Here is a 55,090-nt window from a genome sequence, read left to right as displayed (position 1 = left end):
GGACGCGGGCCGCCCGTGGTGGCTGGACCTGGGCATCGTCAAGACCGGCCCCGGCTTCGAGGCGTTGATGGCCTACAACACCGTGACCACCGCGGCCATGGCGCCGCTGCGCGACGGCCCGCTGCCACGCGTGACCGGCCCGGTCTACGCCAAGATGGGCGAGGCCGGCCGCGAACTGGTGAAGACCGTGGGCGTGAGCGGCGTGAACGTGGTCAAGGACGGCAAGGAGCTGCGCTCGCACAACCCGCACAACACGCTGGTCTACAGCATGGCGCCCTTCACGCCCGCGGTGCAGGCGGCGATGAACCAGGAAGCGGCCAAGTTCAACGCCGCCCTGCCCGACGGCATCGCCACCACGTTCCGCGACGTATCGATCGTCGAGCTGGCCTTTGCCGGCAACGTGACGCGCGAGATCTACCGCATCAGCCTGGTCGACGGCACGGTGACCGACGTGGCCACGGGCAAGACCATCGCCAAGTAGGCGAGTTCAGGGGCCGTGCACCGTCTGCATCGACGGGCCGGCCTCCGTGCCGCGCAGGTCGAGGTCGGCGAAATACGCCAGGCCGTGGCCGCCGGTGCTGTCGGCATCGGCCGAGACCGCCACGCCCACCACGTCGGGCTGCAGCCCGCCGGCTTCCGCGCCGAAGGCCCGCTGGTAGTCGGCCAGCAGATTGCGCCGCTCGCTGCGCCAGGTGCCGGGCGCGGCCGGGCCGGACGCCAGCACCAGCATCCGGATGCGCTGGGTGAAGGCGTTGACCAGCGCGGTGTTGCGCGCCTCCTTCTCGTCCCACACGTAGCACAGCGTCTCGCTCGGCACGTCTTCGCCGGTCGCGGTGCGGGCCAGGGCCAGGCGGGCGCGTTCGGTGAAAGGCAGCCGATCGGTCGGCAGCGCGAAGAACACGCAGAGCTTGGCGGCGCCATCGTCGCCCGCGCGGGTGCGCAGGTCGGCGCCCTCGACGAAGCGATCGACCCGCCAGCGCCAGGCCAGCGTGGCGCCGGCGTCGAGCGTGACGTGCACCGGGTGCACCAGGTTGCCGTAGGCATCGTCGGTCTCGACGCGCAGCACCGTCCGGCCCTCCTGGCGCACCACCTCGAAGCGCGTGGCCTTCTTGTGGGGCAGCGTGCTGAAGCGCCAGGGCGCCGGCGCCAGCCCGGTCGAAGTGACGGCGAAAGGCGTGAGGATCGGCGTCGGTGCGCCCTGCGCCTGCACGGTGGGCAGAAGCGACAGACACGACAGCAGCGCCAGGGCCGCCATGCGGGAACGACGTAACGCAGTCATCGGGAGCGCCTTCCGCCAGAGGGTTGCCGAACAGCTGGCCAGTGTGCCGTGTTCGGGGCTCGGAGGTGTGACGCGGCAACGCATCGTTGCGTTCGCGCGCCGTGGACAGGCCGTCGGCGCGTTAGCGCGGCTCGCCGTCCACGTAGTACCAGCGCTGGCGTTCGGCCTGCTCGCCCACGGCGGGCTCGACCTCGCGCACGAAGCGGCTGCGCTCGTGCAGCCGCGTGGCGACGCCGCTGGCATCGCGCTGGCGAGCGACGAACTCGACCTCGGCATGGTCGGCGTCGAGCACCGAGCGCGAGCGCACGTCCAGGCCCAGCCACTTCACACCGGCGTCGAACTCGACCGTGGCCGGCCGCTTCGTCGGGTGCCAGGTCGCCAGCAGGTACTCGGCACGCTGCAGCACGAAGGCCGCATAGCGCGAGCGCATCAGCGACTCGGCGTCGGGCGCGGGCGTCTGGTCGAAGTCGTCGAGATAACGGCCGCAGCACAGCGCAAAGGCGAAGGGCTTGTCGCGGCGGTCGGTGCGACCACAGGGACAAGGGCCGGCGGGGGGGATGATCGGGCTGCTGCTCATGACGGGCTCCATTGGAACACCATCCGTCCCGCCGCCGTGCCCGACCTCTCCGGCGCGCTCCGGCTTCACGCCAGCGCGCGCTGGATCAGCAGCTTCTGGATGTCCGAGGTGCCTTCGTAGATCTGGCAGACCCGCACGTCCCGGTAGATGCGCTCGAGCGGAAAGTCGTTGACGTAGCCATAGCCGCCCAGCGTCTGGATCGCGGCGCTGCAGACCTTCTCCGCCATCTCGCTCGCGAACAGCTTGGCCATGGCCGCTTCCTTCAGGCAGGGCCGGCCCGCATCGCGCAGCGCGGCCGCATGCCAGATCAGCTGACGCGCGGCCTCGAGCTGGGTCGCGCACTCGGCCAGGCGGAAGCCCACGGCCTGCTGCTCGAAGATGCTGCCGCCGAAGGCCTGGCGTTCCTTGGCATAGGCCAGCGCCACGTCGAAGGCGCTGCGCGCCATGCCCACGCTCTGCGCGGCGATGCCGATGCGGCCGCCCTCGAGCGCGCCCAGCGCGATCTTGTAGCCCTCGCCCTCGGCGCCGATCAGGTTTTCGCGCGGGATGCGGCAGCCGTCGAAGTTGATCAGCGCGGTGTCGCTGCTGTGCTGCCCCAGCTTCTCTTCCAGCCGCGCCACGCTGTAGCCGGGCGCATCGGTGGGCACGATGAACGCGCTCATGCCGCGCTTGCCCGCGGCCTTGTCGGTGACCGCGATCACGATCGCGACCTGGCCGTTCTTGCCGCTGGTGATGAACTGCTTGACGCCGTCGATCACGTAGGCGTCGCCGTCCCTGCGCGCCGTGGTGCGCAGGCTCGAGGCATCGCTGCCGGCCTGCGGCTCGGTCAGGCAGAAGGCGCCGAGCATCTGGCCCTGCGCCAGCGGCCAGAGCCACTGCTTCTTCTGTTCGGCATTGCCGTAGCGCATGAGGATCGCGTTGACCGGGCAGTTGGTCACGCTGATCGCGGTGCTGGTGCCGCCGTCGCCGGCCGCGATCTCTTCCAGCACCAGCGCCAGCGTGAGGTAGTCGAGCCCGGCGCCGCCGTCTTCCTCGGGCACGCAGATGCCGTAGGCGCCCAGCGCGGCCAGGCCCTGGTGCACTTCCTTGGGGAAGTGGTGTTCGCGGTCCCAGCGCGGGGCGTGCGGCCAGATCTCGGTCTGGCAGAAGTCCCGAACCGCGTCGCGGATCGCTTCCTGGTCGGTGGTGAGCAGCATGCAGGTCTCCTTCGTTTCTCTTGGTTTCTTCGCTGGCTCGACCGGCTTACTTGGCCTGGCCCAGTTCCATGATCAGCCGCGCCGTCATGTAGAGCCGGCGCGGGATCGCGTCGAGCAGCACGTACTCGGCCTTGTCGCTGTGGTAGCCGAAGCCCGGCAGGCCCAGGCCCTCGATCACCGGCTTGCCCGACAGGCCCGCATAGGCCGCGTCGGTGCCGCCGCCGCTGCGCTCGTCGACCTCTAGCTGGCCGCCGGCCTCGCGGTAGAAAGTGCTGGCCTTGTCGATCAGCTTGCGGCCCTCGGGGCCGGCATTGAAGGCCGGCCGGCCGCGCGTGACGGTGATCTTGACTTCGGCGCCCGGCAGCTTGCGCGCCTGGGCGCGTTCTTCCAGCACCTTGAGCGCGGCCTCGAGGTCCTCGTTGCGTGCGTAGCGCACGTCGGCATTGAGCGTGGCGCTGTCGGGGATGATGTTCGACACCGTGCCGGCCTTGGCCACGGTCCAGTTGAAGCGCAGGCCGCGCGCCTTGTCGTCGATGTCCTGCGTGCGCAGCACCAGGTCCGAGGCCTCGACCAGCGCGTTGATGCCCAGCTCGGGCGCCGCGCCCGCATGCGAAGCCTTGCCCTTGATGTCGGCCTGCACGTAGGCGATGCCCGAGGTGCCCAGGTAGAAGCTCTCGCGCTCGGCGTTGGTGGGCTCGAAGGACAGCACGTAGTCGGCCGCGCGGGCCTCGCTCTGGATCAGGTCGCGCGAGCCGAAGGAGCCTCTTTCCTCGTCGACGTTGAACAGCACGGTGAGGCTGCCGAAGTCGCGGAAGCCGTAGGTGGTGAGCACCTTGAGCGCATGCAGGATCACCGCGCTGCCGCCCTTGTCGTCGGCGATGCCCGGCCCGTAGGCCTTGTTGCCTTCGATGCGGAAGGGTGCGCGTGCCAGCATGCCGCGCGGGTAGACCGTGTCCATGTGCGAGAGCAGCAGCAGGTGCCTGCCGGCCTTGCCGTCGAGCCGGCCGCGCAGCTTGCCGACGATGTTGTCGCCGACCGCGGGCGCCACCGCCTTGTGCCGCGTGACGCTGAAGCCGAGCGCCTTGAGCTCGTCCTCGAGCAGCTTGCCCGCCGCCGCGATGCCTTCGGCGTCGCCGGTGCCGCTCTCGACATTGACCAGCCGCTCGAGCGTCCTCACGACTGCCGGCTGCTCGGCGGTCGCGGCGTCGAACAGCACGTTGTCGCGCTTCTGGGCCCAGGCCGCCGGCACCAGGGCCGCCATGCAGAGCGCGAGTGCGCTGAGGCGCAGGGCGGTGCGGGGAGCGTGGAACGTCATCGCGCTCACAGCAGTTCCAGGGCCACGGCCGTGCCTTCGCCGCCGCCGATGCACAGCGTGGCCACGCCGCGCTTCAGGCCGCGCGACTGCAGCGCATGGATCAGCGTGACCATGATGCGGGCGCCGCTCGCGCCGATCGGGTGGCCCAGCGCGCAGGCGCCGCCGTGCACGTTGACGATGTCGTGCGACACGCCCAGTTCCTTCATCAGCGCCATCGGCACCACCGCGAAGGCTTCATTGACTTCCCACAGGTCGACGTCCTTGACGCTCCAGCCGATCTTCTTGAACAGCTTGGCGACGGCGCCCACCGGCGCGGTCGAGAACCACTCGGGCTGCTGCGCGTGCGTGGCGTGGCCGACGATGCGGGCGATGGGCTTCGCGCCCAGCTTCTGCGCCTGCGAGGCGGTGGTCATGACCAGTGCGGCCGCGCCGTCGTTGATCGACGAGCTCGAGGCCGCGGTGATGGTGCCGCCGTCCTTCTTGAACGCGGGCTTGAGCGTGGCGATCTTGTCGAGCTTGACCTTGCCCGGGCCTTCGTCGATCGAAATCACCGTCTCGCCGCTGCGGCTCTTGACCGTCACGGGCGTGATCTCGGTCTTGAACAGGCCGTCGGCCGTGGCCTGCTTGGCGCGCTCGACGCTGGCGGTCGCGAAGGCGTCCTGCTGCTCGCGGGTGAAGCTGTACTTGGCCGCACAGTCCTCGCCGAAGGTGCCCATCGAGCGGCCCGGCTGGTAGGCGTCTTCCAGGCCGTCGAGCATCATGTGGTCGAAGATCCGGTCGTGGCCCATGCGGTAGCCGCCGCGGCCCTTGAGCATCAGGTAGGGCGCGTTGGTCATGCTCTCCATGCCGCCCGCGACCATGACATCGTGCGTGCCGGCCAGCAGCATGTCGTGCGACAGCATCGCGGCCTTCATGGCCGAGCCGCACATCTTGCTGAGCGTGACCGCGCCCGCGGCGTCGGGCAGGCCGCCCTTGTACGCGGCCTGGCGCGCCGGCGCCTGGCCCTGGCCCGCCATCAGGCAGTTGCCGAACAGCACCTCGCCGACCACGGCCGGGTCGATGCCCGCGCGCTCGACGGCGGCCTTGATCGCGGCGCCGCCCAGGTCATGGGCCGACAGGGATGAGAAGTCGCCCTGGAACGCGCCCATGGGGGTGCGTGCGGCGCCGACGATGACGATGGATTCGGACATGTGGGTCTCCTTGGAAAGTTGAAAGTGCGGATCAGAAATGGGTGGCATGCACGTCGTGCGCGAAGCGCTGCGCCGCGTCGTAGGGAAACACGTCGAGCATCTGGCCGGCGCGGATGCGCTGCTGGTGCTGCTGCCAGAACGCGGCGTCGAGCAGGTCGGCATGGTGCGCCATGAAGGCCTCTCGCACCGCGTCGTTGCCCAGCAGGAAGGGGGCGAAGGTCTCGGGGAACACGTCCTTGGGTCCGACCGCGTACCAGACCTCGCCGCTCATCTCGTCCTCCTCGTTGCGCGCCTCGGGCACGCGGCGGAAGTTGCAGTCGGTCAGGTACTCGATCTCGTCGTAGTCGTAGAACACGACCTTGCCGTTGCGCGTGACGCCGAAGTTCTTCCACAGCATGTCGCCCGGAAAGATGTTCGCCGCCACCATGTCCTTGATCGCGTTGCCGTACTCGACCACCGCGTGCACCAGCTGGTCCTTCGCGCGCCTGGCCTGGGCTTCGCTCTCGGGATGCGCGAGCAGGTCGAAGGTCTCCTGCAGGTAGAGGTTGAGCGGGATCATGCGGCGCTCGATGTAGACGTGACGGAGCACGATCTCCTTCTCGCCGTTGCCGTCGCGGTCGCCGATCTCGAGCTGGCTCGGCGCGAACCGGCGGATCTCCTCGATCAGCGCAGGCTCGAAACGGTCGAGCGGAAAGCCCACGTCGCTGTACTCCAGCGTGTCGGCCATGCGGCCCACGCGGTCGTGCTGCTTGACCAGCTGGTACTTGGCCTTGACCTGTTCGCGCGTGGTTTCCTTGGGCGGCGGGAAGAAGTCCTTGATGAGCTTGAACACGTAGGGAAAGGACGGCAGGTCGAACACCAGCATCACCATGCCCTTGATGCCGGGTGCGATGCGGAAGCGGTCGCTGCTGAAGTTCAGGTGCGAGAGGAAGTCGCGGTAGAACAGCGTCTTGCCCTGTTTGGCCAGGCCCAGCGCGTTGTAGATCTCGGCGCGCGGCTTGCGCGGCATCAGCGAGCGCAGGAACTGCACCCAGGCCGAGGGCACCTCCATGTCGACCATGAAGTAGGCGCGTGCGAAGCTGAAGAGCATCTGCAGCTCGTCCTCGCCGAACAGCACCGCATCGACGTGCAGGCGGCCCTCGGCGTCGTGCAGGATCGGCAGCGCGAAGGGCAGCTCGACATAGCCGTTGATGATCTTGCCCACCACGTAGGCGCCCTTGTTCCGGTAGAACAGGCCGGACAGCACCTGCAGCTGGAAGTTGGCGCGCAGCTTGACCTGGTGGAAGCGCCCGCGCACCGCGGCCGCGACGCGCTCGGCATCGCGCGTGCGGTCGACGAAGCGGCCCTGCAGCGCGAAGTCCTCGAGCATGCGCTCGACGGTCTGGGCCAGCGTGTCGTGGGCCGGGTAGTAAGGGCGATAGGTCGGCGCGCCGCGCGGCTCGATGTACTCGGTGCTGATCGCCGGGCGCACGAAGATGAAGTCGTTCTGGAAGTACGCGCGGTGCAGGATCTTGGTGGTCACCGAGTTGAAGAAGCTCTCGGCCAACTCGGGCTGGTGGTGGTCGACCAGGAGCCCGATGTAGTGCAGCTTGACCTGGTGCCACACTGTCATCGGCTGCTCGCCGGCCTTGAACTCCTTCTCGAGCCGGGCCACGGCCTCGCCCACGCGCAGGTCGTAGAACTCGATGCGCTCGCGCTGGGCCCGCTGCTGGCCGTGCCAGTCGGCGGTTTCGAAACGATGCTTGGCACGCGCCGACTCCCCACGGAACAGGCGGTAGTGCCGATTGAAGCCGTCGATCAGCGCCTTCGCGATGTCGTAGGCCAGCGGCGAATCAAGCCGTTGGGGGAACATGGTCGGGCGCGCCGTCCAGGTCCATGCTCGGTGTTGCCGGGGCGCGCGTCGGCTCCTCGGCCTTCGGGCGCGGCGAGATCGTCAGCGCTTCGCCGGGCTTGCTCCACTTGTAGCGGATGCGCTGCACCGCGGCCTTGTAGATCGCGTCGAGCGGCTTGGTGCCGTTGACGCTGAGCTCCAGGTCCTGCAGCAGGCCGTCGTGCACGCCGAAGCTCCAGCCGTGGATGCGCACCTTCTGGCCGCGGCTCCAGGCGTCGACCATCACGGTGCTCACCGCCACGTTGACCACCTGCTCGGCCACGTTGAGTTCGCACAGCGCATCGGCGCGCACTTCCTCGGGCAGGCTATCGAGCATCACGATGTGGCGGTCGCGCACGTCCTGGATGTGGCGGATCCAGTTGTCGGCCAGGCCGATGCGCTTGCCGCTCAAGGCGGCCTTGACGCCGGCGCAGCCGTAGTGGCCCACCACCATGATGTGCTCGACCTTCAGGTGCTCGACGGCGAACTGGATCGCCGACAGCGCGTTGAGGTCGGAGTGCACCACGATGTTGGCCACGTTGCGGTGCACGAACACTTCGCCGGGTTCGAGGCCGGTGATCTGGTTGGCGGGCACGCGGCTGTCGGAGCAGCCGATCCACATGTAGCGCGGCGTCTGCTGCTTCACCAGGCCGGTGAAGAAGCCGGGGCGGTCGCGCTCCATCTGGGCGGACCAGGCGCGGTTGTGGGCAAACAGATCGTCGAGGGAGTCGTCGCGGTTGTTTTCAGGCATGGTCGTATTGTCGGTGACGGGTATCTTGGGATGGCTTCGGGACGTTTTTCGCGGGGCGGGCCAGGGTCATCGCAAGCGCGACTTCGCGGCCCTGGCCGGCCTGACCGGCTTTTGCGCCCGAGCCAGCGTGTCGCGCGCCTGCTGCTCCTGGTCGCGCACCTCGGCCAGGTTGGCCTGCAGTTCGGCCAGCTGCGCCTCGAGCTGGCCGCGGTGCACGCCCAGCACGTCCAGGAACTTCTGCAATTGCACCACCGTGTCGCGCGGGCTGTCGTAGATGTCGAGGATGTCCCTGGCCTCGTCCAGGCTCAGGCCCAGCCGCTTGGCGCGCAGCGTGAGCGCGAGCCGCGTGCGGTCGCGCGCGCTGTAGACCCGCTGCAGGCCACCCGCGCCCGAACGCTCGGGCGCCAGCAGACCCTTGTCCTCGTAGAAACGGATCGCACGCGTGGTGAGATCGAATTCCTGGGCCAGCTCGCTGATGGAATAGGTCGATGAGGGCATGGACGCCTGCGGCGGTGAGAACGAAAACGGGGTCATCACGGTGGCGACAGCGCATCGGCGCACCTCTGCCTACAATGAAGGCCCACTACGTGACGTTTACGTCAACGTCAATCTTACATGAACCTTCTCGAACGCGAACTCCACTACCCCCTCGGCGACCGGCTGCCGGCGCCTGGCGACACCGTCGAGGTCGCGCCCGGCGTGCGCTGGATCCGCATGAGCCTGCCCTTCGCGCTGGACCACATCAACCTCTGGCTGATGCGCGACACGCTTGACGGGGTCGAGGGCTGGACGGTGGTGGACTGCTGCATCGCGCGCGACGAGGCCAAGGCGCAGTGGGAGCAGGTGTTCGCCACGCAGCTCGAAGGCCTGCCGATCCTGCGCGTGATCGTGACCCACATGCACCCCGACCACGTCGGGCTCGCGCAGTGGCTGTGCGAGCGCTGGAACGCGCCGCTGTGGATGAGCGCCACCGACTACTACGTGGCGCGCAACCTCACCAGCCCTCACGGCATGGACAACGCGGCCGGCGGCGACGTGGCCGCCCGCTTCTTCGCCTCGCACGGCCTGGTCGATGCCGAGGCGGTGGAGAAGATCCGCTCGCGCGCCGACTACTACCGCAACATGGTGCCCGGCCTGCCGCCGAGCTACGTGCGGCTGATCGACGGCGGCACGGTCACCATCGGCGGCCAGGCCTGGCGCTGCATCAGCGGCTACGGCCACGCCCCCGAACACATCGCGCTGTACTGCGAGGCGCTCAACCTGCTGATCGGCGGCGACATGATGCTGCCGCGCATCTCGACCAATGTGAGCGTGCAGGCCGACGAGCCCGAAGGGAACTCGCTGCGCATGTTCCTCGACAGCATCGCGCGCTTCCGCACGCTGCCGGTCGACGTGCTCGCGCTGCCTTCGCACGGCAAGCCCTTCACCGGCGTGCACCGGCGCGTCGAACAGCTCGAGGAGCACCACCGCGACCGCCTGGCCGAACTGCTCGCTGGCTGCAGCCAGCGCGCACTGAGCGCTGCCGACGGCGTGCCGATCATGTTCAAGCGCGAACTCGACCTGCACCAGCTGACCTTCGCGATGGGCGAGACCATCGCCCACCTGCACCTGCTGTGGCATGCAGGCCAGCTGCGCCGCACGCTGGACAGCGACGGCATCTACCGCTTCAGCCTGGCCGCGACCGCCTGATTCGCATCGGCGCCGTGGCATGCTCGGCGCTGCATGAACGACACCCTCTCCCGCCTGCGCGGCGGCCAGCTCGACGGCGCCAGACGCCTCGCATTGCGCGAAGGCCTCACGGCCTTTCCGCGCGAGATCTTCGCGCTGGCTGACACGCTGGAAATCCTCGACCTCTCGGGCAACGCGCTGGACGCGCTGCCCGAGGACCTGCACCGCCTGCACAAGCTGCGCGTGCTGTTCTGTTCGGACAACCGCTTCACCACGCTGCCCGCGAGCCTGGGCCGTTGCGCACAGCTCGAGATGGTCGGCTTCAAGGCCAACCGCATCGCCGAGGTGCCGGCCGCCGCGCTGCCGCCGCGGCTGCGCTGGCTGATCCTGACCGACAACACGATCGAACGCTTGCCCGAGGCGCTGGGCCAGTGCCATCGGCTGCAGAAGCTCATGCTCGCCGGCAACCGGCTGCAGGCCCTGCCGCCCTCGCTGGCCGGCTGCGAGCGGCTCGAACTGCTGCGCATCGCCGCCAACCGTTTCGACGCGCTGCCCGCCTGGCTGCCGCGGATGCCGCGCCTGAGCTGGCTGGCCTTCGGCGGCAACCCGCTGAACGCGGCGCGCGAAGCCGCGGTACTGGCCGATCCGCCGCTGCCGGCCATCGACTGGCGGGCGCTGGCCGTGCAGGAGCGCGTCGGGGAAGGCGCCTCGGGCGTGATCCATCGCGCCACCTGGGCCGATGCACCGGGCGGGCCACGCGATGTCGCGCTCAAGCTGTTCAAGGGCACGCTCACCAGCGACGGCGCGCCGCAGAGCGAACTGGCCGCGAGCCTGGCGGCCGGCGCGCACCGCCACCGCATCGGCGCCGAAGGCCGGCTGAGCAGCCATCCCGACGGCACCGAAGGCCTGGTGATGCCCTGGGCCGACGCGACCTTCGCCACGCTGGCCGGCCCGCCCAGCCTCGACAGCTGCACCCGCGACGTCTATGCCGAGGGCACGCGTTTCGCGCCCGAGGTCGCGCTGCGGCTCGCGCGCGGCATCGCCGAGGCCGTGGCCGACCTGCACGCGCGCGGCCTGCTGCACGGCGACATGTACGGCCACAACATCCTCTGGCGCAGCGACGGCGAGGCGCGGCTGGGCGACCTGGGCGCGGCCTCGTTTCTCGCCGCGGACTCCGACGCCCTGCAACGCCTCGAAGCGCGCGCCTTCGGCTGCCTCGCCGAAGAACTGCTGCAGCACAGCGACCCCACGGCCTCGTTGCGGGCCCCATTGGCTTTGATCGCCGCGCGCTGCCTGCAGTCCGACCCGGCGGCGCGCCCGTCGTTCGACGAGATCGCGCACACCCTGGCCGAATGAACGGGGCCGAGGCTGGCACCTTGGCGACGGCGCCCGCTGCGGGCTGACACTAAGCTGCACCGCCGCCGCTCGACGGCGTGATCGACGTTCTCAGGAGACACCGCATGGACACCAGCCAACTCTTTTCCCTGCAAGGCCGCAGCGCGCTCATCACCGGCGGCTCGCGCGGCATCGGCCGCATGATCGCCGAGGGCTTCCTCGCCCAGGGCGCCCGCGTCTACATCTCGGCCCGCAAGGCCGCGGCCTGCGACCAGACCGCCAAGGAGCTGTCGGCCTTCGGCACCTGCATCTCGCTGCCGGGCGACGTGTCGACCGTGGAAGGCGCGCATGCGCTGGTCGCGGCCTATGCCAAGCACGAGGACTCGCTCGACATCCTGGTCAACAACGCCGGCGCGGCCTGGGGCGCACCCTATGCGGAGTTCCCGGAAAGCGGCTGGGACAAGGTGGTCGACCTCAACCTCAAGGCGCCCTTCTTCCTGACCCAGGCGCTCACGCCGATGCTCAAGAAGGCCGCCACCGACCACCTGGCCAAGGTGATCCACATCGCCTCGATCGACGGCCTGTCGGTGAACCCTCAGGAAACCTACTCGTACGCGGCCAGCAAGGCCGGCCTGGTGCACCTCACGCGCCGCATGGCGCTGCACCTCGCGCCCGAGCGCATCGCCGTGAGTGCGATCGCCCCCGGTGCTTTTGCATCGGACATGAACAAGGACGCGCGCGACCACGGCGACGAGGTCAAGGCCCGCATCCCTGCCGGCCGCATCGGCACGCCCGAGGACATGGCCGGCGCGGCCATCTTCCTGGCTTCGCGCGCGGGCGACTACGTGATGGGCGCGACGCTGGTGGTCGACGGCGGAGTGATGTACACGCGCTGAGCGCGCCCGGCCTCAGTTGCAGACCACGGTGGTGCCTACGGGCCGGCAGGTCCGGCCGTCGGGCCGCGTGTAGCGGTCGAGCTTGCCGCTGTGGTCGTAGTGGTTGCCCTGCGTGTCGTTGCAGCCCGAGGGGCCGCAGTTCCGGATGCGCGGGCGCATGTCCTGGGGCCGCGCGGGCCGGGGATAGCCGTAGCGGCCCTCGCCGTTGGCACGATCGACCCGGTCGGCCCATTCGTCCTGCCGGGCCCGCTCGGCCTCGGCGCGGCGCCGGTCGCTCTCGCGTTGCGCATCGATGCGTTCGTTGGGTCGCGCGTCGAGCACGATCGGGCCGCTCGGCGCGGGCGCTGCGGGGGGCGTGGCAGCCTCGACCGTCTCGCGCTGCAGCCGGCTCGCACGCTCCACGCTGTCGAGCTGCTCCTGACGGCGTGCGCCCTCCGGCTCGCTGCGGCGCTCGGTGGCCTCGACGCCCTGCACCGCCTCGGCGCGGCGCGTCTCGGCGGGGCAGGCGGCGTCGGTGTAGCTCACGCGGCCGGTCGCGTCGACGCAGCGCATGACCTGCGCGGCGGACGTGCCGGCAAGGCCGATCGACAGAAGGCAGAGCGCGAGAAGACGTTTCATGGCGACCCCATGGAGAAGCAGGATGCGGCACAGCCGCACCCCGCATTCTGACCAAGGATCAACCGCAGCGCGAGAACGCGTGAAGGAACCGTCGCGAGCGTCCCGAGCCTGCACCGAGGACCGGCGCCGCACTCCCGTGCGGTGAGGACCGCAGGTGCGGGACCGGGGTGCGCAGCAGGTTCATTCGCGCGTTCTCAGTGGTTGTCGCGCGGGATGCCGTACGTGGCGTGGATCTTCTGGTACTTCACCGCCGGCTTGAGCACCATGCCCTCCGACAGCTCGCCGATCACGCCGCGCTGGATCTCCTGCCACGGCGTCTGGCTCGGCGGGTACGGATAGCCGCCCGCGGCTTCCAGCTTGGCGCGGCGCCGGGCCAGCTCCTCGTCGGACACGAGCATGTTCGCGGTGCGCTTCTTCAGGTCGATGCGCACGCGGTCGCCGGTCTTGAGCAGCGCCAGCGCGCCGCCCGTGGCCGCTTCGGGCGAGGCATTGAGGATCGATGGCGAGCCCGACGTGCCCGACTGGCGGCCGTCGCCGATGCAGGGCAGCGCGGTGATGCCCTTCTTCAGCAGATAGCTGGGCGCGCGCATGTTCACCACCTCGGCCGCGCCGGGGTAGCCCACCGGGCCCACGCCGCGCATGAACAGCACGCTGTGTTCGTCGATCTTCATCTTCGGATCGTCGATGCGCGCGTGGTAGTCCTCGGGGCCGTCGAACACAACGGCCGTGCCTTCGAAAGCCATCGGGTCGGCCGGGTTCTCGAGGTAGCGCTGGTGGAACTCGGGGCCGATCACGCTGGTCTTCATGATCGCGGAGTCGAACAGGTTGCCCTTGAAGTTGAGGAAGCCGGCGTTCTTCTTCATCGGCTTGGCGTAGGGGAAGATCACCTTCCGGTCCTCGGTGAAGCGGCCTTCGCAGTTCTCGATCAGCGTCTTGCCGTTGACCGTGAGCGCGGGCTGGATCAGGTTCTTGCCGATCAGCTCGGCCACCACGGCCGGCACGCCACCCGCGCGGTAGTAGTCCTCGCCCAGGTACTCGCCGGCCGGCTGCAGGTTGACCAGCAGCGGGATCTTGTAGCCGTGCTTCTCCCAGTCGGCCGTGTGCAGCTCGACGCCGATGTGGCGCGCGATGGCGTTCAGGTGGATCGGCGCATTGGTCGAGCCGCCGATGGCCGAGTTCACGACGATCGCGTTCTCGAAGGCCGCGCGGGTCATGATGTCCGAGGGCTTGAGGTTCTCGCGCACCATCTCGACGATGCGGCGGCCCGTCATGTAGGCCATCTCCTGGCGGTCGCGGTAGGGCGCGGGAATGGCCGCGCTGCCCGGCAGCGTCATGCCCAGCGCCTCGGCCAGCGAGTTCATGGTCGAGGCCGTGCCCATGGTGTTGCAGTGGCCGGTCGACGGCGCCGACGAAGCCACCAGCTTGAGGAAGCCCTTGTCGTCGATCTCGCCTGCGGCCAGCAGCTCGCGCGCCTTCCAGACGATGGTGCCCGAGCCGGTGCGCTCGCCCTTGTACCAGCCGTTGAGCATCGGGCCCGAGTTGAGCGCGATGGCCGGGATGTCGACCGTGGCGGCCGCCATCAGCTGGGCCGGCGTGGTCTTGTCGCAGCCGGTGGTGAGCACCACGCCGTCGATCGGGTAGCCATAGAGGATCTCGACCAGCGAGAGGTACTGCAGGTTGCGGTCCAACGAGGCCGTGGGCCGCTTGCAGGTCTCCTGGATCGGGTGGATCGGGAACTCGAAGGCGATGCCGCCCGCGTCGCGGATGCCTTCGCGCGTGCGCTCGGCCAGCACCAGGTGGTGGCGGTTGCAGGGCGCGATGTCCGAGCCGGTCTGCGCGATGCCGATGATCGGGCGGCCCGACTGCAGCTCGTCCAGGCCGAGGCCGAAGTTCATGGTGCGCTCGATGTAGAGCGCGGTCATGTCGGTGTTGGCGGGGTTGTCGAACCAGGCCTGCGAACGCAGCGTCTGCGGCACGGTCTTCTTGCCTGCGGCCTTCTTCGTCGCTGCGGCGCTCTTGGCTCCGGGTTTCGCCGTGGGGCTCTTGTTTTTCATTTTCAGGACATGCCTTTCAGGGTTTCGGCTGCGTTGGGCAGCGCTTTGCAATCTTCGATGTAGAGCCGGATGATGTCGGCGAAGTTGTCGTGCGGATGCAGGCCCAGCCCGGCCGCGCGCACCGCGGTCGAGCCGCTGGGCCAGTTGGCCACGATGTTCGCCACGCGTTCGTCGCGCTCGAAGCGCACCAGCGCGCGCACCTTGTCGCCGGCCACCTCCTCCAGCGCGTCGAGCATGTCGGCGACGCGCACGTTGAGCCCCGGCAGGTTGAGCGCGGTGCGGCCCACGAAGGCCTCGCGCGTGGCTTCGTAGACCGCGATCAGGCCTTCGACGGTGCGCGTGGGCGAGGCCATCGGGTGCGAGACCTCGGGCGACACCGGACAGATCGATTCCACGCCCGCGAGCGGCTCGCGGATGATGCCGCTGAAGAAGGACGAAGCCGCGCCGTTGGGCTTGCCCGGGCGCACGGTCACGGTCATGAGCCGCGCGGCGCGGCCGTCGATGTAGCCCTTGCGCGTGTAGTCGGCGATCAGGTGTTCGCAGATCAGCTTCTGCGTGCCGTAGGAGGTCTGCGGCGTGGGCAGCGTGTCGTCGGCCACCAGCTTGGGGAACGGGATGGCCGGGTCGGGCCCGAACACCGCGACCGAACTCGAGAACACGACGCGCGTGACCTTGCCGCCGGTGTTGAAGTTGGCGCGCAGCGCGTCGAGCAGCGCGCGCGTGCTGTCGAGGTTGGAGCGCAGGCCCAAGTCGAAGTCGGCCTCGCATTCGCCGGACACGGCCGAGGCCAGGTGGAACACGCCGTCGAAGGCCTCGGTCTTGAGCGCCTCGGTCTGCGTGAGCAGCGGCCCCGTGCGCGCCTCGACGCGCGCATCGGCCAGCAGGTCGGCCGGTGGCGGCGCGATGTCGGTCAGCACGACACGGTCGATGCGCTGGCCCGCGAGCGTGCCGCGGGCGAGCAGGGTGCGGGCCAGGCGGGCGCCCAGAAAGCCGCCGCCGCCGGTGATCATCAGTTTCATGGTGTCTCCTTCATGTTCAGGGTTTGCTCGTTCGTGATTTCCGCGCCGCCTGGCGGCGGCCGGCGATCACGCCGCCCTCGACCAGCCGGCGCTCGCCGGAAAGAATGTGTTCGGTCGCGCAGCGACGTGCGCGGTCGGGGTCGCGCGCGGCGATCGCCTCGACCATCGCGCGATGCTCCTGCTGCACGGCCTGCATGAAGTCGGTGCGGCGCGCCTCGTTGCCGCGCGTGATGCGCATGCCTTCGCGCAGGTACTGCTCGAGAAAGCCCAGCAGCAGCCGGAACTGCGGGTTGCCGGTGGCCTCGCCGATCACGCGGTGGAAGGCCAGGTCTTCGGCCACGCCGTCCTGGCCGGCCGCGACCGCCATGTCGATGGCCTTGAGCGCACGCCGCAGCGCGGCGATCTGGCTGCGCGTGGCGCGCTCGGCCGCCAGCGCGGCAATCTCGCCCTCGAGCACGCGCCGCACCTCGACCACATGCACCACGGCCTGGACCGAGCCGAGCACGGCCGGGTCGAAGGCCAGCGGCTGGTTGAGCGGCGTCTGGGCGACGAACACGCCCGATCCCTGGCGCGACACCACCAGCGACCGCGATTTGAGCTGGTGCACGGCCTCGCGCACCACGGTGCGCGACACGCCGTGCTCGGTGGCCAGCTGCTGCTCGGTCGGCAGCCGCTCGCCCGGGCGCAGCGCGCCGGATTCGATCTGCGAACCCAGGCGCGACGCCAGGCGGTCGGACAGGCGATCGGCCACCCGGCGGATGGGTTCGGAAGAAGAGGAAAGGGCCTGCACGGCAGCGAAGGTTTGGAGCACAGTTATCAGGTGATCATACAAATCTACAGGGGTTTTCTCCTACCGGTTTGCCCTGATACCGGAGCACGGATGCAGTGTCGATACTGCGCTGGCTGCGATGCGGAGTCTCCGCGTCGCCTCCCTCCTTTGCGATCTTGAGGACTCCTTGCATGGCCAGTGTCACGATTCAGGCGGTCAAGAAGAGCTTCGGCGATGTGGCCATCCTTCATGGTGTCGACATCGATATTCCGGACGGCTCGTTCACGGTGCTGGTGGGGCCCTCGGGCTGCGGCAAGTCCACGCTGCTGCGCATGATCGCGGGGCTCGAGGAGATCCACGGCGGCGAGATCCGCATCGGCGAGCGGCGCGTGAACGACCTGCCGCCGAAAGAGCGCGACATCGCGATGGTGTTCCAGAACTACGCGCTGTACCCGCACATGACGGTGCGCGACAACATGGCCTTCTCGCTGGCCCTGGCCAAGGCCGACAAGGCCACGATCGAGACCAAGGTGAAGCGCGCGGCCGAGATCCTCGCGCTGGTGCCGCTGCTCGACCGCTACCCGCGCCAGCTTTCCGGCGGCCAGCGCCAGCGCGTGGCCATGGGCCGCGCGATCGTGCGCGACCCGCAGGTCTTCCTGTTCGACGAGCCGCTGTCGAACCTCGACGCCAAGCTGCGCGTCGCGATGCGCAGCGAGATCAAGGAACTGCACCAGCGCCTGAAGACCACCTCGATCTACGTCACGCACGACCAGATCGAGGCCATGACCATGGGCGACAAGATCGTGGTGATGCGCGACGGCCGCATCGAGCAGACGGGCAGCCCGCTCGAGCTCTACGACCATCCGGCCAACCAGTTCGTCGCGGGCTTCATCGGCTCGCCCTCGATGAACTTCCTGCCCGGCACGCTGCGCCGCGGTGCCGGTGCGGCCCATGTCGAACTCCACGACGGCACCCTGCTCGCAGCCCCGCTGCAGGCCGGCGGCACCGACGGCCAGCCCGTGGTGTACGGCACCCGGCCCGAGCACCTGACGCTGGCCGCGAGCGGCGGCATCCCCTCGCGCGTGGTGGTGATGGAGCCCACCGGCATGGACACCTTCGTCGCCTGCCGCCATGAAGGTGCGGAGCTGTCGGCCGTGTTCCGCGAGCGGCACGACTTCCTGCCGGGCAGCACGATCCATCTGCAACCCGACCTGCAACGCGCGCACCTGTTCGATGCCGCGAGCGGCCAGCGCCTCGCGAGATGAGCACACCCCCAGTCTTCGCGCACTTCGTGTCGCTACGCCAACCCCCTTCCAGGGGGCAACACCAGCGGCCCGGCAAAGCCGGCTCCGCGGTGTTCCACGAATGAGTTCATCGACCCCTTCATACAACTGGAGACGACAACATGAGTGATTTCAATCGCCGCAAGTTTCTCGAGGGTTCGGCCGGCGTCGCCGCAGCCGCCACCGTCGGCACCGGCACGGCGCTGTTCGCCCCGTTCGCCCAGGCCCAGACGCTGAGCTTCAAGCCGGAAAAGGGGGCCAAGCTGCGCGTGCTGCGCTGGAGCCGCTTCGTGCAGGGAGACATCGACGCCTACATGGCCAACGTCAAGAAGTTCACCGAGACCACCGGCGTCGAGGTGCGCGTGGACAACGAAGGCTGGGAAGACGTGCGCCCCAAGGCCGCGGTGGCGGCCAACACCGGCGCGGGCCCGGACATCATCCTGTCGACCAACGACGACGCCAACCTCTACCCCGACAAGCTGCTCGACGTGACCGACCTGGCCGAGTACCTGGGCAAGAAGTACGGCGGCTGGTATCCGGCGGGCGAGACCTTCATGCGCCCCGACGGCAAGCGCTGGCTGGGCCTGCCGCTGGGCGCCTCGGGCTCGCTGATCGTCTACCGCGAGAGCATGGTCAAGGCGGCCGGCTTCGCGACCTTCCCGAAGAACACCGACGACTTCCTCAAGCTCTACAAGGCCCTGAAGGAAAAGGGCACGCCGGGCGGCATGGCGCTGGGCAATGCGACCGGCGACAGCACCTGGTGCAACTGGCTGATCTGGTCGCACGGCGGCAAGCTGGTCGACAAGACCAACAAGGTCGTGATCGACAGCCCGGAGACCCTCAAGGCGCTGGAGTACGGCAAGGAGCTCTACGCGAACTTCATCCCGGGCACGCTGTCGTGGCTGGACCCGAACAACAACAAGGCCTTCCTCGACAGCCAGATCAGTGTCACCAACAACGGCATCTCGGTCTACTACGCAGCCAAGAACTCGACCGACCCGAAGGTCAAGGAAATCGCCTCGGACATCAACCATGCGGTGTTCCCGATCGGCCCCGTCGGCGTGCCGACCGAGTCGCACCTGTTCTTCAACCAGATGGTCATGAAGTACACCAAGTTTCCGAACGCGGCCAAGGAGTTCCTGCGCTTCATGATGGAGAAGGAGCAGTTCGACCCGTGGCTGCAGGGCGGTGGCGGCTATGTGGCGCAGCCCCTGCGCTACTACGAGAACAGCGCGATCTGGACCTCGGACCCGAAGAACATGCCCTACCGCGATTCGGTGAAGAACCTGCGCCCGGGCGGCTACGAAGGCAAGCTGGGCTACGCCTCGGCCGGTGCCGCGGCCGATTTCATCATTCCGAACATGGTGGCCGAAGCCGCGAGCGGATCGAAGACGCCGAAGGAAGCGGCGGAACGTGCGCAAAAGCGCGCCGAGCGCTACTACAAGCTCTAAAGCGCTCCCCCCGAGATCCTCGGGGGCCCGCACCCGCGGGCCGGCAGCGCCGGTTCCGCTGTCTTTCCGATGAGAGCCGGCGCACGCCGCTCTGTCCATTGAGGGTCTCATGACGCTGATCCAGAGAATGCAGAACAGTCGCAATGCGCTCGGCTTCATGTTCATGTTGCCGGCCGCCCTGCTGTTGCTGGTCTTCCTCACCTATCCGCTCGGGCTGGGCACCTACCTGGGCTTCACCGATGCCAAGGTCGGGCGGGCCGGCCAGTGGATCGGCCTGGAGAACTACGAGTACCTGTGGGGCGACGCGGTCACACGGCTGGCGCTGTTCAACACGCTGTTCTATACCTTCGTGGCGAGCGTGTTCAAGTTCCTGCTGGGCCTGTGGCTGGCGATCCTGCTGAACAAGAACATCCGCTTCAAGACCTTCTTCCGCGCGGTCATCCTGCTGCCCTACATCGTGCCGACCGCGCTGTCGGCGATCGCCTTCTGGTGGATCTACGACTCGCAGTTCTCGATCATCAGCTGGGCGCTGATGAAGATGGGCCTGATCGACGCCTACATCGACTTCCTCGGCAGCCCCTGGAACGCCCGCATCGCGGTGATCATCGCCAACGTGTGGCGCGGCGTGCCCTTCGTGGCGATCACGCTGCTGGCCGGGCTGCAGACCATCTCGCCTTCGTACTACGAGGCCTCGGCCATCGACGGCGCGACGCCGTGGCAGCAGTTCCGCCATGTGACGATGCCGCTGCTCACGCCCATCATCGCGGTGGTCATGACCTTCTCGGTGCTCTTCACCTTCACCGACTTCCAGCTGATCTACGTGATCACCCGCGGTGGCCCGCTCAACGCGACGCACCTGATGGCCACGCTCTCGTTCCAGCGTGCGATCTCCGGTGGTGCCCTGGGCGAAGGCGCGGCGATCGCGATCGCGATGGTGCCCTTCCTGCTGGCCTGCGTGATGTTCAGTTTCTTCGGCCTGCAACGGCGCGCATGGCAACAAGGAGGCACCGACAAATGAGCAGCAATTCCGCCCAGTCCGACACCGTCGGCATGAGCTTCCTGGACTCGACCCGCCGCAAGGCGGTGCTGGTCTACCTGCCGCTGTTCGCCTTCCTGGTCGTGCTGCTGTTCCCCTTCTACTGGATGGCCATCACCTCGGTGAAGCCCGACGCGGAACTGCTGTCGCGCGAGGGCAATCCCTTCTGGGTGATCCAGCCCACGCTGTCGCACTTCTACAAGCTGCTCTTCGAGACCTCGTACCCGCAATGGCTCTGGAACACGGTGCTGGTGTCGGTGGTGTCGACCTTCGTCTCGCTGGCGGTGTCGGTGTTCGCTGCCTATGCGATCGAGCGGCTGCGCTTCAAGGGCTCCAAGCAGGTCGGCCTGTCGATCTTCCTGGCCTACATGGTGCCGCCGTCGATCCTGTTCATCCCGCTGGCCAACGTGGTGTTCAACCTGGGCCTGTTCGATTCGCGCTGGGCGCTGATCCTGACCTATCCGACCTTCCTGATCCCGTTCTGCACCTGGTTGCTGATGGGCTACTTCCGCTCGATCCCGGCCGAGCTCGAGGAGTGCGCGCTGATCGACGGTGCCAACCGCTGGCAGATCCTGATCAAGATCGTGCTGCCGCTGGCCGTGCCAGGCCTCATCTCCGCCGGCATCTTCGCCTTCACGCTGTCGTGGAACGAGTTCATCTACGCGTTGACCTTCATCTCCTCGTCCGAGATGAAGACGCTGCCTGTGGGCGTGGTGACCGAGCTGGTGCAGGGCGATGTGTACCAGTGGGGCCCGCTGATGGCGGGTGCGCTGCTGGGCTCGCTGCCCGTGGCCTTCATCTACTCGTTCTTCGTCGAGTACTACGTGTCGGGAATGACCGGCTCGGTGAAGGAATGACTCGCCCCCAGTCTTCGCGCACCTTGGCCCGTCCTGAGCTTGTCGAAGGGTGTCGCCTCCTCCTTCCCCCTACCGGGGGCGCGGCCAGCGGCCCGGCGAAGCCGGTTCCGCGGCTGCTCTGGAAAAGACTGGGGAGTGAAGAAGCAGGGTCACCACTTCGGTACGGGCTGATCTTTCAGCTGCTGGCGTAGCGCGCCGTAGTCGGGCACCACGCTCTCGACGGTTTCCCAGAAACGGTGCGAATGGTCCATCACGCGCAGATGGGCCAGTTCGTGCGCCACGACGTAGTCGATCACCGGCAGGCCGAAATGGATCAGCCGCCAGTTGAGCCGGATCGAGCCGTCGATGCTGGCACTGCCCCAGCGCGTGGCCGCATTCGACAGCGTGAGCTTCTGCCAGCGCACGCCCAGCCGCGGCGCGAAGTGGTCCAGACGTTCGATGAAGAGCTTGCGCGCCTGCCGCATGAGCCAGGCCTGCGCCGCATCGCGGATCTGCGAGGCCTCGGCGTTCTGCGCCACGGCCAGCCGCAGCGCGCGCGGTGCGCCCGTGCCGTCGGCCTCGTCGAGCGCTCCGCCGACGCCGATGAAGGCATGCCCGGGATCGAGCCGGATCGCGACCGGATCGCCCATGAAGGGAAAGACCGCGCCGTCCCGCCATTCGATGCGCGTGGCTTCGACGCGCGCATGCCGCTGCTGCGTCTCGGCGAGCTTGCGCAGGATCCAATCGGACTTCTCCTGCACCGCGGCGTCGACGTCGCGCAGCGCGACCCAACGCGGCGCGCGCACCGACAGCCCCTCGGCGCCGACCAGGAAGCCGATGGTCTTGCGCTTGCCGCGCTTGAACTCGTAGGCCACGCGCGCCGAACCCAGCACCGCTTCGCGCGTGGCCTGCGGATGCACGAAGCGCGCGAGCGCCAGCGTGTCGCGCAGCGGGATCGCGGGCAGCGACGGGCCCGCATCGGGCACCTCCTGCTGGCGCAGCGGCGCCACGACCGGTGGCGTGGGCGGTGCGGCCTTGCGCGCCCGCTTCTTCGGCGACTCGGGCTGCGCGAACTCGCTGCCCAGCCCCTCGAACAGGTCCATCGTGAACTGCAACAGCCCCGGCATTTATCCCATCCAGAAACACCGCGGAACCGGCTTCGCCGGGCCGCTGGTGTTGCCCCCTGAAAGGGGGTTGGCGTAGCGACACCCTTCGACAAGCTCAGGACGGGCCAAGGTGCGCGAAGACTGGGGGTGAGCCATCATGCGTACGCTTCCGGGTCGAGCCGGCGCATTTCCGCTTCGATCCAGGCCTCGACCTCGCGCATCAACTCGTCGGGCTTGCGGCCCACGCTCGGGATCGCCGGGCCGATCGACACGTCGACCACGCCCGGGCGCTTGATGAAGGCCTTGCGCGGCCAGACCTTGGCCGAGGTCACGGCGATCGGGATCACCGGCGCGCCGGTCTCGACGGCGAGCCGCGTGCCGCCGCTCTTGTAGGTGCCCTTCTGGCCGCGCGGGATGCGCGTGCCTTCGGGAAACATGATGATCCAGATGCCCTGCGCGAGCAGGTCCTTGCCCTGGGCCACCACCTTGTGGAAGGCCCTGGCCTTCTGGCTGCGGTCGATGTGGATCATGTCCAGCCGCGCCATGGCCCAGCCGAAGAAGGGCACGTAGATCAGTTCCTTCTTGAACACATAGGCCAGCGGATGCGGCATCAGCGTGGGCATGAGGAAGGTCTCGAGCGTGGACTGGTGCTTGACCAGCAGCACCGCGCCCGCGCGTTTTTCCTGCGGCAGGTTCTCCATGCCGCTCACGCGCGTGCGGATGCCCAGGATGACCCGGGCGCCGCCGATGGCCCAGCCGAGCCAGCGCTCGGCCATCCAGTAGAGGGGCTCGCCGCGGCGCCAGAGCGACGCGACGCACATGATGATGCCCCAGGGGATCACCGTGACCAGCATCCACAGCATGTGGACCACCGAACGAATCAAGGCCATCAGACAGCCACCTGCAATGTGGCCCGCTGCGCTTCGCGCGCGAGCAGGAATTCAACAAAAGCGCCCAGGTCGTCGTGCACCCGCGTGTCGGGTGGGTACCCGGGCGGCAGCGGATCGACGTTGCGACAGGCCGCGCCCATGCCGGTCAGCAGGAGATGCGGCTCGCAGCCCGCGGCGGCACCGGCCTGCAGGTCGCGCAGGCTGTCGCCGGCGGTCGGTACGCCCGCGAGGTCGATGCCGTAGCGCTCACCGATCTGGCGGAACAGCCCGGGCTGCGGCTTGCGGCAGCCGCAGGCCTCGTCGGGGCTGTGCGGGCAGTAGAAGACCGCATCGACGCGGCCGCCCACCGCGGCCAGCATCTTGTGCATCTTGGCGTGCATGGCGTTGAGCGAGGCCACGTCGAACAGCCCGCGTCCCAGCCCCGACTGGTTCGACGCGATCACCACGTGCCAGCCCGCATGGTTGAGCCGGGCGATGGCTTCCAGCGCATGCGGCAGCGGCGTCCATTCGACCTCGCTCTTGACGAAATCGTCGCGGTGCACGTTGATGGTGCCGTTGCGGTCGAGGATGACGAGTTTCATGGGATGTCCGTCTTGGCTTCGAGGGCGCGCCGATCGATCCACACAAGGATGTTCGCCACCGGGTACCGCGCCGCGTCCAGCATGTCGGCGCGCACCTTGAGCGCGTGCTCTGCTTCACTGCGCTGCATCGCCGCTCCTGCGGGCGGCCTGCAACAGCTGGCTGCGTTCGGTGGCGCTGATCAGAACGCCCACCGGCGATACGTTGCGCAGCGCAGCCGCATGGTCGTCGACGCCGCAGGCACCGCTCTCGATGGCGTCGATGCCGGCGTCGAGCAGCGTCTGCCACTCGTCCCAGTACGGGTCCGAGCGCGTCGCACCCGCGCGTGCGCGCCACTGCGACAGCGTGTGCGCCAGTTCCGCGATCCGCGACGGACCGGCACGCAGCCGCGCCACTGCGAGGCGATGCGCCTGCAGCAGGAACGAGTCGATCTGCTGTTGCCGGTTCATGGATCGAATTATCGAGCGCGGTGCGTCAAGCCGCCAGCCGTTCGAGCTGCGCCACGCGGTTCATCGCGGCATGCAGCAGCATCAGCAGGCCCAGGCGGTTCAAGCGCAGGTCGACTTGCTCGGCGTTCACCATCACGCCGTCGAAGAAGGCGTCGACCGGCGCACGCAGCGCGGCCAGGGTCTGCAGCGAGGCGGTGTAGTCGCCGGCCGCGAACTGCGCGTCGGCCGCGGGCACGGTCTCTTGCATCGCGTCGTACAGCGCCTTCTCGGCCGGCTCCTGCAGCAGCAGTTCGCTCACGTGCGCATCGGCCTCGGGCGACTTCTTGAGGATGTTGCCGATGCGCTTGTTGGCCGCGGCCAGCGCCGGGGCTTCGGGCAGCACCGCGAAGGCGCGCACGGCCGCGAGCAGCGCAGGCACTTCGGCCAGGCGCTGCGGGCGCGAGGCCAGCACGGCATCGACTTCCTGCGCACTGGCGCCCTGCTCGCGCAGGCTGCCGGCGAGGCGGTCGAAGACGAAGGATTCGAGCGCATCGGTCGGGTCGGTCAACGCGGCGCCGCCGGCCAGCGGCGCGCTGAAGGCCGCGAAGGCCTGGGCCAGCACCTCGCGCAGCTGCAGCGGCAGCTTGCCCTCGATCAGCATGCGCAGCACGCCCAGCGCATGGCGGCGCAGCGCGAAGGGATCGCGGTCGCCGGTGGGCAGGTTGCCGATGCCGAACATGCCGACCAGCGTCTCGAGCTTGTCGGCCATCGCGACCACGGTGCCGACCGTGCCGCGCGGCAGCGTGTCGCCGGCGAAGCGCGGCTTGTAGTGGTCTTCGATGGCGTCGGCCACCGCGGCGTCGAGGCCGTCGTGCAGCGCGTAGTAGCGGCCCATCGTGCCTTGCAGCTCGGGGAACTCGCCCACCATGTCGGTCACCAGGTCGGCCTTGGCCAGCTGGGCGGCCTGCACGGCCTTGGCGGCCAGGCCGGTGTCGCCCGTCGAGCCGGCGAGCTGCACGGCGATCGCCTGTGCGATGCGCATCACGCGCTCCACGCGCTCGCCTTGCGTGCCCAGCTTGTTGTGATAGACCACCTTGGCCAGCGATTCGACGCGCGAGGCCAGCGACTTCTTGCGGTCCTGGTCGAAGAAGAACTTGGCATCGGCCAGGCGCGGGCGCACCACGCGCTCGTTGCCGCCGATCACGGCGCTGGCATCGTCGGGCGAGATGTTGCTGACCACCAGGAACTGGTGGGTCAGCTTGTCGGTCGCGTCGAGCAGCGGGAAGTACTTCTGGTTGGCCTTCATCGTGAGGATCAGGCATTCCTGCGGCACGTCGAGGAACTCGCGCTCGAAGGCGCAGACCAGCACGTTGGGGCGCTCGACCAGGGCCGTGACTTCGTCCAGCAGCGCGTCGTCATGGATGGGCTTGACGCCGCCGCCGACCTTCGCGGCCGCGGCAGCCAGCTGGCGCACGATCTCGGCGCGGCGTTGCTCGAAGGATGCGATCACCGCACCCTCGTCGGCCAGTTGCTGCGCATAGCTGTCGGCGTCGCGCAGCACCACCGGGTCGACCCGGGCTTCGAAGCGGTGGCCGTGCGTGTCGCGGCCGGCCTGGAGGCCCAGCGCCTCGATCGCCACCACGTCGGTGCCGTGCAACGCGACCAGGCCGTGCGCGGGGCGCACGAAGCTCACGCTGCTCCAGCCGGGCAGCTCGCAGCCGCTCTCGAGCTGGTAGCTCATGACCTTGGGGATCGGCAGCTTGGCGATGGCTTCGGCCAGCGCCTTCTGCAGGCCCTCGGCCAGCGTGGCGCCCTTGGCGGTGCTTTCGTAGAACAGCGCCTCGCCCTTGCCGTCGGGCGCGCGCTTGAGCGTGGGCACGGCGGTGGCGTCGGCGCCCAGCGCGCCCAGGCGCTTGAGCAGTGCCGGTGTGGCGTTGCCCGCGGCATCGAGGCCGACGCTCACGGGCATGAGCTTCTGCGAGACGGCCTTGTCGGCGGCTTCGCTCGACACGGTCGTCAGGTGCGCGGCGAGCCGACGCGGGGACGCAAAGGCCGTGAGCACGCTCTCGGCGGGGGCCAGCCCTTGGGCGACCAGTTGGTCGCGCAGCACGCCGGCAAAGGCATCGCCCAGTTTCTTCAGCGCCTTGGGCGGGAGTTCTTCAACGAACAGTTCGACCAGCAGGTTCTTGGTGGGAGTCATCGTCATCGCTCAGGCTGCTTTCTTCGTTGCCGGCGTCATCTGCGCCACCCATTCGCGCGGCGCCATCGGGAAGCCGAGGCGTTCGCGGCTCTCGTAGTAGCTCTGCGCCACCGCACGCGCGAGGTTGCGGATGCGGCCGATGTAGGCCGCACGCTCGGTCACGCTGATCGCGCCGCGCGCGTCGAGCAGGTTGAAGCTGTGCGCCGCCTTCAACACCTGTTCGTAGGCCGGCAGCGCGAGCTGGGCCTCGATCAGGTGCTTGGCCTGCTTCTCGTGCGCCGTGAAGGCCGAGAACAGGAAGTCGGCATCGCTGTGCTCGAAGTTGTAGGTCGACTGTTCGACCTCGTTCTGCTTGTAGACGTCGCCATAGCTGAGGCCGTCGGTCCAGCTCAGGTTGTAGACGTTGTCCACGCCCTGCAGGTACATCGCCAGGCGCTCGAGGCCGTAGGTGATCTCGCCGGTGATGGGCTTGCAGTCGATGCCGCCGACCTGCTGGAAGTAGGTGAACTGCGTCACTTCCATGCCGTTGAGCCAGACTTCCCAGCCCAGACCCCAGGCGCCGAGCGTGGGGTTTTCCCAATCGTCCTCGACGAAGCGGATGTCGTTCTTCTTGAGGTCGAAGCCCAGCGCCTCGAGCGAACCGAGGTACAGCTCGAGGATGTTCGACGGCGCGGGCTTGAGCACCACCTGGTACTGGTAGTAGTGCTGCAGGCGGTTGGGGTTCTCGCCGTAGCGGCCGTCCTTGGGGCGGCGGCTGGGCTGCACATAGGCGGCCTTCCAGGGCTCGGGGCCGAGGGCGCGCAGGAAGGTGGCGGTGTGCGAGGTGCCCGCGCCCACTTCCATGTCGTAGGGCTGCAGCAATGCGCAGCCCTGTTCGGCCCAGTACGACTGCAGTTTGAGAATGATTTGTTGGAAGGTCAGCATGGCTCTGCGTGATGGCGGCCGCCCGGCGGGAGAACCCCGTGGCGCAACGAACCGGCTATTTTAGGGCGGGGCCGGCGCGAGGGCATCGGAGGGCGGCGGCGCCCTTGGCCGCTATGCTCGATCCCCCTTTCGACACCGCCGCCCACAGCACCCATGCCCAACGACCTCGCCACCATCGCCGCCTTTGGAGAACTGATGGGGGCGCGTGCCTGGCCCGGCTTCCTCGTGCTGCTGGGGGTGGTCGCCGTCGTGGCCGGCGTCGCGGCCTGGACCTTCGAGCACATGCGCCACCGGCAGGTCGCGAGCGGCGAGCCGCAGCCCCGTCGCCTGTTCGCGGGCCTGGCGCTGGGCCTGGCGCTCGTGCTGCTGCTGGCCTGGGGCTTCGCCGAGGTGGCCGAAGAACTCGGCCAGGGACGGCCGATGGGCGTGTTCGACGATGCCATGAGCCGTGCCGTCGGCGCCCACACGCCGGCCGGCGTGCGCGCCGTGTTCGCGCAGCTCACGCACCTGGCCGATCCCTGGTTCGGCGCGTCGCTGTCGGTGGCGGTGGCACTGCTGCTGTGGCTGCGCGGCCACCGGGGCTTCGCCACCGGATGGGCGGCGGCGACGGGCGGCATCGCGGTGCTCAACCATGTGCTCAAGGACATCTTCGAGCGCGCCCGCCCGGTGCACGAGGCCGGCTTCGTGCAGGTGTCGGGCTACAGCTTTCCGAGCGGCCACAGCTCGGGCTCGATGGTGATGTACGGCATGCTGGGCTACCTCGGCTTTCGCCTGCTGGCGCCGGGCTGGCGCGTGCCGACGGTGGTCGCGGCCTCGGTGATCGTGGTCACCGTGGCCTGCAGCCGCATCTTCCTGCGGGCGCACTTCCCGAGCGACGTGGTCGCCGGCCTGTGCTCGGGCGGCGCCTGGCTCGCGGTGTGCATCGCGAGCATCGAGTTCGCCCGCCACCGGCGTGGCAACCGGCAACCGTCCCCTTGAATGCGGCCGCCGCCGGGCCGCCCCAAGGCGAGCCGCGCCTCCCCCTCGGGGGGTGGCGAATGACACGCCGCGAAGCGGTGTGCAAAGCCGGGGGGCTCAATATTCCCAGAAGATCCGCTGCAGTTCCTTGGTGTCGCTGGTCCTGGTGAGCGCCACCATCGCCAGGATGCGGGCCTTCTGCGGGCGCAGGTCGTGCGCCACCACCCAGTCGTACTTGTCGTCGGGCTGCTCGGCATTGCGCAGCACGAAGCCGTCGGGCACGCGCGAGCTGCGGATCACGATCACGCCGTCGGCGCGCACCTTCTGCAGGTTGGGCACGATGCGGTTGGCCACCGAGCCGTTGCCGGTGCCACCGTGGATCAGCGCCTTGATGCCGCTCTTGCCCAGCGCGTCGATGGCCGTCGAGGACACGCCTTCGTAGCCCATGGCGATCTCGACCGGCGGCAGCGCGGTGATGCTGTCGATGTCGAATTCCGACTGCATCGTGTGGCGCTTGACCGGCGCGCGGAACCAGTAGTTCTTGCCCTCGACCACCATGCCCAGCGGGCCCCACTGGCTCTTGAAGGCCTCGGTCTTGATGTTGATGGACTTGCTCACGTCGCGGCCGCTCTGGATCTCGTCGTTCATGGTCACGAGCACGCCCTTGCCGGCCGCGTCCTTGCTGCCCGCGACGCTGACCGCGTTGTAGAGGTTGAGCGCGCCGTCGGCCGACAGCGCGGTGCCCGGGCGCATCGAGCCGACCACGATGATCGGCTTGGGGGTGTGCACGGTCAGCGTCAGGAAGTAGGCGGTTTCTTCCAGCGTGTCGGTGCCGTGGGTGATGACGATGCCGTCGACATCGCTCTGCTTGGACAGCGCCGAGACGCGCTTGGCCAGCGTCAGCAGGTTGTCGTCGGTCAGGCTTTCGGACGCCACCTGGAACACCTGCTCGCCCTTGACGTTGGCGATCTTCGTCAGTTCGGGCAGGCCGGCGATGAGCTTCTCGACCCCCACCTTGGCGGCCGCATAGGTCGCGCTGTTGACGGCCGAGGCGCCGGCCCCGGCGATGGTGCCGCCGGTGGCCAGGATCACCACGTTGGGCAGGGCCTGCTGCGCCTGCGCAAGTGCGCTGGCGGCCAGCAGGGCGGCGCCGGTCGCGAGGGCACGAAAACGGGGAGAAAGGTACATGGAAACTCCTTGGGTTGTGATGAATCTTGGCGAAGCGGCGAGGAAGATACAGGAACCGTGCCCGCTTGCTTCGCCGGTCCATGCCGCCATCGCATGCCGTCATGCGCCAAGGATTACCATCGGCCGGGCGCACGCCGCCCACCCTTTGCCATGACCGCCGAATCCGCCGACCTCCCGCTCCCGTCCGCCCGGGAAATGCCCGCCCCCGAGGGCCCGCTGTCGCGCGCGCGGCCCGGGCGCGAACGCATCATGGCGGCGATCCGCACGGCGGCGGTCGCCGAATTCAGCCTGCACGGGCTCAAGGGCACCTCGACCCAGGCCATCGCGGCGCGCGCGGGCCTGACCAAGCCCCAGCTGCACTATTACATCGTCGGCAAGGAAGAGCTCTACGAGGAGCTGCTGATGCAGGTGCTGCATTCGTGGAAGGTGGTGTTCTCCTTCGGCGACGCGAGCGACCCGGCCACGGTGCTGGGCGACTACATCCGAAAGAAGCTCGACCACGCCATCGACAGCCCCGAGATGTCGCGCATCTTTACGCGCGAGATCCTCGACGGCGGACGCAACCTCGACCGCTACTGGCCCAACGCGCGGGCCTGGACGCAGAAGAAGGTCGACGTGATCAACGGCTGGATCGCGCGCGGCCAGATGCGTCCACTCGATGCGCGCATCCTGCTGATGCACATCTGGGCCATGACCCAGAGCTATGCCGACTACGCGATCCAGACCCGCGTGATGCTCGGCCTGCCGCCCGACGCGCCGATCGACCGCGAGCCGATCGCGCGCGAGCTGGTGGCCTTCGTGCTCAACGGCTGCGGTATCAAGGCCTAGTTTTTTTCTCGCTCAATCCGCGCACCGAAACGAGGCGGCGACATTGACGTCGCCCGAGCCCTTGTACGCCGGCCACTTCGGGTAGTCGCACAGCGGGCGGGTGCGTCCAGGCACACCGGCCGTGTCGGTGGTGACCTGCCCCACGGGCGCGGCGCCTGCCTCGGCCCACTGCTCCAGCGCCGTGAGTGAATCCCAGGTCGCGTTGAAGACGCTGCTCACCGCATGGCCCAGGCCCGCGACCTCGTAGTAGCGGACGAAGCCGTCGACTTCCGCCAAGCCCATCCGCGCCTGCAGGCGCTGGTAGTACTGCTCCGTGGCGCGCGTGCTCACCAGCACGTCGGCCTGGCCGTGGGCGAGCAGCAGCTTGCCACCGCGCGCCTTGAACGCGGAGATGTCGGTGCTGACATCCAGCTGGGTGCTCAGCGCGCTGATGCGGTTGGCCCAGGGCCCGGCGTTCTCCGGATCGAGCGAGAGCGAGTCGTAGAGCGGATCGCGCGTGACCGAATACTTGATCCACTGGTCGGTGAGGACGCTCACATAAGGCGCGGTCGCGGGCATCGGCCGTGCCGGCTGCGAGGTGCCGAACGCCAGGAAGGTCACGACCGGTTCCAGCGGCGAGGTCCAGGTGGTGATGCCAAGGTCGGCGCCCCACACGTTGTAGCCCGGGTACTGCGTCTCTCCGCTCGCGAGCAGGTAGTTGAAGTTCGTCGGCGTGTCGATGGTCTTCAATGCGGTGATCTGCGCATCCGACAGGCAGGTATTACCGGTATCGGCGCCGCCCGGGCAGCGGACCGCGACACCGGCCAGCGTGGCGGTCGACGGATCGAAGCGCGCGTTGCAGAGGTTCTGGTTGCTGATCAGCCCGTCGCTGACGCCATCGAGTGCATCGCAGGTCTCCATCGCGGCCTTGAACAGGACCTCGCGCTTGGCGACGTTCGGGTAGGCGCCGGGTTGTGCGAGGGCACGGCTCATGCGGTGCCCGGCCAGGAGCGCGGCCGCATCGTTCCATGCGGGATACCACGCGATCGCACCGTCCCAGTCCGCCGGCCAGCGCTGGATCGCCGTCAGCGCTTCGCGTCCACCGGTCGAGCCCCCCGCGAAATACGCCTTGGTCGGGCTGGCCGCATAGCGCGCCTTGACCAGCGAGAGCGCGACGTCGTGCACTTTTTTCAGCACGTCGCCGCCGAAGTTGCGCACGGCCTCGTCGTTGAGGCCGAACGAGCCGTCCTGCGAGCCCAGTGCGTTGGCCTGGTGGCCGGAATCGCTCGCGAAGGTGGCGTAGCCGCGACCCAGCGGCGTGGGCCGGTCGACCGGCCCGTTGGGCACATTGCCCTTGACGCTGGGGATGGTGCCGTTGAATCCGCCACCGCCGAACATGACCACCTTCTGGTTCCAACGGGTCGGCAGCGCCAGCTGGAACAGGATGTTCGGTGCAGAGGGGTCGACCGGCGCGATCTTGCCCGCGACCTCGCAGTACTCGGGCACGGCCGTCGCGCCGGCGCCGCTGGCGGCGACCGTCTTGACGGCGGTCACCGTGGCGCCCGAGGTCGGCAACCCGATCGCCGATGCGGGCACGGTCATCCCCTGCAACTGGTCGCAGCGGAGGGCGACGGGTCCGGATGGCGGCGGCGGGGCGGCCGGCGGTGGCGCGGCAGGCGGCAGGATCGCGCCGCCACTGCCGCCTCCACCGCAGCCCGCCAGCATGGCACTCGCCGCGAGGCACGCCGCGGCGACGATGAACAGGTCTCGATTGCTGGATGTCATGGAGTCTCCGATGTCGTTGTATGTTGAGTACGCAGCCTTCTTTCGAGGCCCGACAGAGTCTCTCGCGCGCACCTCGCAAATCCAATGTGCGAGCCCGACACCTGAGGGGCGGATCCAGTGTGGTGCCCCCATGCCGTGAAAACCCTTGCCGCGCGGCGCCGGCCTTTCCTTCTAGGCGCCGGGCAGCGCCATCTCGATGCCGGCCTTGGAAAGCTCCAGCTGGTATTGCTCGAAGCCCGTGCCGGGCACGCGCTCGTCCTGGCGGTCCAGGATCTCGTGCATGCGCGCACGGACCTGCACCACCGGATCGTCCGAATCGCCGATGAAGATGCCCTGGGTCATCGTGACGTGCGCGCTTTCGAAGCTGCCGGCGCCCGCGAGCAGGATGGTGCGCGTCGGCGCATCCTCGCCCACCAGGGCGATCAGCCCCGGGCTCACGTTGGCCGGCGCGAGCCGCGCCAGCGCCTCGGGCGGCAGCACGCCTTCGGTCATGGCCGTCGCGGCCGTGGGAGCCAGGCAGTTCACCCGGATGTTCTGTTTGGCACCCTCGAGCGCCAGCGTCTGCATCAGGCCGACCAGTGCCATCTTCGCGGCGCCGTAGTTGGACTGGCCGAAATTGCCGTACAGACCCGAGGACGACGTCGTCATCACGATGCGGCCGTACTTGCGCTCGCGCATGTGCTCCCACACGGCCTTCACGCAATGGACCGCACCCATCAGGTGCACGTCCATCACCAGCCGGAAATCGTCGAGCGACATCTTGGAGAAGGTCTTGTCGCGCAGCACGCCGGCGTTGTTGACAAGGATGTCGACGCGGCCCCACTCGCCGATGGCACGCGCGACCATCCCCTCCATCTGCCCGAAATCGGTGACGTCGCCACCGTCGGCGATGGCGGCGCCCCCGGCGCGCACGATCTCGTCGGCCACGGCACGGCCCGGCGAACCGAGGTGGCGCCCCGCCACGTCGTTGACCACGACGCGTGCGCCGTGGCGCGCGAGCGCCATTGCATGGGCTTGTCCCAGGCCGCTGCCGGCCCCCGTGACGATGGCCACGCGGCCTTCCAAGAACTTGTTCATTGCTACTCCTGATGGGTGAATCGATGCGCGCCCGTCGGGCGGCGTCAGAACGCGACCGCGTGCCGGCCCTTCAGGCCCAGCATCGCGCGCGCCTCGTCGGGCGTGGCGATCTCGAGCGAGAGCTCTTCGAGGATCCGGCGGATCTTTCGCACCTGCTCGGCGCAGGCCTTCGCGAGCTGCCCCTTGGCGAGGTAGAGGCTGTCTTCGAGGCCGACGCGCACATTGCCCCCCATCACCGCGCCCATGGTGAGCAGCGGCATCTGGTGCCGGCCCGCACCGAGGATCGAAAAGCGGTAACCATCGCGGCCGAAGAGGCGGTCGGCGGTGGTGCGCATCACCACGAGGTTCTCAGGGTCCGGCCCGAGCCCGCCCAGAATGCCGTAGATGCTCTGGATGAAGAGCGGTCCCTCGATGAGCCCTTCATCCACGAAGTGCGCGAGGTTGTAGAGGTGGCCCACGTCGTAGCACTCGAACTCGAATCGCGTGCCGCAGTCCTCGCCCAGCACTTTCAGGATGTGCTTGATGTCGCGGAAGGTGTTGCGAAAGATCAGGTCTTCCATGCCTTCGACGTAGGGCTTCTCCCAGTCGTGCTTCCACTCGGCGATGCGCCGGGCCGCCGGATGGATCGAGAAGTTCATCGAGCCCATGTTCAACGAACACATCTCGGGCTTGGCCTGCAGCGGGTAGGCCAGGCGCTCCTCGAGCGTCATGCGCGTGCTGCCGCCAGTGGTGATGTTGATGACCGCATCGGTCGCGTCGCGGATGCGTGGGACGAACTGGTCGAAGATCTTCGGATCCGCCGAGGGCCGGCCGTCCCTCGGATCGCGCGCATGCAGGTGGAGGATGGCAGCGCCGGCTTCGGCGGCCTCGATGGACTGTTCGGTGATCTGCTCGGGCGTGAGCGCCAGATGCTCGGACATCGTGGGCGTGTGCACCGAGCCCGTGACCGCGCACGAGATGATGACCTTGTCTTGGGGATGGGTTGGCATGTCGGGACGTGTCCGCTGTGGATTGAAGAGAAGGCGAAAGAAGGGTCAGACGGCAAGCCACTCGGCCACGAGCTTTTCGTCCGACGCCAATTGCTGCGGCGTGCCCTCGAAGACGATGCGTCCATGGCCCATCACGCACACGCGCGTCGACACCTTGAGCGCGATCGCGAGCTTCTGTTCGACCAGCACCACACTGACGCCCTTGCGGTGCATGTCGCGGATGCATTCGGCGACCTGCGCCACGATCTTCGGCGCGAGACCCTCGGTCGGCTCGTCGATCAGCAGCACCAGCGGGTTGCCCAGCAGCGATCGGCACATCGTCAGCATCTGCTGCTCGCCGCCGGACATGCTGCCGGCCTTGGTGTTGCGCCGCTCCTTGAGCCGCGGGAAGTAGTCGAACATCTGCTCGACGCTCCACCGGTGCGCGCCGGGCACGGGCGCCTGTTCGCCCATGCGCAGGTTCTCGTCGACCGTGAGGTTCGCGAACACCTCGCGCTCCTCGGGCACGTAGCCGATGCCGGCGCGGCAGATGGCGTAGGGCCTGGCCCCCGCGAGTTCGCGGCCTTGCAGCCGGATGTGGCCGGCGGTCGGCACGACCAGTCCCATGATGGCCTTCAGGGTGGTCGAGCGCCCCGAGCCGTTGCGACCGAGCAGGCTGATCACCTCGTTGCGCGCCACCCGCAGGTTCACGCCGTGCAGGATGTGGCTCTTGCCGTAGTGGGCCTGCAGGTCGTCGACCGCGAGCAGGGTGTCGGCAGCAGCGCTCATTCGGCCACCTCCTCGCCCAGATAGGCTTCCTTCACGCTGGCATTGGCGCGGATCTCGTCCGGCGTGCCGGTCGCGATCACCTGGCCATAGACCAGCACGCTGATGCGGTCGCTGATGGCGAACACCACGTCCATGTCGTGCTCCACGAGCATCAGCGCGCGGCCCTTCGTGACTTCCAGGATCAGCTCGGACGTGTAGTGCGTTTCCTCGTTGGACATGCCCGCCATGGGTTCGTCGAGCAGGATCACCTTCGGGTCGGAGGCCAGCGTCATCGCGATCTCAAGCGAGCGCTGCTCGGAGTACGCCATCTCCCCGGCGACGGTGGCCGCCCTGGCTGACAGCCGCACCAGTTCCAGCAGCCGATGGGTCTCGTCGCGGATGCGCCGGTCGCGGTCGATGAGTTGCCAGAAGGTGTACGCCAGCCCGTGGGGCCGCATGACGGCCAGGCGGACGTTCTCGAACACGGTGAGCTTCGGGAAGATGTTGGTGATCTGGAACGAGCGCGCGAGGCCCAGCCGGTTGATCGCCTGCGGCGTGCGCCCGCCGATCGAGTGGCCGTCGAAGCGGATCGTGCCGGCGGTCGGCGCGAGATGCCCCGAGATCAGGTGAAACAGCGTGGACTTGCCGGCACCGTTGGGGCCGATCAGCGCATGCCGTTCGGCGCCGCGCAGGTCGAGGTCGACGCCGCGCATGATTTCCGTCGGACCGAAGGCCTTTCGCAGGCCCCGGATGCTGAGGATCGGATCGTTCATGCGGCACCTCCTGTGCGTTCGATCGCCTGTTTCAGGCTGCGCCGGCCGATCCCTGCGAGCAGGGCGCCAACGCCGATGAGCACGACCGGAACAGCCCAGGTGGCGATCGAGGCCGGCGACCAGGCGCGCGACAGCAGCGTGACCGGCGGCCACGGGCTGCCGGGGTCGAGCCGGGCCAGCGCGCGGTAGTCCTGCGAGAAGATGCGCTGCAGCAGCTCGATCGCGAACGTGGCGCCCATGCTCAGCAGCAGCGCGGCGGCGATCGAGAGCAGCGCGAGCGGCACCAGCGTCGACACGCCGATGCGCTGGCGCAGGCGGCCGGCCGTGCCGATCAGGCCGGTGAGCCCCGACGGCATGAACATCATCACCCCCACGAACAGGATGCCCTGGTAGAGCAGCCACGACTGCGTGAGGTCCGACACGGCGTAGCCGAAGAAGGTCATCAGCGCCGCGCCGAAGGCCGGACCCAGGAACACCGCGACACCGCCGATGTAGGTGTTGAGCACGACGGCGGCCGACAGCGCGGGATCGAACACCACGTAGTTCGCCGATTCGTTGGACACCACCTGCAGCCCGCCCGCGATGCCCGAGAACATCGCCGAGATCGCGAACACCGCCATGCCCAGCCGGTGCACGTCGTAGCCGAGGAAACGCAGGCGGTGGCCGTTCTCGCGCAGCCCGTAGCTCAGCCGCCCCATGGGCGTGCGCGTGAACAGGTACAACAGCCCGACCGAGAACAGCACCCAGGCCAGCGTCAGGTAGTACACCTGCGTGGTCGATCCGAAATCGAAGCCCCATGCCGGCATGCGCATGGTGGACATGCCGGCCTCGCCGCCGAACAGGCCCTTGAGGTGCGGCGCGAGCGAATGCACCAGCTCGGCGATCGCGAGCGTGATCATCGCGAAATAGGTGCCGGTGCGCTTCGTGGCGAACCAGCCGGCGATGGCGCCGAAGACGAGTCCGCAGGCAGCGCCCGCAAGGGGCATCAAGGGCGTGGGCAGCAGTCCCGCGCCGCCGATGGCGTTCATCGCATGCACGGTGCCGAAGGCGCCGACACCGAAGTAGGCCGCGTGCCCGAAGGACAGCATGCCTGCCTGGCCGCACAGCAGGTTGTAGGCGCTCGCGAACAACGCGGCGATGAGCATCTGGATGGCCGCGTTCAGCAGCCCCTGCGAGAGCAGGAGCGGCAGCGCGGCCAGCGCCGCGACGCCCGCGAGGATCAGCAGAAGACCGGTCTTCATCGCGTCAGCCCTTCTCGCCCATGAGCCCGCTCGGTCGCACGAGCAGGATCAGCAGCATCAGGGCGAACGGAATCGTCGCGGACAGGCTGGAGACCTTCAGCGTCATCAAGCCGCCGACGCCGGCGGCCCAGTCACCCGCGCCGAAGAGCGCGAACAGGTCGGCGAGGCTGCGATCCACGGCGACGGCCAGCGAAGTGACCACGCCGATCAGGAGCGATGCCACCATCGCGCCGCCCAGCGAGCCGAGTCCACCGACCACCACCACCACGAACACCATCACGCCCAGTTCGAGCGCCATGTTCGGGTTGGTGGTGTAGAACGCGCCGGCGACCGCGCCCGCCAGGCCCGCCAGTGCGGCACCCACGCCGAACACGCCCATGAACACCAGGGGCACGTTGTGGCCCAGCGCCTCGGCCATGCGCGGCTTGTAGATGGCCGAGCGCACCACGATGCCGACGCGCGTGTGCGTCAGCAGCAGGTAGATGACCCCGAACATCAGGATCGCGACGCCGCCCATCAACAGGCGGTACAGCGGGTACTGCGCGCCGCCGACGGTAAAGGCCGACACGTCGAGCGCTGCGGGAATCCGGTAGTCGACCGGGAAGTTGCCGAAGAAGAGCTTGATGGTTTCGGCCACGATGAACGAGAGGCCGAAGGTCAGCAGCAGTTCGTGCGCGTGGCCGTGGTGGTGCACACGCCGCAGGAAGAAGCGCTCGACGATCACCCCCACCAGTCCCACGAGCACCGGCGAGACGACGAGTGCGAGCCAGAAGCCGATCACGCCCTGCAGCGTGTACGCAAAGTAGGCGCCCAGCATGTAGAACGAGGCGTGCGCGAAATTGAGCACACCCATCATCCCGAAAATGAGCGTCAGCCCGGCGGACACCATGAACAGCAGCAGGCCGTAGATGACGCCGTTCATGAGAGAAACGATGATCTGGTCCATAAGTTTTCCTGGGCAGCCGAAGCCGCGCCGCGCGGGACGCTCGCGTCCCGCGCGGCTTTGTGAAAGTTCAGTGCGTGCTTGCGCCGGCTCAGGCGGGCCGCTTCATCGCGCAGCTGGCCTGCGCGGGCGTCGACGCTTCCTGTGCGGAGAAGCGCTTGACTGGCTTGAAGCCCATGTCGGTGTCGTCGACCTTGAAGCGCGCATCCTTGGTGACGGTGGACACCACCATCGGCAGCTGCGCCTGGTGGTCCGCCGCGCGCATGCTCATGTCGCCCATCGGCGTCTTGATGGTGGTGGTCTCCAGCGCCTTTGCGAAGGCATTCACGTTCAGCGCGCCGTTCTCGGGCCTGGTGCGCTTCAGTGCATCGGCGACCATGGCCATGCCGAAGACGGTCTGGGGTTCGATGAAGACCGGCACATGCCCGGTCTTGGCCTTGTAGTCGTTGACGAAGCGCTCGCCCTCGGCCCCGCCCGCCTCGGGGTTGAAGGTCTGCACCACGAAGTGGCCGATGGCGAGGTCGCCGGCATTTGCGAGGTTGCCGGGCTGGTCCAGATAGACCGTGCCGAAGCGCGCCTTCAGGCCCGCCGACTTCGACGCCTTCATCAACAGCAACAGGTCGTTGGACCAATTGCCGGTGAGCACCGAGTCGGCCTTGGACCCGCCGATCTTCGCCACGTAGGGCGCGAAGTCTTGCACCTTGTTGACGTCGTGCAGCGTCTTCTCGACCACCTGGTAGCCGCCCGCCGCGGCGTTGTCCACGATGGCCTTCTCCATGTCCTGGCCCCACGAGTAGTTCTGATTGATCGCATAGACCTTGGTGCCCAGCGCGTTGGCCTGCCTCATCGCGCTGACCAGCGCCTTGGTGCGCACCTGGGGATCGCCCCCGAAGCGGAAATGGTGGAAGTTGCACTTCTCGCCGGTGAGTTCCAGCGCTTCGGCGCCGACGTTGAGGTAGACCATTTCCTTGCCGGGGTTACGCAGGTTGTACTTGCGCACGTCCTCGGTGATCTGCCCACCGATGGCCGACGAGGCGCCCTGCACGATCAGCTGCACGCCGTCGGCGGCAGCGGCCTTGAGCTTGTCGGCCGCGCCCGCCGGGCCGCCCTGGTTGTCGTACTCCAGAAGCTGCACGGGCTCGCCGTTCCAGCCGCCCGCAGCATTGATCTGGTCGATGGCATAGCGCACGGCGGCGCGGTAGGCCTGGCCCGACGAAGCCTGCGGACCCGAGAGCGTTTCGAGCACGCCGATCTTGACCGGCGCGGCCAGCGCGGCACCGCAAAGAAGGCCCACTGCGGGAACGAAGGCGAAAGCGAGTGCGTTGAGTTTGGGCATTGATGTCTCCATGCTTTTATTGAAAGAAATCGAATAGATGCTGCGGCTGGCGCAGCGATGGCGGCTGCGCTAGAGGTATTCCATGTTCCCGTCGACGCTGATCGCCTGGCCGGTCACGTTGCGCGCCGCGGGCGAGCACAGGAAGAGCGCCATCGCCGCCACGTCGTCGAGCGTGACCATGCGGCGCAGCGAGATCTTCTGCAGGTACTCCGCGCGCATGGCCTCCACCGACACGCCCGCGGTCGCGGCACGCGCGCCGATCACGCTGTTCATGCGCTCGCCCTCGACCGTGCCCGGCAGGATCGCGTTGACCCGCACGCCGTGCGGGCCGAGTTCGATCGCCAGCGACTTCATCAGGCCCACGATGGCCCACTTGGTGGCGGCGTACGGCGTGCGGAAGGCATAGCCCAGCCGGCCCGCCACCGAACTCATGGCGATGAGACCGGGGTTCTGCGTGGAGGCCTTCAGCAGCGGCACGGCCCGCTGGGCGAAATAGAACTGGCTGTGGAGGTTCACCGACACCGTGCGCTCCCAGTCGGCGCGGTTCAGGTCCTGGATCGCACCGGTCGGCCCTGCGATGCCGACGTTGCTGATCAGCACGTCGAGCCCGCCGAGTGCGCCCTGCACGTCGTCGAAGACGAGGTCCACGTCCTCCGGCACCGAAGCGTCGGCCATGCTCGACGTGATCTCGGGTGCTTCTTCGGCCAGGCGATCGAGCGCGCCGCGGTCGATGTCGCACACGTGCACGCGTGCGCCCGTCTCGCGAAAGGCACGGGCCACGGCCGCGCCGATGCCGGAACCGCCCGCGGTGACCAGCACGCGCAGGCCGGGCGCGGGCCGGAGTGAATCGATGATGCTCATGGGAATGTGTCGTGATGTCTCGTGTGAACGGTTAGGCAAGGCAAGTGTCCGGAGGACGGATGCCAAAACCTATGTGCGGCAAACACACATTCGGACCCGGTGCGATGTGATTCCTGGTGCGCGCCTGCACACACGCACGGGAAGCAGGGCTTGGGCCGATGCCCATGCAGGCATCGTTCTGCTAGCCTTCGCGCCCTATGCCGGTACAGCCTCCAGAACGAAATCGAAGCATCGGTCCGTCGCGGGGCCAGACGCCTGAACAGATCGCACCCGAGCTCATCGGCCTGCTGCACCGAAACGCATCTGCCGAGGAATTCGCCGCCTGCCTTGCGCACGTCGAGGCCCTGCCCGATGCGCTGCAGCGCAAGTCCGGCATGGTGGAGCTGGTGCGCATGGCCATGGCGCTGCGCAACCGGCTCGAGCTTCACGAGCAGCGTGAACGCGGCATGCTCGCGGTCATCGAATCCGCGCAGGACTTGTCGAGCCGCCTCGACCTCACCGGGCTGCTGAGGGCCATCGTGAGCCGCGCACGCAAGCTCATGGGCGCACACCTGTGCTGGCTGACGATCTACGACACCGCCAGTGGCGAGTTCCAGGTCGTGGTCGCCGACGGCGCGATCTCCGAGCGCACGGGCAAGATGACTGCCGGCAGAAACCTGGGCGTCGCGGGCATCGTGATGTCGACGCGCCTGCCGTTCTTCACGCCCGACTACCTGCACGACAACCGCTTCGCGCACGACGCCGCGCTGGACGACACCTTCAGGGACGAAGGCGTGGCCGCGCTGGTCGGCGCGCCGCTGATGTGCGACGACAACGTGATCGGCCTGCTCTTCGTGGCCGACCGCTATCACCGTACGCACACGGCGCTCAACGTGTCGATTCTCTGCACGCTCGCCACGCACGCGGCCGTGGCCATCAACAATGCAAAGGCCTTCGCGGAAGCGAAGACCGCGCTGGAGAAGGCGGACCTGGCCCGCTCCGAACTGGAGCGGCATGCGCGCGACGTGCAGGAGGCAGCGGAAGCGCATGAGCGGTTGACGTCGTTGCTCGCGAAGGGCGCATCGCTCGGCGCGCTGTGCGAATCGGTCGCGCAACTGCTCAACGGCAGCGTGCTGGTGCTCGACGAAGCCCATCAGGTGATCGGCCGGGCCACCGCGCCGGGCTATGCCGGCACGGCGGCGGAGGCCTATGCGCCGCATGACGAACACAGCGCCGCGCTGGCGCAGGCGCTGCGGGAGAGCCGGCAGGCAGGGCGGTCGGCCATCGCCTATGCCCACGGCGGCGAGCTGTGCCGTGCGATCGCGGTGATCGGCGGCAACGACGTGCTCGGCGCCGTGCTCGTGTTCAGGCACGACGATCTGCGCGACATCTCGGTGCGGACCTTCGAGAGAAGCTCGAGTGTCATCGGCATCGTGCTGCTGTCGCAGGAGCGCGTCGAAGCCAGCAAGAGCCGGGACGTGTCGACGCTGCTGCACACGCTCATTTCTCCGCGGCAGGACGAGCCCGCCTTGACGCGCGACCGTGCCGAGCGCTTCGGCCTCGATCTGTCGCAACCGATGTCGCTGATGGTGGTCGAGATGGAACAGCCCCGGCCCGGCTTCTGGGCGCGGCGCCTGCGCGCCGGTGCGCCCTTGTCGGACCTGGTGATGGACGAGGTCGACGGCGTGCTCGTCATCGTGTGCGGCGCGACCAAGGCGCAGGACGTGCTGGAGAAGTTCATCGCATTCGCGCGCAGCGAGTTGGGCGATGCCTACCGGGGCGTGCTCTCGAGGCCGGTCCGCGAACCGGCGGAAATGCCGGCGCTGTACGCGACGCTGCGGCGTGCGCTCTCGGTGCTGGGGCGGCTGGGCATGCGCGGCAACATCGTCGGACAGAACGAAATGGCGCTCTATTCCGTGCTGTTCGAGACACACGATCAAGCGAGCCTGAACACTTTCCTGAACGCCGCCATTGGCGCCGTCGTGGGCCATGACAAGAAGCGCGGCTCGGACCTGACCTCCACGCTGCTGGCCTATTTCGACAACAACCAGAACGCCAAGACCACCGCCGCGCGCATGGGCATCCATGTGAATACCGTGCGGCAGCGGCTGGCGAGCGTGGAGGAGTTGCTGGGCCACTGGGGCAGTGCGAGCCGCGCGCTGGAGATCCACGTGGCGCTGCGGCTCTGGAGCCTGGGCATGTCGGGCGAACGGCCGCCAGCGCTCGAAGGCTGACCCCCCGCCGGCGCTGCGGGGCCGCCTGACGGCGCAGGGCCGCCGGGCGAAATCACCAGTCCGGTGCATCCGCGCTGGCACGTCGCTTGCGTAACCTGACCACTTACTCTGATTAAGCGGTCAAACTTCATGCGCGAGCCGGTCCTTCTGAACAACCTGCGTCTGCCCCGTTGGCTGCTGACCAGCGACTGGCCGCAGCGCGACGGCGTGCCGGTGCTGGCCGGCGTGGCGATCGAGGGCGGCCGCGTGCGGTCGGTGCGGCCTGCAACGCCGTCGCCGTCGGCCTGGGACCTCGGCGGCAGGCTCGCGCTGCCCGGCTTCGTCGACGCCCACACGCACCTCGACAAGGCCTTCACGCTGCCGCGCATGAAAGCGGTGCAGCCTGGCCTGCTGGGCGCCATCGACGCGATGCTGGCCGACCGGGCGCACTGGACGCCCGACGACGTGCGCGAGCGCGCCGCGCGTGGCCTGCAGTGGGCCTGGGAATGCGGCACCACCCATGTGCGCACGCACGTCGACTGGTGGGAGCCCGAAGCGGTGCCCATGGCCTGGCCGGTGATGGCCGAACTGGCGCAACAATGGGCCGGCAGGGTGCGGCTCGAGCAGGTGGCCCTGATCAAGCTGCCGCTGTTCGAGGACGCGACCCAGGCCTTGCGGCTCGCCAGGCAGGTGAAGGCGACGGGCCCGCACGCGCTGCTCGGCGGCTTCGTGCATTCGACCAACTGGAGCGAGAACGCGCTGCGCAACCTGCTGGTGGCCGCGCAGGCCTGCGAGCTCGACGTCGACCTCCATGTCGACGAGGAGCTCAATGCCGCGGCCGTCGGCCTGCAGACCACCGCGCGCCTCCTGCGCGAGATCGGCTACGAGGGCCGCGTGGTCTGCGGCCACATCTGCGCGTTGGCGGTCCAGCCCGAGGCGCAGGCCCTCGCCACGCTCGATGCGGTGGCGCGCGCACCGATCACGGTGGTCTCGCTGCCCGCCACCAACCTGCTGCTGCAGGACGCGGTCACCGGCCGCACGCCCCGGCTGCGCGGCATCACGCTGGTGAAGGAAGCGCAGGCACGCGGCATTCCGCTGCTGTTCGCGAGCGACAACGTGCAGGACCCGTTCTGCCGGCTCGGCAGCTTCGACCCGGTCGAGGCGCTGGGTACGGCCGCGCTGGTGGCGCAGCTCGACGAGCCCTTCGACGCCTGGTCGCAGGCGCTGTGCCGCAGCGACTGGCTGCGGCGCGACGCAGCGCCCGCGCGCCCCACGCTGGTCGGCGAGCGCGCCGACCTGGTGCTTTTCACCGATGCCGACCGCCACGGCTGGCCCTCGCGCAGCGCGCAACGTGTGGTGCTGCGCGACGGCCACGTGACGCACGGCGACGCGACGCCTTTCCTCCCGACCTAAAGAACAGGACACCCATGCTCCACGGCTACATCCCGCCCCACCGTTTCCTGCCCTACCTGAGCTGGACCGAAATCGCCGCGCTGCCCGACCGCGAGAACACCGTCATCGTGCTGCCCTGCGGCGCGATCGAGCAGCACGGCCCGCACCTGCCGTGCTCGGTCGACAGCGTGATCAGCTCGGGCGTGATGGGCAAGGCGCTGGAGAAGCTGCCGGCCGAGGTGCGCGCCTTCGCGCTGCCCACCATCACCTACGGCAAGTCCGAAGAGCACCTGCACTTTCCCGGCACCATGACGCTGACCGGCACCACGCTGCTGTCGACGGTCATCGAGATCGGCGAGTCGGTCTACCGCTCGGGCTTTCGCAAGCTGCTGTTCGCCAACGGCCACGGTGGCCAGCCGCAGGTGCTGGAGATGGCGGCACGCGAACTGCGCCTGCGCCATGGCGACTTCGTGGTCGTGCCGCACGGCGTGTCGCGGCTGCCGAGCGCGGCCAGCCAGCAGGTCAGCGAACAGGAGAAGAAGCTCGCGATGCACGCCGGCCATTCCGAGACCGCGCTGATGCTCGCGCTCGCACCCGAAACCGTGCACATGGAGCGCGCGGTCGCCAACTTCCCGCCGCCCTTCCCCATCAAGCTGCTGTCGGCCGACGGCCGCCCGGCCTGCGCCTGGACCGCACGCGACTTCGGCCCGAGCGGCGTGATCGGCGACCCGACCACCGCCACGCGCGAACAAGGCCACGCCATCCTCGACACGCTCTCCGACAGCTGGGCCCAGGCGCTGACCGAGCTGCATGCGCTGCAGTGGATCGTGCGCGAGGAAGCGACCTGGGAGCGCGGCCACCAGCAGGGCTTCATCCAGCAGAGTTTCGCGCCGGCCTGAAGCCGCGCTCCCTTTTCTTTCCCTTCATCTTCAAAGAGGTCTACGCCATGCGCTTCTTCGCCCCTTCCCTGGCCGCCGCTGCCATCGCCCTTCTCACGGCCGCGTCCGCACAGGCCCAGGACAAGTTCACCTACATGACCAACTGGTACGCGCAGGCCGAGCATGGCGGCTTCTACCAGGCGGTGGCCCAAGGCCTCTACAAGAAGCACGGCCTGGACGTGACCATCCGGATGGGCGGCCCGCAGGTCAACATCACGCAGATGATGGCGGCAGGCCAGGCCGACTGCATCATGGGTTCGAGCGACATCCAGATGATGCAGGTGCGCGACGGCGGTGTGCCGGTGGTCAACGTGGCGGCCTTCATGCAAAAAGACCCGCAGGTGCTGATCGCGCACGACGACGTCAAGAAGTTCGAGGACCTCAAGGGCAAGACGCTGCTGATCGGCGCGCAGGCCAACCGCGGCTACTGGCCCTGGCTCAAGGCCAAGTTCGGTTTCACCGACGAGCAGGCGCGGCCCTACACCTTCAACATCCAGCCCTTCGTGGCCGACAAGAACGCCGCGCAGCAGGGCTACCTGACCTCGGAGCCCTACGCGATCCAGAAGGCCGGCGTGAAGAGCACGGTGCTGATGTTCAGCGACCACGGCTATCCCTCCTATGCGGTCACGGTGTCGTGCATGGACAAGACCGTGAAGGAGCGCAGCAAGCAGGTCGCCGCCTTCGTCAAGGCATCGGCCGAAGGCTGGAAGAGCTACCTGGCCGACCCCGCGCCCGCCAACGCGCTCATCAAGAAGGACAACCCGAACATGACCGACGAACAGCTGGCCTACAGCGTGGCCAAGTTGAAGGAGATGGGAATGATCACCGGCGGCGACGCGGCCAAGCAGGGCATCGGCGTGATCACCGATGCGCGTGCCAAGGCGAGCTACGACTTCCTGGTGAGCGCCAAGCTGCTCGATCCGAGCAAGGTGGATTTGGCCAAGACCTACACGACCGATTTCGTGAAGGACCTCAAGGTTCTGCCCTGATCGCCTGAACCTCGTTCAGCCCTGACACCAGGCGGCCGCGCGTTGCGGCCGTTCTCGAAAGGCCTTTCGCATGAATCGCATCGAACCCCAGGCACTCGCGCCTGCCGTGCCCGCCGTCGAGATCCTCTCGGCCGACAAGACCTACCCCAACGGCACGCAGGCACTGCTGCCGGTGGACCTGTCGATCGCCGAGGGCGAGTTCGTCACGCTGCTCGGTCCCTCGGGCTGCGGCAAGAGCACGCTGCTCAAGATGGTGGCGGGCATGCTCGAACCCAGCGACGGCCGGCTGCTGGTGTGGCGCAAGCCGGTGAGCCAGCTGCACGACAGCACGCGCCGGATGTCCTTCGTGTTCCAGTCGGCCACGCTGATGCCGTGGGCCAGCGTGCGCACCAACGTGCGCCTGCCGCTCGACCTGGCCGGCGTGCCGCGCGCCGAGGCCGAGGCCCGCGTGACCGAATCGCTCGCGCTGGTGGGCCTGGAGAAGTTCGCCGATGCGCTGCCACGCGCGCTCTCGGGCGGCATGCAGATGCGCGTGTCGATCGCGCGTGGGCTGGTCACGCAGCCCGACCTGCTGCTGATGGACGAGCCCTTCGGCGCGCTCGACGAGATCACGCGCCACAAGCTCGATGCCGACCTGCTCGAGCTCTGGCGCAAGAAGAAGCTCACGGTGATCTTCGTCACGCATTCCATTCACGAGGCGGTGTTCCTGTCGAGCCGCGTGGTGATGATGGCCGCGCGGCCGGGCCGCGTGGTGGAGCAGTTCCAGATCGATGAACCCTACCCGCGCAAGGCCGACTTCATGGTCACGCCCGAGTTCGCGCGCTACGCCAAGCAGCTGCAGGACAGCCTGCTTCGCGCGAGCACGCTGGAAGAAGAGGTCGTGCGATGAAGCCCGCCACGAAAGCCCGCGTGCCCTTGCTGAACCAGCCGCGCGTGCAGCGCGTGCTCTACCCGGTGCTGATCGGCGTGGTGCTGGTGGCGCTGTGGCAATGGATGGTGGTGGCGATGGAGCTGCCGCCGTACCTCGTGCCCTCGCCCTATCTCATGCTGCAGACATTGATCGCCGACTGGGTGCCGCTGGGCAATGCCCTGCTGGTCACGCTCAAGATCACGCTGCTGTCCTTCGGGCTGGCCACGGTGGCGGGCGTGCTGATCTCCTTCCTGTTCGTGCAGAGCAAGCGCATCGAGACCGCGCTCTTTCCCTATGCGGTGCTGCTGCAGGTGACACCCATCGTGGCGGTGGCGCCGCTGATCATCATCTGGGTCAAGAACCCGGTGGCGGCCATGACGGTGTGCGCGGCGCTGGTGGCGCTGTTCCCGATCATCGCCAACACCACGCTGGGGCTGCGCAGCATCGACCCCGACCTGCAGAGCTATTTCAAGCTCAACCGCGCCACGCGCTGGCAGCAGCTGGTGCGGCTGCGCATCCCGAGCGCGCTGCCCTACTTCTTCGGCGGCCTGCGCATCTCCAGCGGCCTCGCGCTGATCGGCGCGGTGGTGGCCGAGTTCGTCGCGGGCACGGGCGGCTCGGGTGCGGGGCTGGCCTACCAGATCCTGCAGGCCGGCTTCCAGCTCAACATCCCGCGCATGTTCGCGGCCCTGCTGCTGATTTCCCTCACCGGTGTCGCGCTCTTCGTGCTCATGGCCTGGCTCTCGAAGCTGGCGTTGGGCTCGTGGCACGCGAGCGAACTTTCCCAGGATTGAATTGACCATGAACGCTCCCGTTTCCGCCATCGAGCAACTGCTGCTCGAACTCCCCGACCTCGACTGGATCACCGACGAAGGCCGCGTCACGCGGCTGTCGCAGGACTTCTCCTGGTTCAGCCCGGTGCTCGTGCGCCAACTCGAGGGAAAGCGCGCCGACGTGGTGGTGCGCCCGCGCACCGAGGACGAGATCCGTTCGGTGGTCGGTGCCTGCGCGCGCCGCGGCGTGCCGATCACCATCCGCGGCAGCGGCACCGGCAACTACGGCCAGACCACGCCGCTCGCGGGCGGCGTGGTGCTCGACATGACGGGCTACAACGCCTGCCTTTGGGTGCAGCCCGGCGTGGTGCGCGCGCAGGCCGGCATCCGGCTGGGCGAGCTCGAGAAGCAGACCAAGGCCACGGGCCAGGAGCTGCGCTGCGTGCCTTCGACCTATCGCAGCGCCACGCTGGGCGGCCTGTTCGGCGGCGGCTTCGGCGGCGTGGGCTCGATCAATTTCGGCCCGCTGAGCGCACCGGGCAACGTGCTCGGCATCCGTGCCATGACCATCGAGGCCGAGCCAAAAATGATCGAGCTGCGCGGCGCCGACGCGATGCGCATGCACCACCTGTGGGGCACCAACGGCCTGGTGCTCGAACTGGAATTCGCGCTGGCGCCCGCGCACCCATGGCTCGAGACGCTCGTGACTTTCGACGACTTCGAACGCGCGCTGAACTTCGCCGACAAGCTCGCGAACGCGCCGGGCATCGTGAAGCGCGGCGTCTCCTTCTTTGCGGCACCGATCTCCGATCACCTGGCGCAGCTGGCCGCACACCTCCCCAAGGGCTGCCACACGGTGCTGTCGCTGGTGGCCGAATCGTCGGAGCCCGCGATGGGGCTGCTGGTGGCAGCGCACGGCGGCACCGTGAGCTACCGCAAGACGGCGGCCGAGGTGCAGAAGAGCAACCGCACGCTGATGGAATTCACCTGGAACCACACGACGCTGCACGCGCTCAAGATCGATCCGACGCTGACCTATCTGCAGAGCGGCTTCATCCCCGGCAAGCATGTGGAGCAGATCCTCGAGATGGAAAAGCTGCTGGGCGGCGAGGTGATGATGCACACCGAGTTCATCCGCAACGTGGCCGGGCTCATGACCTGCAGCGGGCTGCAGCTGGTGCGTTTCAGCACCGAAGAGCGCCTGAACGAGATCATCGACATCCACCGCGCGCATCACGTGCACATCAACAACCCGCATGTGAACATCGTGGAAGACGGCAAGGCCGGTGGCCCGCTGCCGCCCGAGGTCATCGCGGTCAAGCATCGCTTCGATCCGCTGGGCCTGCTCAACCCGGGCAAGCTGCGCGACTGGCCGGTGAAGACCGGCGCCTGAGGCTCAGCGCGGGCGGTGGCGGCCCAGCACGAAGGCCGCGGCCACGATGCCCAGCGCCAGGATCCACAGCGGCCACAGCCCGAAGGGCGCGACCCAGCGCGCATAGGGCGTGAGCCCGCGCCGGCCTTCGACGCTGGCCTCGAGCACACCGCGTGTGAGCCGCGGCAGTTCATGCGTCACGCGGCCCTGGGCATCGATCACCACCGTGGCGCCGGTGTTGGTGGCGCGCACCATCGGCCGCGCGAACTCGAGCGCGCGCATGCGCGAGATCGACAGGTGCTGGTCGATGGCCACCGAATCGCCGAACCACGCGATGTTGCTCACGTTGAGCAGGATGGTCGGGGCCGTGGCCTCGTCCTTGAAGTTGGCGCCGATCTCGTCGCCGAACAGGTCTTCGTAGCAGATGTTCGGCGCGATGCGCTGGCCCTGCCAGAGGAAGGGCGCCTGCGCGAGCCCGCCGCGCGCGAAGTCGCCCAGCGGGATGTTCATCATCTGGATGAACCAGCGGAAGCCCGTGGGGATGAACTCGCCGAAAGGCACCAGGTGGTGCTTGCTGTAGGTGTAGGGCTGCGCGGCCTGGGGCTGGAAGCCGAGCACCGCGTTGCTGTAGGTGCCCGGGCCGGCCGTGTCGTTCATGGGCAGGCCGACGATGGCCGCCTGATTGCCCTGGCTGTAGCGGGCCTGGATCGCGTCGAGGTACCCGGGCGGAAGCTGGCGCGGCAGCAGCGGCAGGGCGGTTTCGGGCGTGACCACCAGCGAGGCCTTGGCATCGCGCAGTTGCTCGCCGTACCAGCGCAGGGCGGTCTCGATGCCGCCGCCGGGGATGAATTTCTCGTCCTGCGGGATGTTGCCCTGGAGCAGCGCGACCTCGAGCCTGCCGGTCGCGCCCTTGTCGCCCCGCACCTCGCTGCCCAGTGCGGGCACCAGCTGCGGCACCGCGAACACCAGCGCCATCAGCAGCAGGCCCGCGCCGAGCTCGACGCCACGCACCGCACGCCGCAGCGCCGCCAGCGCCACGACCAATGCCGCCGCGCCGCCGATGCCGTAGACGCCGATCCAGGGCGCGAGCGCGGCCAGCGGGCCCTCGACATGCGCATAACCGCCGGCGCCCCAGGGCAGGCCGGTGAACCAGCTGCCGCGCACGAGTTCGGCCAGCGTCCAGAGGGCGGCGAAGACCAGCGCGCCCGTCACCCGCCCCGTGGGACCGCGCACCACGAACCAGGCGGCCGCGACCGCGTAGTAGAGCCCGAGGCCCGCGGCCAGTGCGAGCACGGCGATCGCGGCCAGCGGCGCCGGCAGGCCGCCGTAGGTGTGCATCGAGATGTAGAGCCACCAGAAGCTGCCGGCGAGCCAGGCGGTGGAGAACAGCCAGCCGTGCAGGCCGGCACGGCGCCAGCCCGCGCCCTGTGCGCGCAGGCCGTCGAGCAGCCAGACCAGGGCCGCCAGCGACAGCAGCTGCAGCCACCACAGCGGCTTGCCGCCCACGGGCGACGCCATCGACAGGGCCTGCGCCAGCCCGGCGACGCCGAAGCCGAGCAGGCGGAACAGGGAGGCGGAAGTGGAAGCCGGCGCGCCGCGCATCAGTCGGCTGCGTCGCTGCCGCGGGCCGGGGACACCTTGAACCAGCGCACCGCGCCGCCCTTGGTGTGCAGCACGACGAAGTCGAAGCCGCCGAGGGCGTGGTGCTCGCCCTTCTTGGGCACGTGGCCCATCTCATGGGCGATCAGGCCGCCGATGGTGTCGAAGTCCTCGCTCAGCGCCTCGTCGTCGAAGGTGAGGCCGAAGGCCTCGGCCACGCGTTCGATCGGCGTGTCGCCCGACACGCGGTAGGTATGGTCGGCCAGGCCGAAGATGTCGCCCTCGTCCTCGGCGATGTCGAACTCGTCCTCGATCTCGCCCACGATCTGCTCGAGCACGTCCTCGATGGTGATGAGGCCGGCCACACGGCCGAACTCGTCGATCACGATCGCCAAGTGGTTGCGGTTGCCGCGGAACTCGCGCAGCAGGTCGTTCAGGCCCTTGCTCTCGGGCACGAAGGTCGCGGGCCGCAGCAGGGCCCGGATGTTGAGCCCGGGCGCGCGCTGCAGCTTGAGCAGGTCCTTCGCGAGTAGGATGCCGATGATGTTTTCCTTCTCGCCCTCGTACACCGGGAAGCGCGAGTGCGCGGTGTCGATCACGACGTGCAGCAGCGCGTCGTAGGGCGAGTCGATGTTCACCAGGTCCATGCGCGGCGCGGCGACCATCACGTCGCCGGCCGTCATGTCGGCCATGCGCAGCACCCCTTCGAGCATCACGCGCGATTCGGCACCGATCACGTCGTTGTCTTCGGCGTCTGCGAGGGTTTCGATCAGCTCGTCGCGCGAATCCGGTCCTGGATGGATGAACTCGGCGAGTTTTTGAAGAAAGCTGCGTTTGTCTTCCCGTTCAACGGGAGTGCGATCAGGGTGAGGGTCGGCCACTGCGGGAGGGCGGAGTTGGGGAAGCGCAAGGATAACGGAAAGGCAATGCCCCCCGCTGCGCTGGCCCTGGCATGCCGCTCAGGGCGCCGATTTCTCGCGCGCGGCACGCATGCCGCTGCGCACTTCCTGCACGGTGGCCAGGAAGGACCAGAACTGCTTGGCGCGGCTCTTGAGCTGGTAGTCGACTTCGGCGTAGTGCTCGAGCGCGATCGCGTTCAGGCGGCTGTCGAGCGTGGGCGACGGCAGTTGCAGGTGTGCCTCGGACTCGGAACCGCTGCGCACCACCGATGCACCGGCCTTGCGGGCGATCTTGAGCATGGCCGCGTTCTCGCTGAGCGCATGGATGAACAGCATGCCCACGCCTTCGTTGCGCGCGGTGACGACCGCGCGCTCGAACAGGCGGGCGCCGTAGCCGCGGCCGCGCGCATGCTCGGCCACCGACACGCCGAACTCGGCGCACTCGCGCGGCTGGCCGGCGGGGGCGAAGGCGACGTGCGCCATGGCGATCAGGTCGAGGCGGCGGTTGTAGATGCCGAACAGCTCGTCGCGCTCGAAGTCCAGGCCGTCGACATAGCGTTGCACCTGCTCGTCAGAGGCTGCATAGCCGAAACGCAGGTAGCGGTCGTGCGGGGTCAGCGCCAGCAGATGGCGGCCGATGCGCCCGCGCTCGCGCGGGCCGATGGTGCGGATCGGGACCATCACCGGGGCCGGCGCGGCGGACCGGCCGCGCGCTTGTGCCTCGACCATGGGCGGCCGCAGCAGCGAACCGAGCCCTAAGGAGGCTTGGAGGAAGGCCTTGACGGGGTGCATGTGTCGAATATAAGGGTTAATCCCTATTACTCAAGAAACCGTTTTCACGACATGGGAAGAACCGCACGGATTGGGCAGTTCCCTCCAGAAAGCGTTGCGCCGACACCGCGGATGCGAATGCTTTGTCATATCACCTGCGCTGTCACGCCAAAGGGCGACAGCCCCTTCAGCTCGCAAAAGCCCGATGCCGGCCTCGAGGGCATCGATGTCGACTCCGGCCGCGCCGCTGAGGCCCTGACGGCGGAGAGGGCCTGGATGCTGCCACGCGGCGACGTGACCTTCAAGGCCTCTGTCGACCCATGGCTGCACCTCGCGCAGGCCGAGGGCGAACTGCCGCGCGCGACGGACCGCTGGCTCAAGTCGCGCGCACTGGGGCAAGCCCCCGGACCGGAATGCCATGCGGCCTCGCACAATGTGTTGCAAAGGAGCGCGCATGCAGTCATCCGTCTTGAATAGCTATCCGCCCGGAGTGCCTCACGAAGTGCACACGGAGCAGTACCGGTCGCTGGGCCATATGTTCGACGAGGCCTTCGAGCGCTACGCCGAGCGCCCGTTCTCTGTGTGCATGGAGCGATGGATGTCCTACGCGCAGCTCGACCGGCAGTCGAAGGCCATGGGCGCCTGGCTGCAGTCGCTCGGGCTCGAGCCCGGCGCGAAGGTCGCGATCATGCTGCCCAACGTGCCGCAGTTCGCCGTCACGATGTGCGGGGTGCTGCGCGCCGGCTTCACCTGCGTGAACGTCAATCCGCTGTACACCGCGCGGGAGCTCGAGCACCAGCTGACGGACTCGGGCGCCACCACCATCGTGATCCTCGAGAACTTCGCGACCACGCTGCAGCAGGTGATCGAGCGCACCCCGATCAAGCATGTGGTGATCACCTCGATGGGCGATCTGCTGGGCGGGCTGTACGGCACCTGGATCACGCTGGCCGTGCGCCATCTCGCGCGCATGGTGCCGCCCTACAAGCTGCCGCTGAACGACGACCGCACGGTCACGCCTTTCTCGCAGGTCATGAGCCAGGGTGCGCAGCGCACGTTGAGCAAGGATCCCAGCACGCTCGACTCGGTGGCCTTCCTGCAGTACACGGGCGGCACGACCGGGCTGTCGAAGGGGGCGGTGCTCACGCACCGCAACATCGTCGCCGCCACGCTGCAGGCCGAGGCCTGGTTCACGCCGGCGCTGGGGCGCGCGGGCGATCTGTCCAAGGTCAACAGCATCGCGGCCTTGCCGCTGTATCACATCTTCGCGCTCACGCTGTGCCTGCTGGCGATCCGCCAGGGCTCGCACCTGACGCTGATCCCCAATCCGCGCGACATCGGCAAGTTCATCGCCGTGCTGAAGAAGCGGCCCTTCCACATGCTGCCCGCGGTCAACACGCTCTTCAACGCGCTGCTGATGCACCCCGAATTCAAGAAGCTGGACTTCTCGACGCTGTTCGTCTCCCAAGCGGGGGGCATGGCCGCCTCCGAAGGCACGGCCAAGCGCTGGTTCGAGACCACGGGCTGTCCCATGATCGAAGGCTGGGGCATGAGCGAGACCTGCGCCATCGGCACCAACAACCCCGTGAGCAACACCGCGTTCACCGGGACCATCGGCCTCCCCCTGCCGGGCATCGAGATCGCCATCAAGGATGACGAAGGAAACTCCTTGCCGAATGGACAGGCCGGGGAACTCTGCATCAAGGGGCCCAACGTGATGACGGGCTATCACAACCAACCCGCCGAGACGGCCGCGGCCTTCACCGCCGACGGCTTCATGCGCACCGGCGACATCGCCGTGATGCAGGACGACGGCTACAGCCGCATCGTGGACCGCAAGAAGGACATGATCCTGGTCAGCGGCTTCAACGTCTTTCCGAACGAGCTCGAGAACGTCATCTCGCTGTGCCCCGGTGTCGTCGAATGCGCGGCCATCGGTGTGCCCGACGAGAAGCAGGGCGAAGCGATCAAGGTCTTCGTGGTGCGCAAGGACGCCACGGTGACGGAAGAAGCGGTGCTGCGCTACTGCAACGAGAACCTCACCGGCTACAAGCGCCCCCGGCACATCGAGTTCAAGGACGCCCTGCCCAAGACCAACGTCGGGAAGATCCTTCGGCGCGAACTGCGCACCAGCGCGACGACGCCGGCGTGACGCGTCCTTTTCCGGCGGACATCACGGTCTTCGAGCGCGGCTGGCTGTCGTCGAACAACATCCTGCTGCACGGCGAGCAGCCGGTGCTGGTCGACAGCGGCTACGTCACCCATGCGGCGCAGACCGTGGCGCTGGTTGAGGACGCATTGAAGGAACAGCCGCTGGCGCTGCTGCTCAACACCCACCTGCACAGCGACCACTGCGGCGGCAACGCTGCCATGCAGCAACGCTATCCGGCGCTTCGCACCGAGGTTCCGGCGGGCGAGGCCAGCGCGGTGGCGATGTGGGATCAGGGTGCGCTGAGCTATCACGCGACGGGTCAGCAGTGTCCTCGATTCACGGCACAGGGCACGTTGACCGGCGAGACCGAACGGCACCTGGGCGATCGATGCTGGCAAGTGCATGCAGCACCGGGGCACGACCCCCACTCGGTCATGCTGTTCGACGCTGAATCGCGCACCTTGATCTCTGCCGACGCCCTGTGGGAACACGGTTTCGGCGTGGTGTTTCCCGAACTGATCGGCGAACCCTCTTTCGCGGAAGTGGCAGCGACGCTGGACCATATCGAGCGGCTGGAACCCCAATGGGTTGTGCCTGGCCACGGTCGGGTTTTCTCGGACGTGGGCACTGCCTTGCACACGGCCCGTCGACGACTGGACGGCATGGTCCGCGACCCGGTCAAGCATGCGCGGCATGCCTTCAAGGTGCTGATCAAATTCAAGTTGCTCGAGCAGCAACGCATGTCCACCGCGCAATGGACGGATTGGCGCGACGCAACGCCCTACTTCAAGGCCATCCACACGCGCTTCTTCAACGGCCATGGCCTGGAATCGCTGAGCGAAGACTTGGTGGAAGAGCTCATCGGCTCGGGCGCGGCACGCCGGGAGGGCGACAGCCTAGTGGACGTCTGATTGCCGCGCAAATCTCAGCGGCCGTGTCACGAGATAGCTGGATGGATGGTCATGAAGATGCCGCAGGTGCATTTCATTCCAATCGCAATTCCATTTCCCCAAAAAAGAAAAGCCCCAACCGTTAGGTTGGGGCTTGTCTAGGGCTGTAAGAGCCTGACGATGACCTACTTTCACACGGGAACCCGCACTATCATCGGCGCTGACGCGTTTCACTGTCC

Annotated in this window: 52 protein-coding genes and 1 pseudogene (1 of these 53 cut by a window edge); 20 read left to right on the top strand and 33 right to left on the bottom strand. The window is 68.3% G+C overall.

Features of this window, described 5'->3' with window-relative positions; translation table 11 throughout:
- Window positions 1-481: the 3' portion of a hypothetical protein gene (locus ACSFBC_RS26230; RefSeq protein WP_435513263.1), read on the top strand. Its footprint begins 395 nt before the window's first position; only the last 481 of its 876 coding nucleotides appear in the window; its start codon lies beyond the left edge, outside the window; the stop codon is at window positions 479-481.
- Window positions 482-487: 6 nt separating this feature from the next.
- On the opposite strand, the gene ACSFBC_RS26225 is transcribed toward ACSFBC_RS26230, so the two are convergent.
- The 8 genes from ACSFBC_RS26225 to ACSFBC_RS26190 form a co-directional block, all read right to left on the bottom strand.
- Window positions 488-1,279: a DUF3047 domain-containing protein gene (locus ACSFBC_RS26225; RefSeq protein ID WP_435513262.1), complete on the bottom strand. Its 792-nt coding sequence runs from the start codon at window positions 1,277-1,279 to the stop codon at window positions 488-490.
- 121 nt (window positions 1,280-1,400) lie between these two features.
- Window positions 1,401-1,856 carry a YchJ family protein gene (locus tag ACSFBC_RS26220; RefSeq protein WP_435513261.1) on the bottom strand — a complete coding sequence of 152 codons (456 nt, stop codon included), beginning with the start codon at window positions 1,854-1,856 and terminating at the stop codon, window positions 1,401-1,403.
- A gap of 65 nt (window positions 1,857-1,921) precedes the next feature.
- Entirely contained in the window at window positions 1,922-3,052 is a 1,131-nt protein-coding gene (locus tag ACSFBC_RS26215; RefSeq protein WP_435513260.1) for an acyl-CoA dehydrogenase family protein, read from the bottom strand.
- 46 nt (window positions 3,053-3,098) lie between these two features.
- Window positions 3,099-4,367 carry a glutamate carboxypeptidase gene (locus ACSFBC_RS26210; RefSeq protein WP_435513259.1) on the bottom strand — a complete coding sequence of 423 codons (1,269 nt, stop codon included), beginning with the start codon at window positions 4,365-4,367 and terminating at the stop codon, window positions 3,099-3,101.
- Window positions 4,368-4,372: 5 nt separating this feature from the next.
- The gene (locus tag ACSFBC_RS26205; protein WP_435513258.1) at window positions 4,373-5,557 is read right to left on the bottom strand and encodes an acetyl-CoA C-acyltransferase; all 1,185 of its coding nucleotides are present in this window, start codon (window positions 5,555-5,557) and stop codon (window positions 4,373-4,375) included.
- Between the two features lie 31 nt (window positions 5,558-5,588).
- A complete protein-coding gene (aceK, locus tag ACSFBC_RS26200) occupies window positions 5,589-7,409 on the bottom strand; it encodes a bifunctional isocitrate dehydrogenase kinase/phosphatase (protein ID WP_435513257.1) in 1,821 nt (606 codons plus the stop codon).
- Window positions 7,390-8,178, bottom strand: a complete 789-nt coding sequence (can, locus tag ACSFBC_RS26195) for a carbonate dehydratase (protein WP_435513256.1) — start codon at window positions 8,176-8,178, stop codon at window positions 7,390-7,392. The genes aceK and can overlap by 20 nt, the downstream gene beginning before the upstream one ends.
- Before the next feature lie 66 nt (window positions 8,179-8,244).
- Window positions 8,245-8,676, bottom strand: coding sequence for a MerR family transcriptional regulator (locus ACSFBC_RS26190; RefSeq protein WP_435513255.1), 432 nt, complete (start codon window positions 8,674-8,676; stop codon window positions 8,245-8,247).
- Window positions 8,677-8,793: 117 nt separating this feature from the next.
- Between ACSFBC_RS26190 and ACSFBC_RS26185 the strand changes: the two genes are divergently transcribed.
- The 3 genes from ACSFBC_RS26185 (at window position 8,794) to ACSFBC_RS26175 (ending at window position 12,077) form a co-directional block, all read left to right on the top strand.
- Window positions 8,794-9,867 carry an MBL fold metallo-hydrolase gene (locus tag ACSFBC_RS26185; protein WP_435513254.1) on the top strand — a complete coding sequence of 358 codons (1,074 nt, stop codon included), beginning with the start codon at window positions 8,794-8,796 and terminating at the stop codon, window positions 9,865-9,867.
- Between the two features lie 33 nt (window positions 9,868-9,900).
- The gene (locus ACSFBC_RS26180; RefSeq protein WP_435513253.1) at window positions 9,901-11,202 is read left to right on the top strand and encodes a leucine-rich repeat-containing protein kinase family protein; all 1,302 of its coding nucleotides are present in this window, start codon (window positions 9,901-9,903) and stop codon (window positions 11,200-11,202) included.
- A 104-nt stretch (window positions 11,203-11,306) separates the two neighbouring features.
- The gene (locus ACSFBC_RS26175; RefSeq protein ID WP_219209985.1) at window positions 11,307-12,077 is read left to right on the top strand and encodes an SDR family oxidoreductase; all 771 of its coding nucleotides are present in this window, start codon (window positions 11,307-11,309) and stop codon (window positions 12,075-12,077) included.
- 12 nt (window positions 12,078-12,089) lie between these two features.
- Here the strand turns inward: ACSFBC_RS26175 and ACSFBC_RS26170 are convergent, their stop codons facing one another.
- The 4 genes from ACSFBC_RS26170 to ACSFBC_RS26155 all read right to left on the bottom strand — a co-directional run bounded on the left by ACSFBC_RS26170 (window position 12,090) and on the right by ACSFBC_RS26155 (window position 16,579).
- Window positions 12,090-12,695, bottom strand: a complete 606-nt coding sequence (locus ACSFBC_RS26170) for a DUF4124 domain-containing protein (protein WP_435513252.1) — start codon at window positions 12,693-12,695, stop codon at window positions 12,090-12,092.
- A 194-nt stretch (window positions 12,696-12,889) separates the two neighbouring features.
- Complete coding sequence (locus ACSFBC_RS26165) at window positions 12,890-14,749, bottom strand: IlvD/Edd family dehydratase (protein ID WP_435513251.1); 1,860 nt, start codon at window positions 14,747-14,749, stop codon at window positions 12,890-12,892.
- Between the two features lie 2 nt (window positions 14,750-14,751).
- The gene (gene denD, locus ACSFBC_RS26160) at window positions 14,752-15,768 is read right to left on the bottom strand and encodes a D-erythronate dehydrogenase (RefSeq protein WP_435513250.1); all 1,017 of its coding nucleotides are present in this window, start codon (window positions 15,766-15,768) and stop codon (window positions 14,752-14,754) included.
- 16 nt (window positions 15,769-15,784) lie between these two features.
- Window positions 15,785-16,579 (bottom strand): FadR/GntR family transcriptional regulator, encoded by a 795-nt coding sequence (locus ACSFBC_RS26155; RefSeq protein WP_435513249.1) that lies wholly within the window; start codon window positions 16,577-16,579, stop codon window positions 15,785-15,787.
- A gap of 149 nt (window positions 16,580-16,728) precedes the next feature.
- Between ACSFBC_RS26155 and ACSFBC_RS26150 the strand changes: the two genes are divergently transcribed.
- The 4 genes from ACSFBC_RS26150 to ACSFBC_RS26135 all read left to right on the top strand — a co-directional run bounded on the left by ACSFBC_RS26150 (window position 16,729) and on the right by ACSFBC_RS26135 (window position 21,164).
- Window positions 16,729-17,802, top strand: a complete 1,074-nt coding sequence (locus tag ACSFBC_RS26150; protein WP_435513248.1) for an ABC transporter ATP-binding protein — start codon at window positions 16,729-16,731, stop codon at window positions 17,800-17,802.
- A gap of 140 nt (window positions 17,803-17,942) precedes the next feature.
- Window positions 17,943-19,271, top strand: coding sequence for an ABC transporter substrate-binding protein (locus tag ACSFBC_RS26145; RefSeq protein ID WP_435513247.1), 1,329 nt, complete (start codon window positions 17,943-17,945; stop codon window positions 19,269-19,271).
- 109 nt (window positions 19,272-19,380) lie between these two features.
- Window positions 19,381-20,289 carry a carbohydrate ABC transporter permease gene (locus tag ACSFBC_RS26140; protein ID WP_435513246.1) on the top strand — a complete coding sequence of 303 codons (909 nt, stop codon included), beginning with the start codon at window positions 19,381-19,383 and terminating at the stop codon, window positions 20,287-20,289.
- Entirely contained in the window at window positions 20,286-21,164 is an 879-nt protein-coding gene (locus ACSFBC_RS26135) for a carbohydrate ABC transporter permease (RefSeq protein WP_435513245.1), read from the top strand. Before ACSFBC_RS26140 ends, ACSFBC_RS26135 begins: the two co-directional genes overlap by 4 nt.
- A gap of 149 nt (window positions 21,165-21,313) precedes the next feature.
- Here the strand turns inward: ACSFBC_RS26135 and ACSFBC_RS26130 are convergent, their stop codons facing one another.
- The 7 genes from ACSFBC_RS26130 to glyQ all read right to left on the bottom strand — a co-directional run bounded on the left by ACSFBC_RS26130 (window position 21,314) and on the right by glyQ (window position 27,270).
- Complete coding sequence (locus ACSFBC_RS26130) at window positions 21,314-22,270, bottom strand: M48 family metallopeptidase (protein WP_435513244.1); 957 nt, start codon at window positions 22,268-22,270, stop codon at window positions 21,314-21,316.
- A 134-nt stretch (window positions 22,271-22,404) separates the two neighbouring features.
- Window positions 22,405-23,139, bottom strand: coding sequence for a lysophospholipid acyltransferase family protein (locus tag ACSFBC_RS26125; RefSeq protein ID WP_435513243.1), 735 nt, complete (start codon window positions 23,137-23,139; stop codon window positions 22,405-22,407).
- Entirely contained in the window at window positions 23,139-23,720 is a 582-nt protein-coding gene (gene gmhB, locus ACSFBC_RS26120) for a D-glycero-beta-D-manno-heptose 1,7-bisphosphate 7-phosphatase (protein ID WP_435513242.1), read from the bottom strand. The genes ACSFBC_RS26125 and gmhB overlap by 1 nt, the downstream gene beginning before the upstream one ends.
- On the bottom strand, window positions 23,717-23,848 hold the full coding sequence (locus tag ACSFBC_RS26115) for a hypothetical protein (protein WP_435513241.1): 132 nt from the start codon (window positions 23,846-23,848) through the stop codon (window positions 23,717-23,719). Before ACSFBC_RS26115 ends, gmhB begins: the two co-directional genes overlap by 4 nt.
- Window positions 23,835-24,167, bottom strand: coding sequence for a hypothetical protein (locus ACSFBC_RS26110; RefSeq protein ID WP_435513240.1), 333 nt, complete (start codon window positions 24,165-24,167; stop codon window positions 23,835-23,837). The genes ACSFBC_RS26115 and ACSFBC_RS26110 overlap by 14 nt, the downstream gene beginning before the upstream one ends.
- 25 nt (window positions 24,168-24,192) lie before the next feature.
- Entirely contained in the window at window positions 24,193-26,346 is a 2,154-nt protein-coding gene (gene glyS, locus ACSFBC_RS26105; protein WP_435513363.1) for a glycine--tRNA ligase subunit beta, read from the bottom strand.
- 9 nt (window positions 26,347-26,355) lie between these two features.
- Entirely contained in the window at window positions 26,356-27,270 is a 915-nt protein-coding gene (glyQ, locus tag ACSFBC_RS26100; protein WP_435513239.1) for a glycine--tRNA ligase subunit alpha, read from the bottom strand.
- A gap of 153 nt (window positions 27,271-27,423) precedes the next feature.
- Between glyQ and ACSFBC_RS26095 the strand changes: the two genes are divergently transcribed.
- Window positions 27,424-28,248, top strand: a complete 825-nt coding sequence (locus ACSFBC_RS26095; protein ID WP_435513238.1) for a phosphatase PAP2 family protein — start codon at window positions 27,424-27,426, stop codon at window positions 28,246-28,248.
- A 96-nt stretch (window positions 28,249-28,344) separates the two neighbouring features.
- Here ACSFBC_RS26095 and ACSFBC_RS26090 read toward each other — a convergent pair whose 3' ends face one another.
- Entirely contained in the window at window positions 28,345-29,415 is a 1,071-nt protein-coding gene (locus ACSFBC_RS26090) for an asparaginase (protein ID WP_435513237.1), read from the bottom strand.
- A gap of 150 nt (window positions 29,416-29,565) precedes the next feature.
- Between ACSFBC_RS26090 and ACSFBC_RS26085 the strand changes: the two genes are divergently transcribed.
- Complete coding sequence (locus ACSFBC_RS26085; protein WP_435513236.1) at window positions 29,566-30,243, top strand: TetR/AcrR family transcriptional regulator; 678 nt, start codon at window positions 29,566-29,568, stop codon at window positions 30,241-30,243.
- Window positions 30,244-30,255: 12 nt separating this feature from the next.
- Here ACSFBC_RS26085 and ACSFBC_RS26080 read toward each other — a convergent pair whose 3' ends face one another.
- From ACSFBC_RS26080 to ACSFBC_RS26035, 10 genes and pseudogenes are all read right to left on the bottom strand, one after another.
- Window positions 30,256-32,007 carry a tannase/feruloyl esterase family alpha/beta hydrolase gene (locus ACSFBC_RS26080; protein ID WP_435513235.1) on the bottom strand — a complete coding sequence of 584 codons (1,752 nt, stop codon included), beginning with the start codon at window positions 32,005-32,007 and terminating at the stop codon, window positions 30,256-30,258.
- Window positions 32,008-32,178: 171 nt separating this feature from the next.
- Window positions 32,179-33,084 carry an SDR family NAD(P)-dependent oxidoreductase gene (locus ACSFBC_RS26075; protein ID WP_435513234.1) on the bottom strand — a complete coding sequence of 302 codons (906 nt, stop codon included), beginning with the start codon at window positions 33,082-33,084 and terminating at the stop codon, window positions 32,179-32,181.
- Between the two features lie 44 nt (window positions 33,085-33,128).
- Complete coding sequence (kce, locus tag ACSFBC_RS26070; protein WP_435513233.1) at window positions 33,129-34,073, bottom strand: 3,5-dioxohexanoate:acetyl-CoA acetone transferase; 945 nt, start codon at window positions 34,071-34,073, stop codon at window positions 33,129-33,131.
- Between the two features lie 45 nt (window positions 34,074-34,118).
- Complete coding sequence (locus ACSFBC_RS26065) at window positions 34,119-34,841, bottom strand: ABC transporter ATP-binding protein (RefSeq protein WP_435513232.1); 723 nt, start codon at window positions 34,839-34,841, stop codon at window positions 34,119-34,121.
- Complete coding sequence (locus tag ACSFBC_RS26060) at window positions 34,838-34,975, bottom strand: ABC transporter ATP-binding protein C-terminal domain-containing protein (RefSeq protein ID WP_435513362.1); 138 nt, start codon at window positions 34,973-34,975, stop codon at window positions 34,838-34,840. The genes ACSFBC_RS26065 and ACSFBC_RS26060 overlap by 4 nt, the downstream gene beginning before the upstream one ends.
- Before the next feature lie 99 nt (window positions 34,976-35,074).
- Window positions 35,075-35,593, bottom strand: a pseudogene (locus ACSFBC_RS26055) (ABC transporter ATP-binding protein); the annotation flags it as partial.
- Window positions 35,590-36,834, bottom strand: coding sequence for a branched-chain amino acid ABC transporter permease (locus ACSFBC_RS26050; protein ID WP_435513231.1), 1,245 nt, complete (start codon window positions 36,832-36,834; stop codon window positions 35,590-35,592). The gene ACSFBC_RS26050 and the pseudogene ACSFBC_RS26055, both read right to left, overlap by 4 nt.
- A gap of 4 nt (window positions 36,835-36,838) precedes the next feature.
- Entirely contained in the window at window positions 36,839-37,780 is a 942-nt protein-coding gene (locus ACSFBC_RS26045) for a branched-chain amino acid ABC transporter permease (RefSeq protein WP_435513230.1), read from the bottom strand.
- Window positions 37,781-37,868: 88 nt separating this feature from the next.
- The gene (locus tag ACSFBC_RS26040) at window positions 37,869-39,113 is read right to left on the bottom strand and encodes a branched-chain amino acid ABC transporter substrate-binding protein (RefSeq protein WP_435513229.1); all 1,245 of its coding nucleotides are present in this window, start codon (window positions 39,111-39,113) and stop codon (window positions 37,869-37,871) included.
- Window positions 39,114-39,182: 69 nt separating this feature from the next.
- Window positions 39,183-39,974, bottom strand: a complete 792-nt coding sequence (locus ACSFBC_RS26035; RefSeq protein ID WP_435513228.1) for an SDR family oxidoreductase — start codon at window positions 39,972-39,974, stop codon at window positions 39,183-39,185.
- 197 nt (window positions 39,975-40,171) lie between these two features.
- Between ACSFBC_RS26035 and ACSFBC_RS26030 the strand changes: the two genes are divergently transcribed.
- From ACSFBC_RS26030 to ACSFBC_RS26000, 7 genes are all read left to right on the top strand, one after another.
- Window positions 40,172-42,187, top strand: a complete 2,016-nt coding sequence (locus tag ACSFBC_RS26030; protein ID WP_435513227.1) for a helix-turn-helix domain-containing protein — start codon at window positions 40,172-40,174, stop codon at window positions 42,185-42,187.
- 129 nt (window positions 42,188-42,316) lie between these two features.
- Window positions 42,317-43,579: an amidohydrolase family protein gene (locus tag ACSFBC_RS26025; RefSeq protein ID WP_435513226.1), complete on the top strand. Its 1,263-nt coding sequence runs from the start codon at window positions 42,317-42,319 to the stop codon at window positions 43,577-43,579.
- Window positions 43,580-43,593: 14 nt separating this feature from the next.
- On the top strand, window positions 43,594-44,457 hold the full coding sequence (locus ACSFBC_RS26020) for a creatininase family protein (protein ID WP_435513225.1): 864 nt from the start codon (window positions 43,594-43,596) through the stop codon (window positions 44,455-44,457).
- Window positions 44,458-44,504: 47 nt separating this feature from the next.
- Window positions 44,505-45,485 carry an ABC transporter substrate-binding protein gene (locus ACSFBC_RS26015; protein WP_435513224.1) on the top strand — a complete coding sequence of 327 codons (981 nt, stop codon included), beginning with the start codon at window positions 44,505-44,507 and terminating at the stop codon, window positions 45,483-45,485.
- 70 nt (window positions 45,486-45,555) lie between these two features.
- A complete protein-coding gene (locus ACSFBC_RS26010; RefSeq protein ID WP_435513223.1) occupies window positions 45,556-46,374 on the top strand; it encodes an ABC transporter ATP-binding protein in 819 nt (272 codons plus the stop codon).
- On the top strand, window positions 46,371-47,189 hold the full coding sequence (locus ACSFBC_RS26005) for an ABC transporter permease (protein ID WP_435513222.1): 819 nt from the start codon (window positions 46,371-46,373) through the stop codon (window positions 47,187-47,189). Before ACSFBC_RS26010 ends, ACSFBC_RS26005 begins: the two co-directional genes overlap by 4 nt.
- A gap of 7 nt (window positions 47,190-47,196) precedes the next feature.
- Window positions 47,197-48,561, top strand: a complete 1,365-nt coding sequence (locus ACSFBC_RS26000; RefSeq protein ID WP_435513221.1) for an FAD-binding oxidoreductase — start codon at window positions 47,197-47,199, stop codon at window positions 48,559-48,561.
- A 3-nt stretch (window positions 48,562-48,564) separates the two neighbouring features.
- Here the strand turns inward: ACSFBC_RS26000 and lnt are convergent, their stop codons facing one another.
- The 3 genes from lnt to ACSFBC_RS25985 form a co-directional block, all read right to left on the bottom strand.
- The gene (gene lnt / locus ACSFBC_RS25995) at window positions 48,565-50,142 is read right to left on the bottom strand and encodes an apolipoprotein N-acyltransferase (RefSeq protein WP_435513220.1); all 1,578 of its coding nucleotides are present in this window, start codon (window positions 50,140-50,142) and stop codon (window positions 48,565-48,567) included.
- Window positions 50,142-51,020 carry an HlyC/CorC family transporter gene (locus ACSFBC_RS25990; protein WP_435513219.1) on the bottom strand — a complete coding sequence of 293 codons (879 nt, stop codon included), beginning with the start codon at window positions 51,018-51,020 and terminating at the stop codon, window positions 50,142-50,144. Before ACSFBC_RS25990 ends, lnt begins: the two co-directional genes overlap by 1 nt.
- A gap of 78 nt (window positions 51,021-51,098) precedes the next feature.
- Complete coding sequence (locus tag ACSFBC_RS25985; RefSeq protein ID WP_435513218.1) at window positions 51,099-51,830, bottom strand: GNAT family N-acetyltransferase; 732 nt, start codon at window positions 51,828-51,830, stop codon at window positions 51,099-51,101.
- 51 nt (window positions 51,831-51,881) lie between these two features.
- Here ACSFBC_RS25985 and ACSFBC_RS25980 point away from each other — a divergent pair, with 51 nt between their 5' ends.
- From ACSFBC_RS25980 to ACSFBC_RS25970, 3 genes are read left to right on the top strand one after another with little or no spacing between them, the layout of a single operon-like run.
- Entirely contained in the window at window positions 51,882-52,286 is a 405-nt protein-coding gene (locus ACSFBC_RS25980; RefSeq protein ID WP_435513217.1) for a type 2 periplasmic-binding domain-containing protein, read from the top strand.
- Entirely contained in the window at window positions 52,264-53,961 is a 1,698-nt protein-coding gene (locus ACSFBC_RS25975) for an AMP-binding protein (protein ID WP_435513216.1), read from the top strand. Before ACSFBC_RS25980 ends, ACSFBC_RS25975 begins: the two co-directional genes overlap by 23 nt.
- Complete coding sequence (locus tag ACSFBC_RS25970) at window positions 53,958-54,872, top strand: MBL fold metallo-hydrolase (protein WP_435513215.1); 915 nt, start codon at window positions 53,958-53,960, stop codon at window positions 54,870-54,872. Before ACSFBC_RS25975 ends, ACSFBC_RS25970 begins: the two co-directional genes overlap by 4 nt.
- Window positions 54,873-55,090 lie beyond the last annotated feature (218 nt).

The sequence above is a fragment of the Variovorax frigidus genome, from assembly GCF_051216515.1.
GTDB lineage: Bacteria > Pseudomonadota > Gammaproteobacteria > Burkholderiales > Burkholderiaceae_C > Variovorax.
This window is presented reverse-complemented; position numbering and strand designations above follow the sequence as displayed.

Excerpts from the sequence above, each read along its gene's own strand:
- ACSFBC_RS26020 (WP_435513225.1), top strand. The coding sequence starts at position 43,594 with ATGCTCCACGGCTACATCCCGCCCCACCGTTTCCTGCCCTACCTGAGC.
- kce (WP_435513233.1), bottom strand. The coding sequence starts at position 34,073 with ATGCCAACCCATCCCCAAGACAAGGTCATCATCTCGTGCGCGGTCACG.
- ACSFBC_RS26215 (WP_435513260.1), bottom strand. The coding sequence starts at position 3,052 with ATGCTGCTCACCACCGACCAGGAAGCGATCCGCGACGCGGTTCGGGAC.
- ACSFBC_RS26220 (WP_435513261.1), bottom strand. The coding sequence starts at position 1,856 with ATGAGCAGCAGCCCGATCATCCCCCCCGCCGGCCCTTGTCCCTGTGGT.
- ACSFBC_RS26140 (WP_435513246.1), top strand. The coding sequence starts at position 19,381 with ATGACGCTGATCCAGAGAATGCAGAACAGTCGCAATGCGCTCGGCTTC.
- ACSFBC_RS26085 (WP_435513236.1), top strand. The coding sequence starts at position 29,566 with ATGACCGCCGAATCCGCCGACCTCCCGCTCCCGTCCGCCCGGGAAATG.
- ACSFBC_RS26205 (WP_435513258.1), bottom strand. The coding sequence starts at position 5,557 with ATGTCCGAATCCATCGTCATCGTCGGCGCCGCACGCACCCCCATGGGC.
- ACSFBC_RS26210 (WP_435513259.1), bottom strand. The coding sequence starts at position 4,367 with ATGACGTTCCACGCTCCCCGCACCGCCCTGCGCCTCAGCGCACTCGCG.
- ACSFBC_RS26010 (WP_435513223.1), top strand. The coding sequence starts at position 45,556 with ATGAATCGCATCGAACCCCAGGCACTCGCGCCTGCCGTGCCCGCCGTC.
- ACSFBC_RS26040 (WP_435513229.1), bottom strand. The coding sequence starts at position 39,113 with ATGCCCAAACTCAACGCACTCGCTTTCGCCTTCGTTCCCGCAGTGGGC.
- ACSFBC_RS26165 (WP_435513251.1), bottom strand. The coding sequence starts at position 14,749 with ATGAAAAACAAGAGCCCCACGGCGAAACCCGGAGCCAAGAGCGCCGCA.
- ACSFBC_RS26090 (WP_435513237.1), bottom strand. The coding sequence starts at position 29,415 with ATGTACCTTTCTCCCCGTTTTCGTGCCCTCGCGACCGGCGCCGCCCTG.
- ACSFBC_RS26060 (WP_435513362.1), bottom strand. The coding sequence starts at position 34,975 with ATGGACGTGGTGTTCGCCATCAGCGACCGCATCAGCGTGCTGGTCTAT.
- ACSFBC_RS26150 (WP_435513248.1), top strand. The coding sequence starts at position 16,729 with ATGGCCAGTGTCACGATTCAGGCGGTCAAGAAGAGCTTCGGCGATGTG.
- ACSFBC_RS26225 (WP_435513262.1), bottom strand. The coding sequence starts at position 1,279 with ATGACTGCGTTACGTCGTTCCCGCATGGCGGCCCTGGCGCTGCTGTCG.
- ACSFBC_RS26045 (WP_435513230.1), bottom strand. The coding sequence starts at position 37,780 with ATGGACCAGATCATCGTTTCTCTCATGAACGGCGTCATCTACGGCCTG.
- ACSFBC_RS26095 (WP_435513238.1), top strand. The coding sequence starts at position 27,424 with ATGCCCAACGACCTCGCCACCATCGCCGCCTTTGGAGAACTGATGGGG.
- lnt (WP_435513220.1), bottom strand. The coding sequence starts at position 50,142 with ATGCGCGGCGCGCCGGCTTCCACTTCCGCCTCCCTGTTCCGCCTGCTC.
- ACSFBC_RS26130 (WP_435513244.1), bottom strand. The coding sequence starts at position 22,270 with ATGCCGGGGCTGTTGCAGTTCACGATGGACCTGTTCGAGGGGCTGGGC.
- ACSFBC_RS26180 (WP_435513253.1), top strand. The coding sequence starts at position 9,901 with ATGAACGACACCCTCTCCCGCCTGCGCGGCGGCCAGCTCGACGGCGCC.
- denD (WP_435513250.1), bottom strand. The coding sequence starts at position 15,768 with ATGAAACTGATGATCACCGGCGGCGGCGGCTTTCTGGGCGCCCGCCTG.
- ACSFBC_RS26110 (WP_435513240.1), bottom strand. The coding sequence starts at position 24,167 with ATGAACCGGCAACAGCAGATCGACTCGTTCCTGCTGCAGGCGCATCGC.
- ACSFBC_RS26035 (WP_435513228.1), bottom strand. The coding sequence starts at position 39,974 with ATGAGCATCATCGATTCACTCCGGCCCGCGCCCGGCCTGCGCGTGCTG.
- ACSFBC_RS25975 (WP_435513216.1), top strand. The coding sequence starts at position 52,264 with ATGCAGTCATCCGTCTTGAATAGCTATCCGCCCGGAGTGCCTCACGAA.
- ACSFBC_RS26170 (WP_435513252.1), bottom strand. The coding sequence starts at position 12,695 with ATGAAACGTCTTCTCGCGCTCTGCCTTCTGTCGATCGGCCTTGCCGGC.
- ACSFBC_RS26030 (WP_435513227.1), top strand. The coding sequence starts at position 40,172 with ATGCCGGTACAGCCTCCAGAACGAAATCGAAGCATCGGTCCGTCGCGG.
- ACSFBC_RS26065 (WP_435513232.1), bottom strand. The coding sequence starts at position 34,841 with ATGAGCGCTGCTGCCGACACCCTGCTCGCGGTCGACGACCTGCAGGCC.
- aceK (WP_435513257.1), bottom strand. The coding sequence starts at position 7,409 with ATGTTCCCCCAACGGCTTGATTCGCCGCTGGCCTACGACATCGCGAAG.
- can (WP_435513256.1), bottom strand. The coding sequence starts at position 8,178 with ATGCCTGAAAACAACCGCGACGACTCCCTCGACGATCTGTTTGCCCAC.
- ACSFBC_RS26005 (WP_435513222.1), top strand. The coding sequence starts at position 46,371 with ATGAAGCCCGCCACGAAAGCCCGCGTGCCCTTGCTGAACCAGCCGCGC.
- ACSFBC_RS25985 (WP_435513218.1), bottom strand. The coding sequence starts at position 51,830 with ATGCACCCCGTCAAGGCCTTCCTCCAAGCCTCCTTAGGGCTCGGTTCG.
- glyQ (WP_435513239.1), bottom strand. The coding sequence starts at position 27,270 with ATGCTGACCTTCCAACAAATCATTCTCAAACTGCAGTCGTACTGGGCC.
- ACSFBC_RS26135 (WP_435513245.1), top strand. The coding sequence starts at position 20,286 with ATGAGCAGCAATTCCGCCCAGTCCGACACCGTCGGCATGAGCTTCCTG.
- ACSFBC_RS26190 (WP_435513255.1), bottom strand. The coding sequence starts at position 8,676 with ATGCCCTCATCGACCTATTCCATCAGCGAGCTGGCCCAGGAATTCGAT.
- ACSFBC_RS26000 (WP_435513221.1), top strand. The coding sequence starts at position 47,197 with ATGAACGCTCCCGTTTCCGCCATCGAGCAACTGCTGCTCGAACTCCCC.
- ACSFBC_RS26125 (WP_435513243.1), bottom strand. The coding sequence starts at position 23,139 with ATGGCCTTGATTCGTTCGGTGGTCCACATGCTGTGGATGCTGGTCACG.
- ACSFBC_RS26075 (WP_435513234.1), bottom strand. The coding sequence starts at position 33,084 with ATGAACAAGTTCTTGGAAGGCCGCGTGGCCATCGTCACGGGGGCCGGC.
- glyS (WP_435513363.1), bottom strand. The coding sequence starts at position 26,346 with ATGACTCCCACCAAGAACCTGCTGGTCGAACTGTTCGTTGAAGAACTC.
- ACSFBC_RS26025 (WP_435513226.1), top strand. The coding sequence starts at position 42,317 with ATGCGCGAGCCGGTCCTTCTGAACAACCTGCGTCTGCCCCGTTGGCTG.
- ACSFBC_RS26115 (WP_435513241.1), bottom strand. The coding sequence starts at position 23,848 with ATGCAGCGCAGTGAAGCAGAGCACGCGCTCAAGGTGCGCGCCGACATG.
- ACSFBC_RS26185 (WP_435513254.1), top strand. The coding sequence starts at position 8,794 with ATGAACCTTCTCGAACGCGAACTCCACTACCCCCTCGGCGACCGGCTG.
- ACSFBC_RS26050 (WP_435513231.1), bottom strand. The coding sequence starts at position 36,834 with ATGAAGACCGGTCTTCTGCTGATCCTCGCGGGCGTCGCGGCGCTGGCC.
- ACSFBC_RS26145 (WP_435513247.1), top strand. The coding sequence starts at position 17,943 with ATGAGTGATTTCAATCGCCGCAAGTTTCTCGAGGGTTCGGCCGGCGTC.
- ACSFBC_RS26175 (WP_219209985.1), top strand. The coding sequence starts at position 11,307 with ATGGACACCAGCCAACTCTTTTCCCTGCAAGGCCGCAGCGCGCTCATC.
- gmhB (WP_435513242.1), bottom strand. The coding sequence starts at position 23,720 with ATGAAACTCGTCATCCTCGACCGCAACGGCACCATCAACGTGCACCGC.
- ACSFBC_RS26080 (WP_435513235.1), bottom strand. The coding sequence starts at position 32,007 with ATGACATCCAGCAATCGAGACCTGTTCATCGTCGCCGCGGCGTGCCTC.
- ACSFBC_RS26015 (WP_435513224.1), top strand. The coding sequence starts at position 44,505 with ATGCGCTTCTTCGCCCCTTCCCTGGCCGCCGCTGCCATCGCCCTTCTC.
- ACSFBC_RS25980 (WP_435513217.1), top strand. The coding sequence starts at position 51,882 with ATGGGAAGAACCGCACGGATTGGGCAGTTCCCTCCAGAAAGCGTTGCG.